This window comes from Pseudoxanthomonas sp., from assembly GCF_051953815.1.
Lineage (GTDB): Bacteria > Pseudomonadota > Gammaproteobacteria > Xanthomonadales > Xanthomonadaceae > Pseudoxanthomonas_A.
In genome coordinates this window covers 1-51,667 of the sequence record NZ_JBQCIJ010000007.1, presented here as the reverse complement: position 1 = coordinate 51,667, position 51,667 = coordinate 1, and the positions used below count along the sequence as shown (strand labels likewise).

Genomic DNA, 51,667 nt, shown 5'->3' with positions numbered 1-51,667 from the left:
CGACGCCAATGGCTGGGACGTGAAGCGCGAGTTCTACTACAACGACGCCGGCGCCCAGATCGACAACCTCGCCAGGTCGGTGCAGGCGCGCGCGCTCGGGAAGGGCCCGGACGACGCCGGCTGGCCGGAGGACGGCTATCGCGGCGACTACATCGTCGACGTGGCGCAGGCCTACCTGCGCGGCGACACCGTGTCGTTCGAGGATCACGCCGTCACCGGCGCGAAGGATCCGCAGGACCTCGACGCGATCCGCCGCTTCGCCGTGGCGTGGCTGCGCCGCGAGCAGAACGCCGACCTCGAGGCCTACGGCGTGTCGTTCGACGTGTACTTCCTCGAGTCGTCGCTGTACGCCGACGACAAGGTCGAGGAGACCGTGCGCGCGCTCGTCGCCCACGGCCACACCTACGAGGAAGGCGGCGCGCTGTGGCTGCGCACCACCGACTTCGGCGACGACAAGGACCGCGTGATGCGCAAGTCCGACGGCACCTACACCTATTTCGTGCCGGACGTCGCCTACCACCTGTCGAAGTGGCAGCGCGGCTACGAGCGCGCGATCACCGAGCTCGGCGCCGACCACCACGGCTCGCTGGCGCGGGTGAAGGCCGGCCTGCAGGCGCTGGACTGCGGCATTCCCGCCGGCTACCCGGACTACGTGCTGCACCAGATGGTCACGGTGATGCGCGGCGGCGAGGAAGTGAAGCTGTCCAAGCGCGCCGGCAGCTACTTCACCCTGCGCGATCTGACCGAGGAAGCCGGACGTGACGCCACGCGCTGGTTCCTGATCGCCCGCAAGCCCGATTCGCAGCTCACCTTCGACATCGATCTGGCGCGCCAGCAGAGCAACGACAATCCGGTGTTCTACGTGCAGTACGCGCACGCCCGCGTCTGCAGCCTTCATCGCCAGGCCTCGGAAAAGGGCTATGCCTACGATCAGGCCAACGGCCTGGCCCATCTGGCGCGGCTGGACGACGAGTTGTCGCTGGCGTTGATGGTGGAGTTGTCGCGCTATCCGGAAGTGGTGGAAAACGCCGGCGAGTCGCTGGAGCCGCATGCCATCGCGCAATACCTGCGCGAGTTGGCCTATGCTTTCCACACGTGGTACGCCGGCACGCCCGTGCTGATCGAGGATGCCGATGCGCGCGACGCGCGGCTGGCGCTGGCCTCGGCCGTGCGGCTGGCGCTGGCCAACGGCATGGATCTGTTGGGCGTGAGCGCGCCCGAGAAAATGTAACCGGAGATTTTTTGAATGGCGGCACGTCGCGGCAAGAGTCAGGCCACCCGTAATTCCAGCCATGCCACCCCGGCCTGGGTGTGGCTGCTGCTCGGCCTGTTGATCGGCCTGGCGATCTATTTCATCGCCCCGGGCCTGATGAAGAAGGACGGCGACGGCTTCTTCCGTCCGCAGCCGAATCCGGACGCGCAGCCGGCGCCGGTGGCCTCGGCCGATGTCGAGGCGGTGGTGCCCGAATCGGCGGGCGCCTCGTCCAGCGCCGCGCCCGTCGCCGATGGTGGCGCCGACACGCAGGTGCCGGCCAAGGAACCGCAGTACGACTTCTACACCCTGCTGCCCGGCAAGGAAGTGCAGATGTCCGACGCCGAGCTGGCCGCCAGCGCGCGCGAGGAAGCCGCACGCAAGGCGCGCGAGGAGAAGGCCGCTGCCGCGGCCGCTTCGGCCGCCGCGACACCCGCCACCGGCACGACGGCGGTGGTCGGCGCCGCGCCGGGCGCGTTGCCGCGCCCCATCGACGAGGCGCCCTCGGCGTCCGCGCCCCCCGCCACGTCGCCTGCCGCCGCTTCGACGCCCAAGCCCGCGGCAACCCCGCGCACCGTCGCCGACGCGGACACCAGCGCGCGCTACATCCTGCAGGCCGGCGCGTTCGGCGCCTCCGGCGATGCCGAAGCCACCAAGGCCAAGATCGCCCTGCTGGGCCTGAGCGCGCGGGTGGAATCCGCGCAGATCGGCGGCAAGACCGTCTATCGCGTGCGCATGGGGCCCTATGGCACCGCCAGCGAGCTGGCCGAAGCCAAGCAGAAGCTGGCCAGCGGCGGGCTGCCGGCGATGGCCATCAAGGCCCAGTGATCGCGCCGGACTCCCGCGAACGCCGAGGAGTCCGCATGCCACGTTCCGTTTCGATATCCGCCCGCCATGCGCCGCCCGCATGGCGGGCTTTTCTTTGCATCCCCACCCGCGTGCGGCGTTCCCTGCCCCGCCGCTGATTTTTCGAAGGAGCCCCCATGACCCGAACCGCCCTCATCACCGGCGCGACCTCCGGCTTCGGTGCCGCCGCCGCGCGCCGCTTCACGTCCGCCGGCTGGCGGGTGATCGCCACCGGTCGCCGCGCGGACCGGCTGCAGGCGCTGGTCGACGAACTGGGCGGCGAGCGCGTCCACGCGGCAAGCTTCGACATCCGCGACGAGGCGGCGATGGATGCCGCGCTGGCCACGTTGCCGGAAGCTTTCCGCGACGTCGACCTGCTGATCAACAACGCCGGGCTGGCGCTGGGTACGGCGCCCGCGCAGTCGGCTGATCTGAACGACTGGCGCACGATGATCGCCACCAACATCGACAGTCTGGTCACGCTGACGCAGCGCCTGCTGCCCACGCTGATCGCGCGCAAGGGCGCCATCATCAACATCAGTTCGATCGCCGGCACCTATCCCTATCCCGGCGGGAATGTCTATGGCGGCACCAAGGCCTTCGTCACCCAGTTCTCGCTGGGACTGCGTTCGGATCTGCACGGCACCGGCGTGCGGGTGACTTCGATCGAACCGGGCATGGCCGAAACCGAATTCACCTTGGTGCGCACGCATGGCGATCAGGCCGCGTCCGACAAGCTGTATGACGGCGCGCAGCCGATGACCGCCGAGGACATCGCCGAAACGCTGTTCTGGGTCGCCACGCTGCCGCCGCACCTGAACATCAATCGGTTGGAGCTGATGCCGGTGACGCAGTCGTTCGCGGGATTCCAGGTCTACCGGGGATGAGGTTTTTGCGCGGTCTTTGATGGCCGCGGTGCGCCCCGCTTGCTCCCCATCCGCCCTGGGGACACCTTCCCCCGCAAGCGGGGGAAGGGACGATGTCGGGCTTATGCCAGCGGTTCGTCGGACAGGTAGGTGTAGCCGGTGAGGCCGGCTTCCAGCGCGTCGGACAGCGCCGCCGCTTCTTCCTGCGGCAGACCGGCTTCGGCGACGCGGGTGTGGTACGCCGCGCGCAGGTCGTCGAGCCGGTAACCCACGTAGTCCAGCATCACGTCGGTGGTGTCGCCGCGGCGCTGCTGGGTGAGCAGGTAGCCGGTGCCGGTGTCGGCGCTGACTTCCACCGCGTCGGTGTCGCCGAACAGATTGTGGATGTCGCCGAGGATTTCCTGGTACGCGCCGACCAGGAAAATGCCCAGGCGATAGCTCTCGCCCGGCTTGAGCGAATGCAGCGGCAGCGAGGTGTCCAGGCCCTCGTTCTCGACGTAGGTCTCGACCATGCCGTCCGAATCGCAGGTCATGTCGGCGATCACGCCGCGGCGATCCGGCGCCTCGTCCAGGCGCTCGATCGGCAGGATCGGGAAGACCTGGTCGATGGCCCAGACGTCGGGAATCGACTCGAACACGCTGAAGTTGACGAAGTACTTGTCCACCAGCCGCTCGTTCAGTTCATCCAGCAGATCCCGGTGGCTGCGCTCGTCGCTGCTCAGGCGGCCGCGCACGGCGTGCGCGATGGCGTAGAACAGATCGTCGATGCGCGCGCGATGGACCAGATCCAGCTGGCCCAGCGCATACAGCGACAAGCCCTCGCTGTGGTGATGCTGGGCTTCGTGGAACAGCTCCACCGCCGGCCGCTCGTCCAGCTCGGCATGGATTTCGCGCAGGTGGCGGATCACCGCCGGCTCGTCATCATGCGCCGGCGGCACCCGGCCTTCCGGCGCCTGTTCCACTTCGGCCACGTTGACCACCAGCACCGCGTGGTGCGCGGTCATCGCGCGTCCGCATTCGGTGACGATGCGCGGCGGCGTGAGCCCGTGCTGCTCGCAGGCGTCGGCCAGCGGCTGCACGATGTTGCTGGCGTACTGGTTCAGGCCGTAGTTGATCGAGCAATAGCTGCGCGAGCGGGTGCCTTCGTAGTCGATGCCCAGCCCGCCGCCGACGTCGACGTGGCTGATGGTCGCGCCCAGCTTGGACAGCTCGACGAAATAACGGGTCGCCTCGCGCATGCCGTTGGCGATGTCGCGGACGTTGGAGATCTGCGAGCCCATGTGGAAATGCAGCAGCCCCAGGCAATCCTGCAGGCCGGCGTCGCGCAGGTACTTCCACAGATCCAGCACCTGGCGCGGCGACAGGCCGAACTTGGCCTTGTCGCCGCCGCTGTTCTGCCACTTGCCCGCGCCCAGCGTCGCCAGCCGCATGCGCACGCCCAGGCCCGGCTTGACGCCCAGCTTGCGCGCCTCCTCGATGACCAGCGGCAGCTCGGAGGGCTTCTCCACCACGATGAAGGTCTGCAGGCCCAGCTTGCGGCCGATCAGCGCCAGGCGGATGTACTCGCGATCCTTGTAGCCGTTGCAGACGATGAGCCCGCCGGGGCGCGACAGCGCCAGCACCGCCATCAGTTCCGGCTTGCTGCCGGCTTCCAGGCCGAAGCCTTCGCCGGCGTGCGAGGCCAGCGTGCCGGCGACGCCGCGATGCTGGTTGACTTTGATCGGATACACGGCGGTGTAGCCGCCCCGGTAGTCCCAGTCGGCCTGCGCCTGCGCGAAGGCGGCCTGCAGCTTGCCCAGGCGGTCGCCCAGGATGTCCGGGAAACGCACCAGCAGCGGCAGCTTGGCGCCATTGGCGCGGGCGGCGTCGACCACTTCCGGCAACGGGATGGCCGGACCCTCGGCGCCCTTGGGCGAGACCACGATGCGGCCGGCGGCATCCACGTCGAAATACCCTTCCGCCCAGTGCGGGATGGAATAGGTCTTGCGGGCTTGGTCGGTGGACCACTCGCTCATCGCGGCAACTCGGGTAATCCAAAAAGGGCGTGCATTCTAACGCCCCCGCCGCTTCGGTCCGGTTACCGCCGGTAGAACGGCTCGCCGGCCTGCGCGCGCAGCCGCGGCAGCAATGGCGTGCGTTCGGTGGTGGTCAGCACGGTGAAGGTGCCCGGCAGCGTCAGCTGGCCGGTCAGGCGCGGCACCGCGGCCCGCTCGCTGGCGACCGAACCACCCCATTCCAGCAGCAGCAGGTAATGCGGCAGCACCGACAGACCCGGCGCCTTCCGGCGCACCAGCCAGGCGGCGACCACGCGCGGATGGCCCGCCAGCACCCTGCGGACCGCCTGCAACGGCTCGTCTTCCAGCGCATGCGGCTGGAGATCCTCATCGCTGGACGGCGGCGCATCCGCTTGCTGGCCAAAGGCGTGGTGAAGCTGCCGGACCGCGGCATGCAGGCGGTCGTCCTCCTGCATGGACGGCAGGTGATCGTCCATTTCGCGCAGCAGCGAAGGCGACAGCGACGGCGACAGCCGCATGGCGCGCTCCAGATGTTCCAGTCCCGCTTCGCCGTGCCCCTGGCGCAGCAGGAGGATGCCCAGGCGCCCGTGCCCGGCCGCGTGCGACGGGCGTTGGCGGACGCCTTCACGATAGATCGGCACCGGATCCGCTCCGGGACGGTGTTCTTCCAGCAGCGTGGCGTATTCCAGCCATTCGTCCGGGGTGCGGGTCGCGGCATCCGCCAGGATCTGGAGACGCCGCTCGGCCTCCTGCGCGGCGCGGTGGCGCGCTTCCCACCCCGGTTTCGTCGCCGCCAGCCATTCCCGGCTGAACCGCTGCTCGAGCCGGTCCAGCAGCGCCTCGCCCAGCATCGCGGGCGCCGCCGCCGGGCCGGGCCGCCCCAGTGCCATGTCCAGCGCCACGCCAAGGGCCGCCAGGCGCTGCGCCAACGCCGGATGGGTGTCATCCGGTTCGGGTTGCTCCCTGCGCACCCACGCCGGCACCGCCTCCTGCCGCCCGCGCCAATCGGCCAGCGCCCGGGCCAGCTGAAGGTGCACCTGCGCCGGCGGATGCGACGAGATGTGCGCGGGCCGCAGGAGGTCCGGCCAGAACCGGCGCGCCAACCAATCCGAGGCCAGGTGGACCCGCGTGAGCGCGGAGGCCGCCGGCACCGCGCCCGCCACCCGCGCGGCCATCGCGTCGGCGACGTACTCCTGCCGGCGCACCAGCACCATGCTGCGTTCCTCGAAACGTGGCGCGTACCAGCGGAAAAACCAAAAAAACAGTTGCGAGGTGCTTCCCTGCGCGGAAAACCCGTCCAGCAGGCGCCGCCAGCTGACGCGCACGCGATAGATCCAGCCACCGAAGCGACCATGCCCGCCATGGAAATGGCCGAACTCGTGGGCAATCACCGACGCCAGCTCATGGCGGTCAAGCAACTGCAACAAGGGCAGTCCGATGACGAGATAGTGGCGTTGCCGCAGTCCGAAGCCATCGGGGAGATACGCGGCGGCGGCGTTGAGACTGTCGTCGATGACGATCCCGTGCAACCGCTGCGCCCCCACTTCGCGCCGGATCCGCTCGACCTCCTCGCGCAACGCGGGCGCTTCGCCGGGACCCAGCCGATGGCCCTCGGGAGGGCTGGAGCGAAACCACAGCGCGCGCAGCAGGGTGATCGCCAGCATGCCCAGCAGGAGGATCGGAAACACGATCCGCCAATCCTCCAGCGATCGGGAGGCGGCCAGCACGATCAGGGTGATGCACAGGCCGGCGGCGACGATCAGCCCACTCGCCAGGACCGCGTATCCCAGCCCCGCCCACAGCGCCAGCCGCAGGCGGTAGACGCCGGGCGCGGCTTCGTACTGCCGTTCCAATCGTTCCATCCGCGCGCGGCGGGCTTGTCCCGGCTCCATTCCCGTTGCTTCCCCTGCTCCGTTTCCCCCCGATGCTAAGCCATGCGCGGGCGGCCCATCACCCCGGTTCCGGTACAATCTGCGCCCCCTGAACGCTGGACCGCCGCCGCAATGACGAACGACAACTGGTACATCGAACATTTCCAGCCCACCGGCTCGGCCATCGGTTACCGCATCACCGGCAAGCTGGACGAGGTGCAGTCGCCGTTCCAGAAGATCGAGATCTACGACACCACCGACTGGGGCAAGCTGATGATCATCGACGGCGCGGTGATGCTGACCACGCGCGACAATTTCTTCTATCACGAGATGATCAGCCATCCGGCGCTGTTCACCCACGCCGCGCCCAAGCGCGTGGTGATCATCGGCGGCGGCGACTGCGGCACACTGCGCGAAGTGCTCAAGCACCCGGGCGTGGAAAGCGCCACCCAGTGCGATATCGACGAACAGGTCACCCGCATGTCGGAGAAGTACTTCCCCGAGTTGTGCGAATCCAACGACGACCCGCGCGCCGAACTGCTGTTCGACGACGGCGTGGCCTACATGGCCAATTGCCCGGCCGGCAGCGTGGACATCGTGATCGTCGATTCCACCGATCCGGTCGGTCCGGCCGAGGGCCTGTTCAACAAGGCCTTTTATGAAAGCTGCTTCCGCGCGCTGAAGGACGACGGCATCCTGGTGCAGCAGTCCGAATCCCCGCTGGCCCTGCTGGACCTGATCAAGGAAATGCGCGGCGAAATGGGCAAGGCCGGCTTCACCACCTTCAAGACCCTGCCGTTCCCGCAGCCGTGCTATCCGACCGGCTGGTGGAGCGTGACGATGGCGCGCAAGTCCGGCGGTTTCGATTTCCGCCAGCAGGACGCCGCCAACCAGGGCTTCGACACGCTGTACTACAGCGCCCACCTGCACACCGGCGCGCTGGTCGCGCCGCCGTTCGTGGCCAGGGCGCTGGGCGAGTAGGCAACCATCTCAGTGCCCCTGCAAGAAAGAAGCCCCGCGTCGCGGGGCTTCTTTTTTTCCATTGGCCGTGTGTGTTTCAGCGGGCCAGCAATCGCTGGATCTCTTCCCGTTCGTCCAGCGGACGCTGGAAGCCCGCCGGATACACCGGTTGGTAACCGCGACCGGTGAGCAGGAATATGCCCTTCTGGCCGGTGAGCTGCGCCTGCATGCCGCCCAACTGGTAATGCCACATCGTCCACAACGGCACCCGCACCGAGCGGGAAACAGGCGGCAAGCGCGTGAAAATCACCTCGTGGATGTCCAGATGCAGGCGCATCTGGTTGGCCAGGCCCGGACCGGTGCGGGCCTCGGGATCCGTCAGCAACCTGCCCTTGCCATCCACCATGTCGACCCGGGTGATGGTCGCCACCACCACGTGGTCGGCTTCCCGCACCATGTCCGCGAGGGGCTTGGGCGGCACGCTCGTCGCCGATGCGGTCACGGCCAGGCACACCAGCACAAGCGACAGGAAGCGCTTCACCGTCCGCCTCAGAGCGCGTCGGCGTCCAGCTCGCCGGTGCGGATCCGCACCACCCGCTCCAGATCGTAGACGAACACCTTGCCGTCGCCGATCTTGCCGGTACCGGCGGCCTTGACGATGGCCTCTACCACCGCGTCGACCTGTTCGTCGGTCACCGCCACTTCCAGCTTCACCTTGGGCAGGAAGTCGACGACATATTCGGCGCCGCGATACAGCTCGGTGTGGCCCTTCTGCCGGCCGAAGCCCTTGACCTCGGTGACGGTGATGCCGGCGACGCCGGACTCGGCGAGGGTTTCGCGCACGTCATCCAGCTTGAACGGCTTGATGATGGCCATGATCATCTTCATCGGGAATGTCTCCGGAAATGCTGGCGGCAGCATATCGCGGTTGCGGCCGGGGCGGGGGTCGGGTTCAATGACGCCCACGCTGACGGAATTTTCCGAGGGCGCGAAGCGGTGAAGCCCGATGGCCGGGACAACGCCCGGATGCAATGCTCGGCCTCACTGCCGGAGAACCCCCATGATCGATCTCAATCATCTCGACGACCTCGCCCGCCGCCTCAGCGACCTCGTGCCGCCCGGACTGCGTGAATCCCGCGAGGAACTGGAGCAGGCGTTCAAGGGCGCCCTGCAGAGCGGCCTGACCAAGCTGGACCTGGTGACCCGCGAGGAATACGAAGTCCAGCGCGCGGTGCTGCTGCGCACCCGCGAGAAGCTCGAAGCCCTGGAGCGCACCGTCCAGGCACTGGAAGCGGCACCGCCCGCCTCCTCGCCCGCCACCCAGTCCTGATCCCGCCGCCATGAGCCTGGCGCTGGTGCACAGCCGTGCACGGGCGGGCGTGGCCGCGCCTCCGGTGCGGGTGGAAGTCCACCTGTCCGGAGGACTCCCGCAGACCCATATCGTCGGCCTGCCCGAGGCCGCCGTGCGCGAAGCGCGCGATCGGGTGCGCGCCGCCATCCTGTGCGCGCAGTTTGAATTTCCTGCCCGTCGCATCACCGTCAACCTGGCGCCGGCCGACCTGCCCAAGGATGGCGGACGCTTTGATCTGCCCATCGCGCTCGGCATCCTGGCCGCGAGCGGGCAGATTCCACGCGATGCGCTGGCCGGGCACGAGTTCGTGGGCGAACTCGGCTTGACCGGCGAGCTTCGCGGCGTCGATGGCGTGTTGCCGGCGGCGCTGGCTGCCGCGCGCGCGCAGCGAACCCTTGTCGTCGCTCCCGCCAACGGACCGGAAGCCGCGCTCGCCCGCGAAGGCCGGGCGCGCACCGCGCGCACGCTGCTGGAGGTCTGCGCCGCACTGGGTGGCCAGCGCGAATTGCCGGTCGCCGAGACAGCGCAGGCGGAAGCCGCGCTCATTCCCGACCTGGGCGACGTGCGCGGGCAGGTGCAGGCGCGTCGCGCACTGGAGGTCGCCGCCGCCGGCAACCATCACCTGCTGCTGGTCGGTTCACCCGGTTGCGGCAAGACCCTGCTGGCGTCGCGCCTGCCCGGGCTGTTGCCCGAAGCCAGCGAAGCCGAAGCGCTGGAAACCGCGGCGATCGCATCGATCAGCGGGCGCGGACTGGATCCCGCGCGCTGGCGGCAGCGGCCGTTCCGCAGCCCGCACCACACGGCCAGCGCGGTGGCGCTGGTGGGCGGCGGCGCCGAGCCGCGCCCGGGCGAGATCTCCCTGGCGCACAACGGCGTGCTGTTCCTCGATGAGCTGCCGGAGTGGGATCGGCGCGCGCTGGAAGTCCTGCGCGAGCCGCTCGAATCGGGCACCGTGTCCATCTCGCGCGCGGCGCGCAGCGCCGAGTTTCCCGCGCGCTTCCAGCTGGTGGCGGCGATGAATCCCTGCCCCTGCGGCTGGGCGGGCGACAGCAGCGGGCGCTGCCGCTGCTCGGCCGATGTCATCCAGCGCTATCGCGGCCGCATTTCCAGTCCGCTGCTGGATCGCATCGATCTGCACGTGGAGGTACCGCGGCTGCCACCCCGCGAACTGCGCCCGGATGCGGTGGCCGGTGAGTCCAGCGCACAGGTGCGCGCGCGGGTGGAGAAGGCCCGCATCCGCCAGATCGCCCGCAGCGGCAGGCTCAATGCCCAACTCGGCCAGGCGGACACGCTGCAACTGTGCCGCCTGAGCGACCCGGACCAGGAACTGCTCGAACGCGCTATCGATCGGCTTCGGCTCTCCGCCCGCTCCATGCAGCGCATCCTGCGGGTGGCGCGCACCATCGCCGATCTCGCGGACGCGCCCGACATCGATACCCCACATCTCACCGAGGCGCTGGGCTATCGGCGCATGGATCGCGCGGACGCGCGCTGATACCGATCACGCCACCCGCTGGCCGGCCGGCTGGCGGGTGGCGACATTGAGCCGGTTCCACACGTTGATGTTGGCGATGGCAATCAGCAGCGAGGCGAGCGCGGCTTCGTCGTAGTGCGCGCGGGCACGTTCCCAGACCTCGTCGCTGACGGCGTCGCCGCGGTCGGCGATGCGGGTCACCGCTTCGGCCAGTTCCAGCGCGGCGCGTTCGGCGTCGGTGAACCAGGGCGCCTCGCGCCATGCGGCGACCGCGAACAGGCGCTCGTCGCTCTCGCCCGCCTGACGGCATTCGCGGGCATGCATGTCCACGCAGAAGCTGCAGCCGTTGATCTGGCTGACCCGCAGATCGATCAGATGCAGCAAGTTGTCCGAAACGCCCTTGCCCTGGGTCGATTTGTGGAGGGCGAACAGGGCCTTCATGGCGTCGTTGTGGATCAGAACAGGGTTGGGCATACGGGCTTGCATGGCGGGGCTCCGGGATTTGAGGGACGGACATCGGGATGACGCGCCGGCGCCTTGGCATGTGACGGACGCCACCGGCATCGCCGCGCGACATCGCCATCCCCTTCGCCGTCACATCCACGCGCGCTGGCGCGTCAACAGGCTTTCCCCCAGGATCTTCCCCATGAATGATTCGCATCGACTAGCCGAACAGTTCCAGTCCAACCGGTCCCGACTGGAAGCCGTTGCATTCCGCATGCTGGGCTCGCATGCCGAGGCCGAGGACGTGGTGCAGGAAGCCTGGTTGCGGCTCAACCGCACCGATGCCAACGAAGTCGGCAACCTCGCCGGCTGGCTGACCACGGTGGTGACGCGACTGGCGCTGGATCTGCTGCGCGCGCGCAAGGTGCGGGCCGAGGAATCGATGGATGGCGTGCCGGAAACCGCATTGCCGATCACCGATGCCAACGCCGGCCCCGAGCACGACGTGCTGCTGGCCGATTCGGTCGGCCCGGCCCTGCTGGTGGTGCTGGACACGCTGGCGCCGGCGGAACGCGTGGCGTTCGTGCTGCACGACATGTTCGCGGTGCCATTCGACGAAATCGCCCGCATGCTGGATCGCAGCCTGGACGCGACCCGGCAGTTGGCCAGCCGCGCACGCCGCCGGGTGCAGGGCGCCGGCGCCGAGGCCCTGGCCGATCGCGAGCGTGCGCGCCGGGTGGTCGACGCCTTCCTGCTGGCCTCGCGCACCGGCAACCTGCAGGGCCTGCTATCGCTGCTCGCACCGGATGTGGTGATGCGCGCCGACGTCGCCGCGGTCGAGGGCAGCCGGGACAAGCAGGGCCAAGGCGCACCGGTGCTGGCACGCGAACGGCACGGCATCGACGCGGTGGTCAGCGCCTTCCTGGGCCGTGCCCAGGCGGCGCAGTCGGCGTTGGTCGATGGCCTGCCCGCCGCGATCTGGGCGCCGGATGGCGTTCCGCGCGCGTTGTTCCGGATCGCCGTGCGCGAGGGTCACATCGTCGCCATCGACGTGGTGGCCGAGCCATCGCGGGTCGCGTCGGCCACGGTCACCGAGATCGGCCCGCTGCCCTGAAACACCACGGCAACCCTCCGGGCCCGCCGAACCCTCCATCCGTCTACAGGACTTCCGACACTGCAATGTGGCGAGGGAGCATGTGGTCTACTGCGACGCAGCGGCACCCACCGCACCGCACGTTGACCGGCCCATCCAGGAGGAACGCCATGCTTCGCACCACCCTGATCGCCGCGGCGCTGTCCGCCGCCCTCGCCTCATCTCCCGCATCCGCCCAGCAGATCGCCGGCGCCGCCGCGCCCGCGAACGAGGTCGAGCTCATCCCGCGCGAAATCCTGTTCGGCAATCCCGAGCGCAGCACGGTCCAGATCAGTCCGGACGGCCGCTACCTGAGCTGGGTCGCGCCGGTCGACGGCGTCGCCAACGTCTGGGTCGCTCCCGCCGACAATCCCGCGCAGGCGCGCGCGATCACCGCCGACAAGGCGCGCGGCATCCGCCAGTACTTCTGGTCGTATCGCACCGACACCCTGCTTTACCTGCGCGACACCGGCGGCGACGAGGATTTCCACCTGTATGCGGTGGACCTGAAGTCCGGCCAGTCCAGGGATCTGTCGCCATTCCCGAAGACCCGCGCGCAGGTCGCGGGCGTCAGCGATCGCCATCCCGACACGATCCTGGTCGGCATGAACGATCGCGACCCGCAATGGCACGACCTGTACAAGGTTGACCTGGCCAGCGGCCAGCGCACCCTGGTGCAGAAGAACGATGCCCAGATCGCCGGCTACATCACCGATGCGGACTACACGCCGCGCTTCGCGACCCGCGCGCGGCCCGACGGCGGCCAGGACGTGCTGGCCGCCGACGGCAAGGGCGGCTGGAGCAAGTTCGACGACGTGCCGTTCGAGGATTCGCTGACCACCGGCCCCGGTGGCCTGACCAGCGACGGCAAGACGCTGTACTTCACCGACTCGCGCAACCGCAACACCGCCGCGCTGTTCGCCATCGACGTGGCCAGCGGCAAACGCACGCTGGTGTTCGAGGATCCGCGCGCGGATGTCGGCGATACCTTGAGTCATCCCGTCACCGGCCAGGTGCAGGCGGTGGCGTCGGATTATCTGCGCGAGGCCTGGAAGGTCGTGGATCCGTCGGTGCAGGCGGATCTGGAACGCCTGCGCGTGATCGGTCCCGGCGACGCCAATGTGGCGGCGCGCACCCACGACGACAAGATCTGGATCGTCGTCTACTCGGCGCCGCAGACTCCGGCGACCTACTACCGCTATGACCGGCCCGCCGGCAAGCTGACCCGCTTGTTCTCGGTGCAGCCCAAGCTGGAAGGCAAACCATTGGTGGCGCAGTGGCCGCTGGAAATTCCGTCCCGCGACGGCAAGACCCTGGTCAGTTACCTGACCCTGCCGCGCGGCGCCGACGCCGACAACGATGGCAAGGCCGACAAGCCGGTGCCGATGGTCCTGCTGGTGCATGGCGGTCCCTGGTCGCGCAACGCCTACGGATACAGCAACAGCAACCAATGGCTGGCCAACCGTGGGTATGCGGTTCTGTCGGTGAACTTCCGCGGTTCCACCGGCTTCGGCAAGGAGTTCACCAACGCCGGCAACGGCGAATGGGCGGCCAAGATGCACGACGATCTGATCGACGCGGTGCACTGGGCGGTCAAGCAAGGTGTGACCTCGCCGGACAAGGTGGCGATCATGGGCGGCAGCTACGGCGGTTACGCGACCCTGGTCGGCCTGACCTTCACGCCGGACGATTTCGCTTGCGGCGTCGATATCGTCGGGCCCTCCAATCTCAACACCCTGCTCGGCACGGTGCCGCCGTACTGGGCCAGTTTCTTCGAGCAGTTGGCCAAGCGAATGGGCGATCCGCGCACCGAGGCGGGCCGCAAGTGGCTGACCGAGCGTTCGCCGCTGACCCGCGCCGACCAGATCAAGAAGCCGCTGCTGATCGGCCAGGGCGCCAACGACCCGCGAGTGAAGCAGGCCGAGAGCGATCAGATCGTCAAGGCGATGCAGGCCCGCAGCATTCCGGTTACCTATGTGCTGTTTCCTGACGAAGGTCATGGTTTTCAGCGCCCGGAAAACAGCAAGGCCTTCAACGCCGTCACCGAGGGTTTCCTCGCCCAATGCCTGGGTGGACGCGCCGAACCGATCGGCAAGGATTTCGCCGGTTCCAGCATCAGCGTGCCGGCCGGGGCGGATGGCGTGCCCGGCCTGACCGAAGCACTGAAGACACACCAGCAGTCGGTCAAGAAGTAAGCATCCATCGCCCTCTTCCGCGGGCGCGGAAAAGAAAAACGCCGGGCCTCGAAGGCCCGGCGTTTTTTCTTGCGCGACGATCAGGCCGCCTTTTCGGCGAACTGCTCTTCCTCGGTCGAACCCTTCAGCGCGGTGGTCGAGGACTGCCCCTGCTGGATCGCCTGGGTCACCGCGTCGAAATAGCCGGTGCCGACTTCGCGCTGGTGCTTGACCGCGGTGAAGCCCTTGTCGGCGGCGGCGAACTCGGCTTCCTGCAACTCCACGAACGCGCTCATCTGGCGGCGCGCGTAGCCGTGGGCCAGGTTGAACATCGAGTAGTTCAGGCTGTGGAAGCCGGCCAGGGTGATGAACTGGAACTTGTAGCCGTAGCTGGCGATTTCCTTCTGGAACTTCGCGATGGTGGCGTCGTCCAGGTTCTTCTTCCAGTTGAACGACGGCGAGCAGTTGTAGGCCAGCAGCTTGCCGGGGAATTTCGCGTGGATCGCCTCGGCGAACCGGCGCGCGAATTCCAGGTCCGGCTTGCCGGTCTCGCACCACACCAGGTCCGCGTAGGGCGCGTACGCCAGCCCGCGGCTGATGGCCTGGTCCAGGCCGTTGCGGGTCTTGAAGAAACCCTCGACGGTGCGCTCGCCGGTGGTGAACGGCTGGTCGTTGGCGTCGATGTCGCTGGTCAGCAGATCGGCGGCCTCGGCGTCGGTGCGCGCGACCAGCAGGGTCGGCACGCCCATCACGTCGGCGGCCAGGCGCGCGGCGTTCAACTTCTCCACCGCCTCGCGGGTGGGCACCAGCACCTTGCCGCCCATGTGGCCGCACTTCTTCACGCTGGCCAGTTGGTCCTCGAAATGCACGCCGGCCGCGCCAGCCTCGATCATCGCCTTCATCAGCTCGAACGCGTTGAGCACGCCGCCGAAACCGGCCTCGGCGTCGGCCACGATCGGTTGCAGGAAGTCGGTGCTGTCGTCGCCCTCGGCGTGATGCAGCTGGTCGGCGCGCAGCAGGGTGTTGTTGATGCGCTTGACCACCGCCGGCACCGAGTCGGCCGGATACAGCGACTGGTCCGGATACATCTGGCCGGCCAGGTTGGCGTCGGCCGCGACCTGCCAGCCGGACAGGTAGATGGCCTTCAGGCCGGCCTTGACCTGCTGCATCGCCTGGTTGCCGGTCAGCGCGCCCAGCGCGTTGATGAAGTCCTCGGTCTGCAGGTAACGCCACAGCTTTTCCGCACCGATCTTCGCGATCGAATGCTCGACCGGAACGGTGCCGCGCAGGCGCACCACGTCCTCGGCGCTGTAGTTGCGGGTGATGCCTTGCCAGCGTGGATTGGTGTCCCAGTCCTTCTGGATTTCCTGGGCGGTGGGCAGCTTGTTCATGGGTGTTCTCCTGGATGGGGGCAAGCAATCAGTCGATGCGGGTGTAGGCGGGCAGGGTCAGGAATTCGGCCAGTTCGTCGCTGCGGCTCAGCGCGTCGAGCAGGCCGATGGCCTCGTCGACCTTGTCGCCGCCGGGCAGCGATGCGCGGTCGCCCAGGCGCGCGGGCAGGTTGCGCAGGGTGGCGTCGAGCAGGGCGAAGTCGATGGCGGTGCCGTCGGCCAGATGCAGGCCGGGCGTATGCAGCCACTGCCAGATCTGGGTACGCGCGATCTCGGCGGTCGCGGCGTCCTCCATCAGCCAATGGATCGGCACGCAGCCATTGCCGTCCAGCCACGCGGCCAGATAGCGCACGCAGACCTCGACGTTGCCCTCGAAGCCGGCGCGGGTGATGGTGCCGGTGCTGGGGCGGATCAGATCGTCGCGCGACACCCGCACGTCCTCGCGCAGGACGCCGTGCTGGTTCGCGCCGGGCATGTGCTCGTCGAAGATCGCGCGGGCGATCGGGATCAACGCCGGATGCGCCACCCAGGTGCCGTCATGTCCGGCGGTGACCTCGCGCAGCTTGTCCGCGCGCACCCGCGCCAGCGCCTGTTCGTTGGCGGCCTCGTCGTTGCCGATCGGAATCTGCGCCGCCATCCCGCCCATCGCGTGCGCGCCACGGCGGTGGCAGGTCTGGATCAGCAGTTCCGAATACGCCTTCAGGAACGGCTGGGTCATCGTCACCTGGCCGCGCTCTGGCAATACCCGGTCGCGATGGCGGCGGAAGGTCTTGATGTAGGAAAAGATGTAATCCCAGCGGCCGCAATTGAGGCCGACGATGCGGTCCCGCAGCGCATGCAGGATCTCGTGCATCTCGAACACCGCCGGCAGCGTTTCGATCAGCACGGTGACCTTCATCTGGCCCTGCGGCAGTCCCAGCGCGGCCTCGATGTGCGACAGCGCGGTCTCCCACAGCGCGGCCTCCTCCATGCTCTGCAGCTTGGGCAGGTAGAAGTACGGACCGCGATCGCGGGCGGCCAGCGCGCGGGCGTTGTGGAAGGCGAACACCGCCAGATCGAACAGGCCGCCGGCAATCGGCTGGCCATCGACCAGCACGTGCTTTTCGTCCAGGTGCCAGCCACGCGGCCGCACCAGCAGCACCGCCTGCTCCCCGTACGGCTTCAGTGCGTACTGCTTGCCGTTGGAGGCGGCGTGGGTCAGGTCGCCGCGCACCGCGCCGATCAGCGCCTGCTGGCCGATCAGCAGGTTGTTCCAGGTCGGCGAGGTCGAATCCTCGAAATCGGCCATGTACACCTTCGCGCCGGAGTTCAGCGCGTTGATGACCATCTTGGGATCCACCGGACCGGTGATCTCGACCCGGCGGTCCTGCAGCGCGGCCGGCAGCGGCGCCACCCGCCAGTCGCCCTCGCGGATGGCCCGGGTGTCCTCGCGGAAGTCGGGCAGGCCGCCGGCGTCGAAGAACGCCTGCCGCTCCCGGCGGGCCGCCAGCCGGGCCTGGCGACCGGGCTCGATCGCACGGTGGAGCGAGACCAGCAGCGCCAGCGCGGCGGGCGGCAACAGGGCGGCCTGCTGATGGTGACGGGTGGTCAGGCTGATGCCCGGGGTGGGACGGGACGCGGGTTCGGGTTGGCTCAGGGCAACGGCGGCGGACATTTCGGGACTCCTGCTGCTTGGAGGCCCACCGTGCGCCGCAGCAAACTATTTGACAAAACAGTTTTGTCAATGCACTTAATAAGCACAACTTATATTTCACTCAACGTGCCGGAAAAACGCCCGCCCACGCTGCGATTTGCCTACAAGTCGGACCGGCTCAAGCCCCTGCGGGCGTTCTGCCAGACGGTCCGGCTGGGCTCGGTATCCCGCGCCGCCGAGGCCCTGTTCGTCAGCCAACCCGCCATCACCCTGCAATTGCAGGCGCTGGAGCGCGAACTGGGGGTGGTTCTGTTCGAGCGCAGCGGCCGGCGCCTGAGCCCCAGCCGGGAGGGCCAACTGCTGTTCGAGCTGGCGCAACCGCTGGTCGAGGGTATCGACGGGCTGGAGGCGACCTTCCATGACAAGGTCGCCGGGCTGGACGCCGGCGAACTCAACATCGCAGCCAACAGTTCCACCATCCTGTACCTGCTGCCGCGCATCGTGGAGCTGTTCCGCGAGCAGCATCCGGACGTGCGCCTGACCCTGCACAACGCGATCACCGCCGACGGCACCGACCTGCTGCGCGCCGACGCGGTGGATCTGGCGGTCGGGTCGATGATGGACGTGCCCGCCGACCTCAGCTACGCGCCGATCTATCGCTTCGAGCCCCTGCTGATCACGCCGCCGGAGCATCCGCTGGCGAAGAAGCCGCGACTGGAGCTGGCCGACATCTCGCCCTACGGCCTGATCCTGCCGCCCAAGCGCCAGATCACCTACCGGTTGGTGGATCTGGTGTTCCAGCAGCATCGCGTGCCTTACACCGTGGCGCTGGAGGTCGGCGGCTGGGAGGTGATCAAGCAGTACGTGGCGATGGGCATGGGCGTGTCGATTGTCAGCTCGATCTGCCTCACCGACAGTGATCGCGGCCGGCTGGCGACGCGTTCGCTCGGCGACTGGTTCCCGTCGCGCAGCTACGGCGTGATCGTGCGCAAGGGCAAATTCCTGTCGCCGCAGGCGCGCGCCTTCATCGAGCTGATCCACCCGGATCTGTTCACCCGTCGCGACTACGACGACAGCGGGCACTCCGAACGCTGATCCGGCATCGCGTTTTTGAAGGATCCGGAACCCAGGCGCGGCGACGGCGGGGATGAAGGCCGACCACAGGAACGCGTAACCTGTCGCCATGCCCCGTGATGCCGCCCATACCCCGCCGCCCGACACGCCGGCGTACCGCGAACTCGCGCCGATCGCGCCGCTGCGTGCCGGGTTGACGTGCGCCTGGACCTATCGGGCGCCGTCACGCCCGGCATCGGAGGTACTGGTCATTCCCGATGGCTGCGTCGATCTGATCTGGACGCGGGACGACCTGTTCGTGGCCGGTCCGGATCCGGTCGCGCAACAGGCGCGCATGGCACCCGGCGCGCTGCTCACCGCGGTCCGGTTCGCGCCCGGTGCGGCGCAGGCGTTCCTTGGCCTGCCGTTGCAGGCCATCGCCGGCCAGCGGGTCGCCCTGCGCGATCTCTGGGGATCACGGGCGCGACATCTGACTGACGCCCTTGCATTCGACGCTGTCGACCCGTGGGAACGCCTGCGTTCCCTGCAGCACGCCATCGCCCGCCAAGGTCCGCCAGTCCCGGATCCCGCCATGCACGCGCTGTTCGCGCGCCTGGCTCATCCCGACGCCCCGCCACCGGCCCGGCTCGCGCGCGAATTCGACATCAGCGAACGCACCCTGCGGCGGCGCTGCCATGACGCCTTCGGCTATGGCCCCAAGACGCTGGCGCGGATCCTGCGCCTGCAACGTTTCCTGGGCGCGCCCGCGCAATCGACGCTGCTGCGGCGCGCGCTCGACGCCGGTTACGGCGACGCCTCGCACCTGGTCCGCGAAGCCCGTCTGCTCACCGGCTTGACCCCTGGCGCACTGCTGGCGCAGCGGCACGGCTGAGCTGGCCGTTTTTTCCAAGACGCCTTCCCGCCACGGCGCGATACTGCGCGTCCACTTTCTCCACGAGTCGCGCCATGAGCGAATCCAACCACCATCGCATCGACTATGTCGAATTCAACGTCGCTTCCATCGCCGCGTCCAAGGCGTTCTACGGCGAAGCGTTCGGCTGGACCTTCCAGGACTATGGCCCGGACTACTGCGAATTCCGCGATGGTCGGCTGACCGGCGGCTTCACGCATGGCGAACCGCGCCCGGGTGGCGCGCTGATCGTGATCCAGTCCGATGATCTGGAAGCCAGCCAGACCGCGGTGGAAGCGGCCGGCGGCCGCATCAGCCAGGCGATTTTTTCATTCCCCGGCGGCCGCCGCTTCCATTTCCTGGACCGCGACGGCTACGAACTGGCGGTGTGGTCGCAGGAATAGTCCTCCACCCCGCCCGTGGGAGCACGCCCGGACTTACTTCTTCGGCATCGGCAGCGCGTCGTCGGCGAAGATCGCCACGTGCGGCACGCCGTCGGCGCCGATCCAGCCGCGGTACATGCCTTCGGTGTTGAACGGGAACGCGATGCTGCCGTCGGCGGCCAGCGCGATCGCGCCGCCATCGCCGCCGGCCTTGGGAATCTCGTCGTTGATCACCGCCTTGGCGGCGCTGGCGATGTCCTGGCCCGCGTAACGCACGCGCGCGCAGATGTCGTGCGCGGCGACCGCGCGGATGTAGTACTCGCCCCAGCCGGTGCCCGACACCGCGCAGCGCGCGTCGGCATAGGTGCCGGCGCCGATGATCGGCGAATCGCCGACCCGGCCGTAGCGCTTGTTGGTCATGCCGCCGGTGGACGTGCCCGCGGCCAGGTGGCCCTGCGTGTCCAGCGCCAGCGCGCCCACGGTGCCGAAGTGCTTGGCGGTCTCCAGATCGGCGTGGGCCTGGCCGGAGGCTTCTTCCTTCAGCGCCTTCTGCAACTGCTGCCAGCGCTTCTCGGTGCGGAAGTACGACGGGTCCACCAGGGTCACGTCCTGCTCGGTCGCGAACGCCTCGGCGCCGTCGCCGACCATCATCACGTGCTTGGACTTGTCCATCACCAGCCGGGCCAGCTGGATCGGGTTCTTGACCCGGTGCACGCCGGCCACGGCGCCGGCCTTGCCGGTGGCGCCGTCCATGATCGAGGCGTCGAGTTCGTTCTTGCCGTCATGGGTGAACACCGCGCCGCGTCCGGCGTTGAAGCTCGGCGCGTCCTCCATCACCGAGATCGCGGCGGCCACCGCATCCAGCGCCGGCTTGCCGGCGGCCAGCTGGGCGTGGCCGGCGCGCAGCGCATCCTCCATCGACTTGCGCGCGGCGGCGACTTCCTCGGGCGCGAGATCCGCACGCTCCACGCCGGCGCCGCCATGGATCACCAGGATCGGTCGGTTGGCGTCGGCGGCGACGGCGGCGCCCGCCATTCCCAACAACGCAAGGCAGCACGCACGCAACAGGTTCGTCATGGCAGTCATTTCCGCAGGGGCAGTGGATCAGGGAGTCGATTCTAGCGAGGCGGTGCGCGCGGCGTCGCCCAGGACGCCGTTCACCACGTCGACGCGGCGCTCGAACGCGGGGCGTTCGACGGCGAAGCCGGGAAACCGCAGCACGCTGCCGGTGTCCAGGCCGATCACCGGCACGTCGCGGAAGGTCAGCGGCTTGCCGGCGGCGAACACATCGGCCTGCCGCCGCGGACGCACCAGCCACACGTGGCCGCCGTCGCCACTGTGGACCCGGGCGACGCCATGGGCATCGATGCACAGCGCGGTGTACTCGTCGATGCCGATGCCGGCCAGATCCGCGCGCCGCTGTTCGGCCGACAACCGGGCCACGAACGCGATCAGGCGCCCCAGCCGGTCCCGCTCGCCGAAGTGGCTGTCGGTGATCACGTTCTGCAAATAGGGCATGTGCAGGAAATCCTCCACCAGGGTGACCTCCGGGCCCGCCGGATCGGTCATCGCCGTGTTGGACACGATGCTGCCGCCGTCCATCGCGCCGTAGGCAAACGCGCCCAGGATCGCCAGGCCCGCGCTGGTGCCGCCAATCGGCTTGCCGGCGCGCACATGCGCGTCCAGCGCTTCGTTCAACGGCGTGCCCTTCCAGAAACGCACGTAGTTGGACTGATCGCCGCCGGCCAGGAAGATGCCGTCGGCCTCGCGCACGATGCGCAGCACCTCCGGATCGCTGGCGGCGCGGCGATCATCGAACACCAGCGTCTGCGCGGCGGTGATGCCGCCGATGTCCTTGAAGAATTCGTCCTGCGCCTCGACCGTGCCGGACGCGCGCAGGATCGCGATGCGGCCGTGCCCGGCCTTTTCGATCATCCAGCGGAAGGCGTCATATGGCCAGTCGCCGCCGCCCACCAGCATGAGTCCGGCTTCGGTCGCACCGGGACGCGGTGCCTTCAGATCGCCGATTTCGAAGTAGCGGTAACCGTCGCGGCGCGAAGCGTCCGCCGTGGGCGCCTGGTCGGCGGCAACCGCCCCGGTGGCGCCGGCGAGCGTCAGGATCAGCAGCGCGCAGCGTTGCAGGAACAGGCGGCGGGACAGCGGTGACGGCATCTCTTCGCTCCAGGTGGCACCTGCATTGAAGACGAACGGATGCGCGCTTCCCCTCCCCCGTTCGTCGCTGCTGTGCAGCATCGATGGTCGTCGTTGGCCCGCGTGGATTGGGGTAATGTCGTGGCATGACCGAATCCACCGACGCCTGGTTCGCCCGCGAAATCCTCGTCCACGAGGAGGCGCTGGTGCATTTCCTGCGCCGTTGCTGGCCCCATCGGGAAGAAATCCACGACCTGCGCCAGGAAGTCTACGTGCGGGTCTACGAGGCCGCCGGCAAGTCGGTGCCGACCGCGCCCAAGTCGTTCCTGTTCGCCACCGCGCGCCACCTGATGACCGACCGCCTGCGCCGCAGCCGGGTGGTCTCGATCGAGACAGTGGGTGATTTCGAGTCGATAAACGTCTTGATAGACGAGGTGTCGCCCGAACGGTGGTGCGGCGGCCGGCAGGTGCTCAAGCGCCTGGCCGACGCCTTCGACCGCCTGCCGGACCGGTGCCGGGAGGTCATCTGGCTGCGCCGGGTCGAGGAACTGCCACAGAAGGAAGTGGCCTCGCGCCTGGGCATCAGCGAGAAGACCGTGGAAAAGCATGTCGCCAAGGGAATCCGCCTGATCGCCGAACATTTCTACGGCGGGGGCGGCACGCGCGCCCGCGCGCGGCAGGCCTTGCAGGACGCAGGAAAGGAACCGGGACATGGCCAGCAGCAGACAGATTGAACAGGCCGCGGCGGCGTGGCTGGCGCGGCGCGAAAGCGGCGCGTGGACCGACGCCGACCAGGCCGGGCTGGACGCGTGGCTGGCCGAATCCACCGCCCATCGGGTCGCTTTTCTGCGCCTGGAGTCGGCCTGGCACGAGAGCGGACGCCTGGCCGCGCTGGGCGCGGGCCAGAGCCCGGGCGCGGCGCCGCCACGCGGGCAATGGGCCGCCTCCCCGCTCGATCGCACCGTGCCCCCGCGCGTCTCGCCGGTGGCCGCGACATCCGCGCCGGCGGGCGGACCGCCGGACCTCGCCGGGCTGGTGTTCGCCCCGCGCAAGCGCGAACGGCCGGCGGGCTGGCCACGCCTGGCCGCCGCCGCGTTCGCCGGCGTCCTGGTCATCGCGGGCGCGGGACTGGGCGCGCACCATTACTTCCATGGCGTGATCGAAGAAGCCGCCTATGCGACCGCGCTGGGCGACCTCAACCGGGTGCCGCTGAGCGACGGCTCCGGCGCCACCCTCAGCAGCGACAGCCGCATCGCGGTCAGCCTGTCGCGCAGCGAGCGCCACATCGACCTGCAGCGCGGCGAGGCCTTCTTCGAGGCCGCCAAGGACCCGCGCCGGCCGTTCGTGGTCAGCGCCGGCCCGCGCCAGGTGGTCGCGGTGGGCACGCGTTTCGCGGTGCGCCGCGACGGCGCCGATCTGCGGGTCGTGGTCACCGAAGGCACCGTCCGGCTGGAAGCCTCGCCCGACGCCGAAGGACACCCGCAACCGACCACCCTGCTGCCGGCCGGCAGCCTGGCCATCGCCAGCCGCAACGGCGTAGTGGTGCGCAGCGGCTCGGTCGCCGACGCCGAACGCCTGGTCGACTGGCGCAGCGGCTTCGTGACCTTCCGCGACACCTCGCTGGCCGAGGCGGCCTCTGAGTTCAACCGCTACAACGCCCGCAAGATCGTCATGGGCGACCCCGCCGTGGGCGCGCTGCGGGTCGGCGGCAACTTCCGCTGGTCGAACGTGGATGCGTTCGTGCGGCTGCTGGAGCAGGGTTTCCCGGTCCGGGCCGAAGCCCGCGCCGACCGCGTCGTCCTGCACAGCCTCTGACCGTCCGGAGGGGACGGGGGATTTCCCCGGCTCGTTCGTCCTGATAGCCAAGGGCGCCTTCCCGTGCGCCCATGGGGAGAGCCATCCAATGCGGTCGTCGTTGCGTGTCCTGTTGTTGAGCCTGGCCTGTTCAGCCGCACTGAGTGCGCAGGCGCAGAATTCCAAACCCGCGCAGGTCAACATCCCCGCCGGGGATCTGGTGGCGGCGCTGGATACGCTGGCGCGCCAGTCCGGCACCCAGTTCGTCTATCGCGCCGACCAGCTCAAGGGCCTGCGCACCCAGGGCGTGCACGGCAATCTCTCGGCCGACCAGGCGCTGGACAAGGTGCTCAGCGGCAGCGGCCATGTCGCCCGCCGCGACGCCGCCTCCGGCGCGGTGGTGATCGTGCGCCAGGACGCTCCGCCCCGCCCGGCGCCCGCCGCCCGCCCTACTCCGGCTCCCACCGGCCAGTCCGCTGACAACGCCGAGGAGCCGGTCACCCAACTCGAGAACGTGCAGGTCACCGGCTCGCGCATTCCGCGCGCGCAGATCGAAGGCCCCGCGCCGATCACCGTGGTCACCGCCGAGCAGATCCAGGCGGCCGGTTTCACCTCCGTCCCCGACGTGCTGCGTTCGCTCAGCCAGAACAGCGGCAGCGTGCAGGGCCAGCAGAACACCACCAGCGCGCAGTCCACGCCCGGCGCGCAGGCGGTCGATCTGCGCGGCCTCGGCCCCAACCACACGCTGGTGCTCATCAACGGCCGCCGCATCGCCGACTTCCCGCTGCCGCTCAATGGCCGCAGCAATTTCACCGACATCGGCAACATTCCGCTCGGCATGATCGAGCGCATCGAAGTGCTGACCGGCAGCGCCTCGGCCGTCTACGGCTCCGACGCGATGGCCGGCGTCATCAACTTCATCCTCAAGAAGTCCACCGACGGCACCACCCTCGACTACCGCTACGGCGACACCAGCCGCGGCGGCGGCGAGTCGCACAAGCTGACCCTGACCACCGGTTTCGAGCGCGGCGAGTTCAGCGGCATCGTCGGCGTGGAATTCATCGACAAGCGCCCGCTGTGGGGCTATGAGCGCAGCGTGCAGGATTCGACCCGCGACGCGCCGACCTCGCGCCGCCGGTTGCCCCGCCTCACCGCGCAGCTCTATGACTGGGACGATGACGTCAACATCGCGCCCGCCGACGGCTGCGCGGCGATGGCCCGCCTCAACGAAGGCACCACCGTGCTGGCCGAGGATCGCTTCGGCGAGCCGTACTGCGGCAGCGAGCGCGCCATCGCGTATCGCACCATCCAGAACGAGCGCAAGGGCTACAACGCCTACGGTTCGTTCGAATACCGCTTCTCCGACACGCTGTCCTGGTTCGCCGATGTCCAGCTCGGCCGCCAGAAGGTCAAGCTGCTCACCGGCACCAACGGCAACGACGTGGTGAGCGATGTCATGGGCTGGGAGTTCCACGACCCGGCGTCCACCGACAACAACGACAAGGTGTTCTACAACGCCGTCACCGGCCACTACGAGACCTGGTCGCGCCAGTTCACGCCGGAGGAAATCGGCGGCCTGCGCAACCGCATGAACACCACCACGCAGAAGACCTTCGCGGTGACCACGGGCCTGAAGGGCGCCTTCGGCGAAGCGTGGAACTGGGAAGCGGCCTACAACCATTCGCAGTACAAGGCCGACGTGGGCATGCCCCGCATCTGGGCCGAGGCGGCCAATCGCCTGTTCCTGGGCGAGCGTCAGGGTTACGACGCCGACGGCTATGCGATCTACAGCCCGGATCCGACCCGCCTGTTCACCCCGCTGACGCCGTCCGAGTTCGCCTCCATCGCGGCGATGTCCACCTTCCGCCCGAAGGCGGACAACGACAACCTCAGCTTCACCCTGGATACCCCGGCGCTGTTCACCCTGCCGGCCGGTGACGTCGGTTTCGCCGCGGCGGTCGAGTTCGGCCGGCAGTCGTACGAGGTCAATCCGGATCCCTATGCGCTGACCGCCGACGCCTATTACGGTCCGCGCTACGGCGATGGCGAGGGCGATCGCGATCGCTGGAGCGTGGCGGGCGAGTTCCGCCTGCCGCTGCTGTCCACGCTGCAGGCCAGCCTGGCCGGCCGCTATGACCGCTACAAGTACGGCAACAAGAATCCGGGCAAGTTCACCTACAGCGCCGGCCTGGAATGGCGCCCGTTCGAGACGCTGCTGGTGCGTGGTTCCTACGGCACCGGTTTCCGCGCGCCGGACATGCACTACCTGTTCGCCGGCGATGATTTCTACCGCACCGTGTCGACCGACTACTACCAGTGCCGCACCGAGGAACCGGGCTTCAGCGACGGCGACTGCTACGACGACGGCAGCTGGGACATCAACACGTTCGACGTCTACGCCGGCAACATGGACCTGGACGTGGAAACCAGCAAGTCGTTCACCGCCGGCTTCGTGTGGTCGCCGGTGGCCAACTTCGACCTGGCCGTGGATTACTACAAGATCGAAGTGTCCAACCAGGTGCAGACGCAGAGCCGTGAACTGCTGCGCTCGACCGAAGCCGACTGCCGTCTTGGCGTGACCGACTCCGGCGCGCGGGTCGACATCAATTCGCCCACCTGCGTGGATGCGATCTCGCGCGTCATCCGCGACGAGGACGGGTTCATCACCAGCGTGCACTTCAGCCCGATCAACATCGCCAAGGAAGAAACCTCGGGCGTGGACGTGACCGCGAACTACCGCCTGTTGACCGCCAGCGCCGGTGACTTCGCCTTCCGCGCCAACTACAACTGGACCCATCGCCACACCCGCCAGCTGTACCCGGGTGATCCGACCGAAGACATGCTGGACGTGAGCTTCGCCGACACCACCCTGCCGCGCACCAAGGGCAACGTGGGCGTGAACTGGGACAAGGGCGCGTTCGGGGCCAGCCTGTTCGGCAACTACGTGGGCCGCGTGGCCAACTACAACAACGATGCCTGGACGCAGTCGACCTGGCGCTTCAACGCCGGTGCGCGCTACGACGTGACCGATCACCTGCGCATCTCGCTGTCGATCAACAACCTGCTCGACAAGATGCCGCCGAAGGACGCGACCTGGGCGAACTATCCGTACTACGACACCTCGTGGTTCGATTCGTTCGGTCGCAGCTACTACCTGCAGTTCACCTGGAAGCTGGGGGGCCAGGCGCTGTAAACCCGGCTGCACGTGCCGGATCGGCCACACGGAAAACCCGCCTCACGGCGGGTTTTCTTTTGCGCTCCTTCCCGTGGTCGCGTCATCCGCGGCGATTACACGGTCCCGCGGTTCTTGCCCTGCCATGGCCGGTACCACGCACGGATCGCGGCCATGTCGGCCTCGGCATCGCCGGTGGGGTAGTACACGTCGCCAATGCCGATGGTCTTCTCGGGGTAGTGGAAGTAGGCCATCAGGATCGGCACCTGCGCCTGCTGGGCGATCTTCAGGAAGCCGCCCTTCCATTTCTCCACCCGCTTGCGGGTGCCTTCGGGCGTCAGCGCGAACCACAGCCGGTCCGACTCGCGGATCATGCGGACCGCCTGCTCCACCGTTCCCTGCGGCGAACTGCGATCCACCGGCACCACCCCGAGCTTGCGCAGCAGCGGCGACAGCGGCCACCAGAACAGCTGCGCCTTGCCGAGCACGCGCACCTTGAAGCCCATCGCGATCTTCGCGGCCATGCCCCAGATGCCGTCCCAGTTGGACGAATGCGGCGCCACGATCAGGACCAGCTTGGGAATGTCGGGAATCGTGCCCACCACCCTCCAGCCGAAGGTGCGCAGGAAGGTGCGCCCCATCCAGCGGGTGAAGCGGTTGGGCGGCACCTGCGGCATGTTCGGCGGAATGACGGGGATGACGTCGTGGGCGTCGCTCAATCGATTACTCCCAGTGGCTCTTCTGCGAACGGCCGCGCTTGACTTCGCTGCGTTCGCGCTTGGCGTCCAGGCGCCGGGCCTTGGCCGCGCGCGATGGCTTGGTGGCGATGCGGGGCCGGGGCACGTGCATCGCCGCGGCGATGAACGCGGCCAGGCGCTCGCGGGCGTCCTGCCGGTTGCGGTCCTGGGTGCGGAAGCGCTGGGCGTCGATGACCAGTACGCCGTCGTCGGTCAGGCGCCGGTCGCGGCGGGCCAGCAGGCGCTCGCGCAGGGGGTCCGGCAACGACGGCGATCGCGCGATGTCGAACCGCAGCTCGACCGCGGTGGCCACCTTGTTGACGTTCTGTCCGCCCGCGCCGCTGGCGCGCACGAACCGCTCGACCAGTTCGTCGTCAGGAATCGCCAACGTGGGCGTGATGTCGAGTCGTCCGCTCCCCATGCGCGGATTGTAGTGGAGGTCACCCGTCGCCCGCATGACGGCGGGCCCGTCGCGGCCCCCGCGATTTAACGCCTCGTTTACTTCCGCCTCGGCACCATGCAGACCCTCTGCTTACCGTATGGATGTCCGATGAAGAAGATCCCGCTGTTTCCGCGCCTGGTGATGATGGCGGCGCTGGCGCTGTGCGCCGGCATGGCGGTGGCGGCGGAACCTTCGGATGCGGACATCGAGAAACTGCTGCAGGCCTCGCGCGCGGAAAGCATGCTCAACGCCATCATCCCGCAGATGGAGACCATGCAGCGCCAGCAGTTCGACCAGCTGATGGCGGGCAAGGAAATGAGCCCCGAGCAGCGCGCCGAGGCCGACCGGATCATGGCCAAGACCAACGAGATCATGCGCAAGGCGCTGTCCTGGCAGGAAATGCGGCCGCTGTACCTGGAGGTCTACAAGAAGACCTTCACCCGCGAGGACGTACGCGCGATCACCAAGTTCTACGAGAGCCCGGCCGGTCGCAGCCTGCTCGACAAGACCCCCGCGCTGATGCAGAACCTGATGGGCGCCATCCAGCAGAAGATGGTGCCGATGATGGAAGAGCTGCAGGCCGAGATTAAGAACGTCACTCCGGATCCGGTCCCCGCGCCGCCGGTCACCCCGTCGGAACCGCGCCGCAAGAAGAAGCGCTGATCCGCGCTCCGGCGGGCCTTTCCCGCGCCTCGATACGGACGCGGCCCGACCTTCGGGATCGCGCCCCTCGGCGCTAGGCGAGCAGCGGATCCGCCGGCAGCTGCGCGCGCATCGGCAGACGCCAGTCCACCGGCGCCTGGCCGCGCTCCTGCAGATAGCGGTTGGCCGCGGAGAAGTGCCCGCAGCCCAGGAATCCCCGGTGCGCCGACAGCGGCGAGGGATGCGGCGCGCGCAGCACCCGGTGCCGGCGCGCGTCGATGACCTTGCCCTTGGCCTGCGCGTAACTGCCCCACAGCAGGAATACCAGTCCCTCGCGTTCGCGCGCCAGGGTCTCGATGACGTGATCGGTGAACCCTTCCCAGCCCTTGCCCTGGTGGGCGCCGGCGCGGGATTCCTCGACGGTCAGCACCGCATTGAGCAGCAACACGCCCTGCCGCGCCCATGGCAGCAGGCAGCCGTGATCCGGCGGCACGATGCCCAGATCGCTCTGGATTTCCTTGTAGATGTTGACCAGCGACGGCGGCACCGGCACGCCCGGCCGCACCGAGAAACACAGTCCGTGCGCCTGGCCCGGACCGTGGTAGGGATCCTGGCCCAGAATCACCACCTTGGCGGCATCGAACGGCGTGGCCTCGAACGCGGCGAAGATCTGCGGCCCCGGCGGATAGACGCGGGCACCGGCCGCCTTGCGCTGGCGCAGGAATTCGGACAGCGCCTGCATCTCCGGCCGCAACAGCCAGTCACCGACATGACGCTTCCAGGACGGTTCCAGTTTGATGCGCTCGGCTTCGGTCATGGGGCGGAGGGATTCGGAATCGGGGATTCGGGACTTGAATGGTACCCAAGCCGCGACGCGCCGTTATCCAATCCTCAATCCCGAACCCCCAACCTCGACCGTCAACGCCCTTCCATCCGCGCCAGGCGCAGCTGGAACAGCACCTTGGTCACCAGCAGGCGCTCTTCGATCGGCTTGAGCACCAGATCGTTGGCGCCGGCCTGCAGCAGCACGGCCTGGTTGTCGCGGTTGCTGTCGCCGGTCATCACCAGGATCGGCAGGCGGCGCTTGCCGTAGGCGAAATCGATGCGGATCCGCTGCACCACGTCGCGGCCGCTGAGTTCGCCCTTCAGGGTCACGTCGGTCAACACCAGGTCGAAGCGGTGCGTGGACAGGCCCAGCGATTCGGCGGTGAGCAGGGCGAAGGCGTCCTCGGCGCGCAGCACGTGCACCACGTTGAGCGATTGCCGTTCCAGCATGCGCTTGGTGGTTTCGGCGACCACGCGGCTGTCTTCCACGTACAGCACGGTCGCGCCGGGAATCGGCTCGGGCTGCACGTAGCCGCGGATGAAGGCGGCCAGCGCCTCGTGCCCCAGCGACTTGTCGAAATAATCGGTGACGTATTCGTTGAAGCGGCGTTCTTCCAGGTGCTGCTGGGCGTCGCCGGACACCACGATCACCGGCACGTACGCCTGTCCGGACGCTTCGCGCACGCTGCGCGCGATCTCCATGCCGTCGCCGTCGCGCAGCGCCAGCGCGGTGGTGACCAGATGGATCTCACCGTCGGCCAGCGCCTTGCGGGCTTCGGCGATGCTGGCGCAGCCGACCACGTTCACGCCGGGCAGATCGCGTTCGAGCACGTCGGCGATGAGCTTGCGCACCAGCTTGGAACCGTCGACCACCATCACCCGGGGGGCGTCGCTGATGAGGTGCCGGAGCGCGTCGGACATGCGGGCGGGTCAGGTGGCGGTCGGGCGAGTCTGCCGCAAGAAGTGGCCGGTCACCAGCCACGCCCCCAGCCAGCCGATTACCGCCGCGCCGGCGAGCACCGCGCCGGCCCGCAGCGGGTCCAGGCCGGCCAGGGCGAAGCGGCTGCCGTAACTCTGCGCCAGCGTCGCCAGCGGTGGCTGCAACGCGGCCGCCGCGGCCGTCAGCAGGCCCAGCGCCAACGCCCCGGCCACCAGGCCGTACCAGGCGCCCAGATAGATGAAGGGCCGGCGGATGAAGCCGTCGGTGGCGCCCAGCAGCTGCAGCACGCCGAGTTCCTCGCGCCGCGACTGGATGTCCAGGCGCACGGTGTTGCCCACCACCAGCAGCGCGCCAACGCCGAACAGCGCGGCCAGCACCCAGACCAGCCGCTCGCCGAAACCCAGCCAGCCGCGCAGGCGATCCCGCCATTGCGCATCGTGCTGGACCCGGTCGGCTTCGGGCAGCCGCTCCAGCGTCGCCACCAGTCCGGTTTCGTCGCCACGCGGCGTCACCAGCAGAAGCGCGGGCAACGGATTGCCCTCCAGCGCGTCCAGGCTGGCGCCCAGGCCACTGCGCTCGCGGAATTCGGCCAGCCCCTGCTCGGGCGTGCGCAGTTCGACCTTGGCCACGTCGGCGCGGCCGCCCAGCTGGACCGCCAGCACCCGCGCGCGCGGCACCGGCACGTCGAGCTTGAGGAAGACATCGATTTCGCGCGAATCGCTGACGTCGCCGGCGAACTGTTCGACGTTCGCCAGCGCCAGCCACAAACCCAGCGGCAGCACGAACGCCACCGCCATCACCCCGATGGTCAGCACGGTGGCCCAGGGCCGGCGCACCAGCCGGCCCAGGCTGGAAACGAAGCTGTAGAGATGCTGGTCCAGCCAGATGCCGAAACCCGAACGCGGGCGCGAGAAATGGTTGCTGTCGTTCATTCGGCCAGATCCGCGGGCGAGATGTCGTCGACCAGTTGGCCGTGATCCAGCACCAGCACGCGCTTGCGCATGCGCTTGAGCAGCGACAGGTCGTGGCTCACCACCAGCACGCTGGTGCCGCGTTCGGGCATCGAGGCGAACAGCTCCATGATTTCCGCGGCCAGGGTCGGATCGAGATTGCCGGTGGGCTCGTCGGCCACCAGCAGCTTGGGTTCGGCGACGATCGCGCGAGCGATGCCGACCCGCTGCTGTTCACCGGCCGAGAGTTGCGTGGGCAGGGCCTTCTCGCGATGGCCCAGTCCCAGCCGCGCCAGCACTTCGCGCACCCGCTTGTGGATGTCGTTGCGCCGCTCGCCGCGCAGGATCAGCGGCAGCGAGACGTTCTCCATGATGGTGCGGTCGGTCAGCAGGCGGTGATCCTGGTGCACCGCGCCGACCTCGCGGCGATGCAGCGGGATGCGGCCGCCACGGACCTTGAGCAGGTTGCGGCCGGCGAACACCACGGCCCCGCGGGTGGGACGTTCGCTCAGGTGGATCAGCTTGAGCAGCGTGCTCTTGCCGGCGCCGGAGTGGCCGGTGACGAACAGCATCTCGCCCTCGCCCACCTCGAAACTGACCTCCGACAACGCCGTGTGGCCGCCGGGGTACTGTTTGCTGACGTTTTCGAATCGAAGCACGCTCATGCCGCGATTATGCCGGAGCGTCGAACGCGGAAGCGATCCCCGCGCGTCGCCGGCACCGGCGCATGACCGGTGCCGGGCACGGCGTCGGCATCAGCCGCCGACCAGCGACTTCAGCTTGCGGCCCAGACGACTGAAGAACGAGGGCTTCTCGTGCTTCTCGCCCGTCGCCACCGCCGGCGCGGTGGTCGCGGGCTTGGCCACGGCCGTGGCCTCGGCGCCTTCCAGCGGGCGACCGTGGCGACGACGGCGGCGCTTGCGCGGCGCGCGCTCGCCTTCGGCCTGCGGCACCGGCGCGGCGGCCGGGGTAGCAGCGGCGGCGGGAACTCCCGCGGCCGCATGATCGGGGCGGGGCGGACGCGGCGTGCGCGGTTTGCCGTCGCCACGCGGGGCGCCCTCGCGGCGCTCGCCGCGACCACGCTCGCCACCACCACCACCACCACCGCCGCCGCTGCGACGACGGTTGCCCTGGCCGGAAGAACGTCCGCCGCCACCGCGGCGCTGTTCCTCGGCGCTGCGCTGTTCGCGCGCCTCGCGGAAGATCTGGCCGATGCTCTCGTCTTCCTCGCCCTCGACGCCTTCCACCGGCGCGCGCTCCGGGCGCGGAAGCGCGGTCAGCACCTCGGCGGTGACCGCCTCGACCGGAATCTTCTGCTCGATGTAGGCCTCGATGTCGGGCAACGACATCGCGTAGCGCTCGCAGGCGAAACTGATCGCGTCGCCCTCGGCGCCCAGGCGGGCGGTGCGGCCGATGCGGTGGACGTAGTCCTCGGCATCGAACGGCAGATCGAAGTTGTAGACGTGCGAGACGCCATCGATGTGCAGGCCGCGCGCGGCCACGTCGGTGGCGACCAGGATTTCCAGCTGGCCCTTCTGGAAGCGGTTGAGCAGGGTCTCGCGCTTCTTCTGCGGCACGTCGCCGGACAGCACGCCGACCCGGTAGCCGGATCGCTCCAGCGCGCGGGCGACGCGCTCGACGAACGCCTTGGTGTTGACGAACACCATCGTGCGCGCGCCTTCGCTGCGCGACAGCAGGCCCAGCAGCAGCGGGATCTTCTCCTCGTCGGCCGGGAAATACATGCGCTGGCGAACCCGCGCGGCGGTGACCGTTTCGGCCTCCACCACCAGCTTCTCCGGCTCGTTCATGTGTTCATAGGCCAGCTCCAGCACGCGGTGGCTGAGGGTGGCGCTGAACAGCAGGGTCTGGCGTTCGGTGCGGATCGGCATGCGCCGCAGCAGGAACCGGATGTCCTTGATGAAGCCCAGGTCGAACATGCGATCGGCCTCGTCCAGCACGCAGACCTCGCAGGCGTGCAGGGACACGACCTTGTGCTGCTTGACGTAGTCGATCAGGCGGCCGGGGGTGGCGATGATCACGTCCACGCCCTGCTGCAGCAGTTCACGCTGCTTGTCGTAATCCACGCCGCCGTAGACCAGGGCGAAGCGCAGGCCGAGGTCGGCGCCGAACTTCACCGCGTCCTTGTGGATCTGGATCGCCAGCTCGCGGGTCGGCGCCAGGATCAGCGCGCGCGGGTCTTCCGGCTTGCGCTCGGCCAGGGCCGGGCGCGACAGCAGGCGGTTCATCACCGCGACCAGGAAGGCCAGGGTCTTGCCGGTGCCGGTCTGGGCCTGGCCGGCGACGTCGCGTCCGGCCAGCGCGACCGGCAGGGTCAGCGCCTGAATGGGGGTACAGCGTGAGAAACCAGCGTTCTCCAGCCCGGCCAACAGGGCCGGATGCAGGTCGAACGAGGCAAAAGTGATGTCGGTTAAAGGTTTGTCGCTCATGCTTTCTTCTTTGCGCCGCAGTGTTCCGTTGGCGCGCCTGATAAGGGACTGCTCGTGCTTGCATCGCCGTCGGCGGCGTCGCAAACTGCGCCCCCAAAGCCGGATCGCGCGGCCGCCAGGACGGCTTGATCTGGCCGCGGAACGCCCCAGTTTACCCCAATAGAGGTGGCCGTCCCCGGCCCCATCCGTCCGCGGCCCGCCGCGGCTCCGCAGGAGAACCCAGTGAGCGAAAAAGTAACCCATGTCGGCGACGCCGATTTCGAGGCCGCCGTGCTGCAGTCCGACGAGCCCGTTCTGGTTGATTTCTGGGCCGAATGGTGCGGCCCGTGCAAGATGATCGCCCCGGTCCTGGACGAACTGGCCCAGACCTACGACGGCCGCCTGAAGGTGGTCAAGCTCAATGTGGACGAAAACCGCGCCACCGCCATCAAGTACCACGTCCGCAACATCCCGCTGCTGCTGCTGTTCAAGGACGGCCAGGTCCAGGCCACCCAGGTCGGCGCGGTCGGCAAGGGTCAGCTGACCCAGATGATCGACAAGACGCTCGGCGCCCAGACCGCCTGAGCCGGTCCGGCCGGATGCCCGGCTGAACCCGTGCGAACCCGTTGCGGCCCGGCGCTTGCCGTCGCCGCGACGCGGTGCTAGTGTCCGCACATCCGGCGCCTTGTCTGCGCCGCACCCTTCTGAGTCAACACACTCCCCGACCTGCCGCCGCGCGTTCCAGCCGGCGCTCGCCACCTTAGCGAGGAATCGCACTTTGTCCGACAGTAGCAACGAAACCGGCGCCCCCGCCGAGAAGCGCGTGCGTAAGCCGCGCGTCGCCAAATCCGCCCCTGAAGCCGCCACCGCGGCGCCCCCGGCCGATATCCCGGCCCCCGTCGCCCCGCCCGCTCCGGCTCCGGCCGTCGAAGCGCCGCGCGCGCCTGCCGCCACCGCCCACGAAGGCGGCGCCGAGTCCGGCGGCAACCCGTCGCAGCACGGTCAGGGCCAAGGCCAGGGCGAGGGTGAATCGCGCGAGCAGCGCGACGGCAACAACCGCTTCAACAACAACAACCGCCGCGACCGCTTCCGCAACCGCCGCGACCGCGAGCGCAACCGCGGCGGCTACAACGACGGCCTGCCCGGCGACGGCAACGGCGGCAACGAGAATTACGTGCCGCGCCAGCCGCCCAGCGTTCCGGAGGGTTTCCCGCAGTATTCGCTGGGCGATCTCAAGCGCATGCCGGCGCCCAAGCTGCTGGAAATCGCCGAGCAGCTGAACATCCAGGAAGGCGTGGCGCGCGCCCGCAAGCAGGACGTGATCTTCGCCCTGCTGAAGGTGCTGACCCGCCATGGCGAGGGCGTGGCCGCCGACGGCGTGCTGGAAATCCTGCCGGATGGCTTCGGCTTCCTGCGCGCGGCCGAGGCCAGCTACCTGGCCGGCCCGGATGACGTCTACATCAGCCCCAGCCAGATCCGCCGCTTCAACCTGCGTACCGGCGACCACCTGTCCGGCCGCATCCGCTTCCCGAAGGACGGCGAGCGCTACTTCGCGCTGTCGACCATCGACACCATCAACGGCGAGCCGCTGGAAGCGTCGAAGAACAAGGTCCTGTTCGAGAACCTGACCCCGCTGTTCCCGCGCCGACGCTTCACCCTGGAGCGCGGCAACGGATCGTCGGAGGACATCGCCGGCCGCATCCTCGATCTGATGGCGCCGCAGGGCAAGGGCCAGCGCGCGCTGATCGTGTCGCCGCCCAAGGCGGGCAAGACGATCATGATGCAGCAGATCGCCACCGCCATCACCACCAACCACCCGGACGTGCACCTGATCGTGCTGCTGGTGGACGAGCGTCCGGAAGAAGTCACCGAAATGCAGCGCACCGTGCGCGGCGAAGTGGTGTCCTCGACCTTCGACGAACCCGCCGCCCGCCACGTGCAGGTCGCCGAGATGGTGATCGAGCGCGCCAAGCGCCTGGTCGAGCACAAGAAGGACGTGGTGATCATGCTGGACTCGATCACCCGCCTGGCGCGCGCCTACAACAACGTCGTGCCCAGCTCCGGCAAGGTGTTGACCGGCGGCGTGGACGCCAACGCCCTGCACCGTCCCAAGCGCTTCTTCGGCGCGGCGCGCAACGTCGAGGAAGGCGGTTCGCTGACCATCATCGCCACCGCGCTGGTCGAGACCGGCAGCAAGATGGACGAGGTGATCTATGAAGAGTTCAAGGGCACCGGCAACAGCGAAGTGCACCTGAACCGCCGCATCACCGAGAAGCGCGTCTACCCGGCCATCGACATCAACCGCTCCGGCACCCGCCGCGAGGATCTGCTGATCGAGCCGGAACTGCTGCAGAAGATCTGGATCCTGCGCAAGCTGCTCCACCCGATGGACGAGATCGCCGCGATGGAGTTCCTGCTGGACAAGATGAAGAACACCAAGTCCAACGACGAGTTCTTCGCTTCGATGAAGCGCTGAACCCGCGGCAAGACGGAAACGCCGGCCCATGCCGGCGTTTTCATTTCCGGCTTCCCCGACCGATAAGCCCATGGATCAACTCAACGCGATGCGCGCCTTCCGGCGGGTCGTCGAACTGGGCGGCTTCGCTCGCGCCGCCGACGATCTGGGCGTATCCGCCGCCGGCCTGAGCAAACAGCTCAGGCAGCTGGAGGAACACCTGGGCACCGTGCTGCTGCAGCGGACCACCCGCCGCATGAGCCTGACCGACGCGGGGCAGGCCTACTTCGCCGAATGCCGCCGCCTGCTGGACGACATGGAGCGGGTCGAGCGCCAGCTGCGCGCGCAGGCCGGGCAGGCGGAGGGACGCCTGCGGGTCAACGCGCCGACCTCGTTCGGCCTGGCCGTGCTTTCACCGCTGCTGGGCCGGTTCCTGGCCCGCCATCCGCGGTTGAAACTGGATCTGGTGCTGGATGATCGCCTGCTGGACGTGATCGGCGCCGGCTTCGATGTCTCCCTGCGCGTGCGCAGCCTCCTGGAGGATTCCTCGCTGGTCGCCCGCCGGCTCGGCACGGTCCAGCAGTTCCTGTGCGCCTCGCCGGACTATCTCGCGCAGCGAGGCACGCCCGGCGCCCCCGTCGATCTGCAACAGCACGATGTACTGGCCTACGCGCTGGCCGACACGCCGGACAGCTGGTCCCTGCAGGGCCCGGAAGGCACCACGCGGGTCGCGCTGCCGCCCGCGCGCACCGTGGTCAACAACAGCCTGATGCTGCGCGATCTGCTGTGCGCCGGACTCGGCATCGGCGCGCTGCCCTCGTTCCTGGCGTCGCCGGCCATCGCCGACGGCCGCCTGCGGCGCGTCCTGCCCGAATGCCACTACCCGTCGCGGCAGGTGTACGCGATCTATCCCACCACCCGGCACCTCCCGCCCAAGGTGCAGGTGTTCGTCGACTTTCTCGCCGAAGCGTTGCCGGCACTGCTGGAAACCGATTCGTAACCGGCGGTGAAAACTGTCGGCACGCGCGCGGGATTTTTCCGCGCGTGCGCCGCCGCCAAGCTGTGAATCCTCCGATGGCCTGCTCCAGGCCACTCCCCACAGGATTCCAGCCTCATGAAACCGATGTTCCCCCGCGCCTCCCGTCGCCTGCTCCTGGCCGCGTTGCTGGCCACGTCCCTATCCGCCGCGGTCAGCGGCCACGCCGGCGAAGTCGGCACCAGCCCCTGGGGCCCGGACGATGAAATCGGCCGCCTCAACCTGATCACGCCCGAATCCCGCGCCGCGATCCTGTCGCGGGTCGATGGTCGTCGCGCCTACGACCTGGCCACCGACTACTACATCGGCATGCCCAGCTGGCAGGGCGCGGGCGATCCGCACTACCAGTTCTGGATGACCCACACGCCGCGCGGTACCGGGATCGACGACCCGATGGGCGTGGGCGATGCGTTGAACGCCAGCACCAGCTACACCGGCACCGCGTTCTCGATGTACAGCCATACCGGCACCCACATCGACGCGCTCAACCACTTCGGCCTGCATGGGCGGATCTGGAACGGCTTCCGCGCCGACGAGCACCTGGGCGATCGCGGCTGGCGCAAGGCCGGCATCGAGAAGTTCCCGAACCTGATCGCGCGCGGCGTGTTGATCGACGTGGCCGCCGCCCAGGGCGTGGACATGCTGCCCGATCAGTACCGCATCACCCGCGCCGATCTGCAGGCGGCCCTTGCCCGGCAGAAGGTGAAGCTGCAACGCGGCGACGTGGTGCTGATCCGCACCGGCCGGATGCGCCTGTTCAACCAGCCCGACGCCTACATGGCCAATCCGCCCGGCATGAGCCTGGATGCGGCGCGATTCCTGGTCGAAGACGGTGGCGCGATGGTGGTCGGCGCCGACAACCTGAGCTTCGAGACCTTTCCCTCGCAGGAGCCCGACGCCTACGTTCCCCTGCACACCTACCTGCTCGCCGAACAGGGCGTGCCGATCATCGAGCTGATCGCGCTGGACGAACTGTCACGCGACAAGGTCTACGAGTTCGCCTTCATCGGCGGTCCGTTGAAGATCCGGGGCGGCGACGCCGCACCGCTGCGCCCGGTGGCACTGCCGTTGCGATGATCCGCAGGCACGAACGCCCCGCGATGCGGGGCGTCCGGTCTCCCGTCGCCGATCGGGATGCGGTCAACCGGACAGCGGCGTCAGCAGGCGCCGGCCCTTGCCGATTTCATAGACGCCACCGGCGACCATCGCGTCCGGCGCGCCACCGTCGTCCCGCTCCGACTGCATCCAGGGCGCGCTCTCGCGCGGACCGGGAATGTAGACCTGCCATTCGCCATAGCCGGGCGTCTTGTCGCCATGGAACCGGTAATCCACCGGCACCCGCACCAGCCAGTACGGCGCATCCACCGAGGCGCCTTCCGACGGTGGCTGGAAGGTCCATTTCCTGGCCGCGATCAATGCGGCCTTGGACAGCAGCTTGCGCATCAGCTGCATCTGGCGCTCGTCGCCGACGATCTCTAGGTTCACCTGTTCGGCGAGCACGTCGCCGACCGAACCGTCCCGTTCCACCTTCACCACCAGGTACACCATGCCGCGCGCGCCCATCCGCGCCGCGTCTTCCGGGAACATCGGCGGCCTGAGCTTGACGCCTCGGACCGAATCCGCGCGTTGCTGGCGTTCCTCCGGCGTGATCGCGTCGTCACCGAAGTAGCCCCCGGTCAACGCCAGCTGGTAGTCGCCGTTGGGCAGTTTGTTCGCCACCACCCGCAGGCTCATCCTCGCCTTGCCACGGCGCGCGGTCCCGTCCACCAGGACCGGCTCGAACTTCCACTCCGCGGCCGCTTTCTCGACCAGGCCCACGACCGCTTCGGGCAGCTTCTCGCGCTGGTCGAGATCCAGTTTCCCGACCGCGCCGTCAGGCTCGATGATGATCGATCCGGTCACCAGCATGCTGGCCTCGATCTGCTTGCGGACGTCCTTGACGCCGGCCAGCGCGCTGACGGCGCCGCCGAACAGCAACGCAAACACCAGACCCGTACCGATTCCGCGCAGTTTCCTGATCATGTCCACCTCGCATAGCTGTTCGAGCCCCATCCGGCCCGCTCGATGTCCGCCTTCGTGACCGACAAGAGGATGCTCAAAGCAGAGAGCCCACCACCGGCGTCTTCAACTTCACCGCGAGGTCCAGTGCCAGTACTTCGCCTTGCTTCAGTCCGGAGGCGTCGAACGCCTGTTGTTCCGGAGTCAGCCAGGGAATGGGATTGGTCGGCCCCGCCGATTCGTAGCGCCATCCGGTGTCGGGCGGGGTGGTGTCCCCCACCCAGAAATTCACGGGAACCACCAGGGTCGCATCGCCGGTTTCATGCAGTGCTGCATCCGCCGATTCGAAGACCCATCGACGCGCGGCTTCCAGGGATGCCTTTTCCAGCACCTTTCCCCAGTAGCGTCGCGCCGCCTCGTTGACCTTGCTGTTGGGCCAGGAGGTCTGTACGGCGGATGCGTCCACGACGCGCCCCTCCGCGTTCACCCGCACCGCCACCAGGACATTGCCGCTGACGCCGCCCCTGGCTGCCTCCACCGGATAGCGCGGCGGCGTCATCTTGATCGAGGCCCGATAGCCGGAGAACTGCACGTGCTCCACCTGCAACTGGTAGCCCGCGGGCACCTGGTGCGCGATCAGGGTCAGGCGCATCCGCGCCTTGGCGCGGGTGGCGACGCCGCCACGCAGCACGGGCTCGAACTTCCATTGTCGGACCGACCGTTCGACCAGCGCGGCGACTGCCGGCGTCAGTTCGGTATCGAGCCGGTAATCGAACACCGCTCCGTCCGGATCGATGCCGATCTCGCCGCTCACCGGCATCCTCAGCTCCGCGGTCTGCGCGTGGGCCGCGACGGCCACCAGCAACCACAGCGCGATTCCCCAAATCCCCTTCATCGCCCGCTCCCTGGATGAATCCCGGTGCCGAGCCTAGCGCGGGCGCCGACGGCCTTCAATCGGGATCACCGCCCCGGATTCCGGGACCCGCCTGCATAATGGGCCGGAGGTGAATGCATGCACGGTAGTGGCCTAGAGCTGACATTGGTGTTCCTGCTGGCCGCGGTCATCGCCGTGCCGGTGTTCAAGCGGCTCGGCATCGGCGCGGTGCTGGCCTATCTGGTCGCCGGCGTGGTGCTGGGGCCGGATGGCATGGCCCTGATCCGGGACGCGGACCGGATTCTGGACGCGGCGGAAATCGGCGTGGTGATGATGCTGTTCGTCATCGGCCTGGAACTGTCGCCGTCGCGCCTGCGGGTGATGCGCAAGCCGGTGTTCGGCGCCGGTGGCCTGCAGGTGCTGCTGACCGCGCTGGCGCTGGGCGGCATCGCCCTTCTCGCCGATCACCACTGGAAGACTTCGCTGGTCATCGGCCTGGGCCTGGCGCTGTCCTCGACCGCGGTCAGCCTGCAGCTGCTGTCCGAGCGCAAGGAACTGACCAGCGAGCACGGTCGCCTGGGATTCGCGATCCTGCTGTTCCAGGACCTGGTCGCGATTCCGCTGTTGGCGGCGATTCCGTTGCTGGGCGGCGCCAAGAACGAGACCCTGACCTGGACCATGGTGTTCCAGGCGATCGGCGCGATGGCGATCGTCATCTTCGGTGGCCGCCTGATCCTGCGGCACATGTTCCGGGTGGTCGCGCGGACGCGGATGCCGGAAGTGTTCACCGCCAGCGCCCTGCTGGTGGTGCTGGGCACGGCCTGGTTCATGCAGCTGGCCGGATTGAGCGCGGGCCTGGGCGCGTTCCTGGCCGGCGTACTGCTGTCGGATTCGGAGTTCCGGCACGAACTGGAATCTCAGATCGAACCGTTCAAGGGCCTGCTGCTCGGCTTGTTCTTCATCGCCGTAGGCATGGACATCGACCTGGACCGGGTGATGAACGAGCCGCAGATCATCACCGCCGGCGTGCTGGTGCTGCTGCTGGTGAAGTTCGGCATCCTGTTCCTGCTCGGCCTGTGGCCGGGCCGGCTGGACGTGCGCGGCGCGCTGATGCTGGGCGGCGCGCTGTGGCTGGGCGGCGAATTCGCCTTCGTGGTGTTCAACGAAGCCGCGCGGGTGAAGCTGCTGGACGCCGACGTGCGCGATCGCCTGGTCGCGATCGTGGGCGTGTCGATGGCGTTGACCCCGCTGCTGATGATGGGCATCTCGCGCTGGGTGTCGGGCATCGCCCGGCCCATGCAGGATCGGCGCGCCTTCGACGACATCCCCGATCAGACACCGCAGGTGCTGATCGCCGGCATGGGCCGGTTCGGCCAGATCGTGGCACGCGTGCTGACCTCGCAGCGGATTCCGTTCGTCGCGCTGGAACACAGTCCGGAAACGGTGGACACGCTGCGCCGATTCGGTGGCGCGCGCATCTACTACGGCGATCCCACCCGTCCGGATCTGCTGCGCTCGGCCGGCGCGCAGCACGTCAAGGTGTTCGTGATCGCGATGGACGATCCGGACACCAACATCAAGGCGGTGCGCCTGATTCGCCGGATGTATCCCAATGCCAAGGTGCTGGCGCGCGCGCGCAACCGCCAGCATGCGTGGCGGCTGATGGATCTGAGCACCGAGCCCTTCCGCGAGACCCTGGGGACCAGCCTGGAAATGGCCGAGCAGACCCTGGTGGCGCTGGGACGCTCACCCGAAGCGGCCGCCCAGCAGGCGCGCCGCTTCCGCGAACACGACGAGAAACTGCTGCGCGCGCAGTACCTGGTTTACGACGATGACGCGGCGGTGATCCAGACCGCGCGCGATGCGGTCAGGGATCTGGAAAAGCTGTTCGAAGCCGATGCCAGCGGCGGCGATGAATCCGAATCGTCGCCGCCGGCCGCGGACCCCGCGCCCCGCGCGACCTGAGGCGCGGGGAACGGATCGGGGAATGGATCGGGGAGCCGGGATCGGTTTCCGGGTCGGATTCCGTCAGCCGCGCGGTTCGCGCAGGAAACGCGCCATCGAGGCGCCCGGCGCCACCGGCACGAATTCGCCGGCCACGTCGACGAAGCCGCGCATCACCGCGATCTCGCGCGGCGTGCGATTGAGCGCGTCGCGCAGATCCGGATCCGCGCCCGCCCGCAGCAGGCGCTGGACCACCCGCAGCAGACCGTGCAGCGCCGCCAGGTGCAGTGGCCCGAAACCGCGCGGGTCCTGGATCTCCAGCGAAACCTCCTCGTCCAGCAGGCGTTCCACGCCGGCCAGCACCACTTCCTCGTCGCAGGCCGTGCCCGGTTCGGCGCGCGCGCCCAGCAGCAGCAGCAGGGGCGTCACCGCGCCGGCCGCCACCTGATCCGGTTCGGCGCCGGACAGCAGCAAGGTGTCGAACAGGGCGACCAGTCGCGGCTTGTCGCGCGAAGTGAAGCCGTACAGCGCCGCGCAGTGCAGCGGAGTCAGGCCCTGGGCGTCGCCGGCATGCACGTTGGCGCCGGCGGTCAGCAGGCGGGCGACGATATCCGGCAATCCCAGCGCGGCGGCCAGCATCAGCACGGTGACGCCGCCCGGCAGGCGATGCTCCAGTGCCGCGCCGGCCTGCAGCAGCAGCGCCACGATCTCGGCCTGGCGCATGCTCACCGCCGCCGACAACGGGGTGGCGCCGGTGTTGGCGGGCCGTTGCGGATCCGCGCCGCGCGCCAGCAGCAGCTCCACCGCGGCGCGATGGCCGCCACCGGCCGCGCGCAGCAGCGCGGTGCAGCCCTGCGCGTCGGGCGAATCGACAGCGAAGCCCAGATCCAGCAGGCGACGCACCGCATCCGCGTCGCCGACCATCGCCGCGGCGGGCAGATCCGCCGCGCGCAGCGCGCGTCGCGGCAAGGCCCAACCGCGCCAGTCCAGCCAGTCGGCCAGATCGCGGCGACCACTGGCCAGTGCGACGCCCAGCGGAGTCTGGCCGTCGGCGGCGCGGGAATCCGGGCAGGCGCCCTTGGACACCAGTTGGCGCAACGCGAGTTCGCGGCCCAGCGCCGCCGCCAGATGCAACGCGGTCATGCCGTGGCTGTCGCGCGCTTCGCGATCCACGCCGATGTCGAGCAATCGATCCAGCAGGCGCGACCAACCCAGCCGGACCGCCAGGGCCAGCGGCGGATCACCCAGCGGCGAGTCGGCGAAGGGATCGGCGCCGCGTTCGAGCAGATCACAGGCGAATTGTTCCAGTCCGCGCCCGACCTGCTCGCCGCGCGCGCAGGCGTCGAGGAACCGGGCCAGGCCGCCGGCGCCCGCCGGGGACACCGCGCGGCGCAGCATCACCTGGATCGACGCCATCGCCTCGCCGCCGCGAGAGAGCAGCGCGAACAACGGCGTGTCGCCGGCCGGATCCAGCGTGTCGGCATCCGCGCCACGGGCCAGCAGCCAGTCCAGTCGCTGCGGCGACAGGGCGATTTCCGGATCGTGCAGCAGCGCGCCCAGTTCCTGGCGCGAGGCCAGCCGGACCAGCGAGGCCAGTTCGTCCCGGGGACGGTCCGCGTGCAGGCCATCGCGCAACAGCGCGATGGGCGCGCGATCCGGCGGCGGCTGATCATCGTCGCCGCCGCTCACCGCCGAAGGCAGCGGATAGGTGGCATCCAGCGCGGACACGATCGCCCAGCGGCCGGCCTCGGCGGCCAGATCCACCGCCCGGCGTCCCTGCGCATCGGGCAGATCCGCCACCACGCCCAGATCCAGCAGGCGCCGGATGAGGGCCGGCGACGCATTCTCCGAAGCGCAGGCCACGCGCACCGCGTTGCGTTGTTCGCCGTCAATCACCGCGACGTCCACGCCCGCCTCGGCCAACCGTTCGAGCACCGCGATGCGGCCACCGCGCGCGGCTTCCAGCCAGGGCGTGCGACCCTGGGCATCGTGCGCGTGCACGTCGGCGCCCGCGGCCAGCAGCGTGTTGACGATGTCGATGTGTCCGGCCAGCGCCGCTTCGTGCAGCGCGCTGCGGCGCTGGCCATCGCGGGTGTCCACCTTGGCGCGGTGCTTGAGCAGCAACTGCACGCCGGCCGGATCGTCTTCCTCGGTGGCCGCCGCCGCCAGCAGCGCCGGTTGCGCGCCCGCCGGTTCCGGTCGCGCGCCGCGTTCGAGCAGGAATTTGGCCAGCCGCCAGTTGCCGGCCACGCAGGCCACGCCCAACGGGGTCAGGCCGTCCTGGTTGACCGCGTCGATCTCGGCGGCGGCATCGCGCAACAGCGCGACCACGCCGGGATCGGAACTGCGCGCGGCATGGTGCAGCGGTGTGTTGCCATCGCTGTCGGTGACCCGCGGATCGGCGCCGTTGGCCAGCAGCGTGGTCACCGCGTCGGGGCGGCCGTGCCAGCTGTCGCGGGTGGCCGCCAGCAACGGCGTCATGCCGGCATGGGCGTGATTGAGATCCACGCCCTGGCCGATCAGCGCGCGCAGCAGGCGCAGATCCGGCAGCACCGCGGCCAGCACCGCGAGGCTGCGCTGATCGCGGGAGGACGCCGGCGGCAGCGCGTGCGCGTCGGCGCCGGCGTCCAGCAGTTCCAGCGCGCGATCGACCCGGCCGCTGCGCGCGGCGTCGAACAGCGCCCGCTCCAGATCCGCCTCATACGCCGTCGACGACGACGCGGGTTCGGCGGTCGATGCGGCCGCCAGGCCGATGCCCATGTCGACCACCGGCAATCCGCGCGCGGCGGCGATGGACTGGATGCCCCAGTGCAGGACCGGCAGGACCAGCACGTACAGCGGCGCGGCGATCGAGCGGGCCGGGGCGGACAACAGATCCGGCCACGCCAGCACCAGGCCGCCGGCCACCGCCAGCGCGACCAGCGCGGCCACGCCCAGGCCGCGCCAGGCGTGGAAATCGCGCTCGGCCAACGCGCGCCAATGCCAGCCCAGGCTGCCCGGTTCGCGTTCGATGCCCTGCCAGAGCGGCCAGGTCCGCCACAGGCCGATCAGCAGCACGCCCACCACCGCGCTCAGGCCCAGCGCCGCGGCCAAGCTGCCGCTGTCCCGCAGGGCCGAAAGCGGCCAGGCAATCAGCACCGCGACCGTGGCGAACGCCGCGCCCCACGCGATGAGCAGGGCCGGCAGCGATTCGCGCCAGTCGCGCGCGACCGGCAGCGGACGGCTGCCCCGCTGCCAGGAACAGGCCAGGGCCAGGGCCGGTTGCGCCAGCCAGGCGCCCAGCGCCGCCAGCGGGCCGCCGACCCAGCCCAGCGCGGCCAGCGCCACGCCCAGCAGACCGGCGATCGCGGCCAGACGGCGCAGTCGGGATGCGGACTCAGGCACGGATTCAGGCATCTGCGCGTTCGTCGCTGTCCGGCTGCGGGGGGAACTGGATATGGAATCCGCGCGCGGCCAGGTTGCCGCGCACGACTTCGGCGTCTTCCCGGGCCAGCTTGCGTTCGGGGGTGAGGGCCACCTCCAGCACGAAACTCAGATCGCCCAGTTGGGTGCGCAGCGGTTCGGGCAGGCGGGTGAAGTCGTCGCGCGCGGCCAGGTACACGTAGGTGTCCGCCTTGCGCAGGCTTTTGTAAACGAAGGCTTGCATCCGCGCGTACGCGTCCTGCGGGGAAAAGTGAGGAATGGCGGAGATTGTGGAGGAAACCGGTATGCGGGGAAACCCTGCACGTTCAGGCGTTCGCATGACCATCGGCTGGCGATGCGGACGTCGCCGGCTGATACCCTTGCGCCTTTCACACCGGCCTAACGGAAATCCCATGCGCCACGTTCTGCCCGCCCTGCTGCTGCCACTGTCGCTGTCCCTGCTGGCCGCCCCTCTCGCCGCGCAGGACGTCGCGCCGCTGACCATCGAGCAGGTGATGGCGGATCCGGACTGGATCGGTCCCCCGGTCGAACGCGCCTGGTGGTCCTGGGATGGCCGGCACGTGCAGTACGAACTCAAGCGGCCGGGCAGCCTGATCCGCGATACGTACACGCAGGCGGTCGGCGGCGGCGCCGCCGCCGAGCGGGTCGGCGACGCCGAACGCGGCGGCCTGGACGCGCCCAATCCGCAGATCGACGCGCGCGGCCAGCGCATGGTGTTCGTCCGCAACGGCGACGTGTTCCTGCGCGATCTGCGCAGCGGCGCGCTGACCCAGCTCACCCGCAGCAACGACACCGAGGCGCAGCCGCGCTTCGCCCGCGATGGCGGCGTCATCTGGCGCAACGGCAACGACTGGTACCGCTGGTCGCCGCAGGCCGGCGTGGCCCAGGCCGCGGTCCTGCGCGCGGAAAAGGATCCGGCCGCGACGCCCAAGGCCGACGCCCTGCGCGAACAGCAGCTGCGCACGCTGGAGACCCTGTCGCGGGACCGCGCGCAGCGCGAGGCGGCGCGCCAGCAGGATGCCGCCTGGCGCAAGGCCGACGGCAGCCGCGCGCCGGCGCCGATCTACCTGGGCGCCGATGTCGCCATCGCCGACAGCGCGATGTCGCCGGACGGCCGCTGGGTGGTGGTGGTGACCCAGGCCAAGGGCGCCGACGAGGGCCAGGAAGGCAAGATGCCGATGTACGTCACCGAATCCGGCTACGAGGAATTCCAGAGCGTGCGTACCCGCGTGGGCCGCAACGATCCGGTGCCGCAGTCGCTGTGGCTGGTCGACGTCGCGGCGGGCACCGTCCGCCCGCTGGCCTACGACGTCCTGCCCGGCATCGCCGAGGATCCGATGGCCGCGCTGCGCAAGGCCGCCGGCAAGGAGCCGCAGAAAGACAATCGTCCGGTGCGGGTGGAAAGCGAATCGGCCTCCGCGATTGTCTGGAGCGAGGACGGCCGGCAGGTCGCCGTGCAGTTGCATGCGATCGACAACAAGGACCGCTGGATCGCCAGCGTGGATCTGGCCGACGCGCGCCTGCAGCCACGCCACCGGCTGACCGATCCGGCCTGGATCAACTGGAACAACAACGAGTTCGGCTGGCTGCCCGACGGCAGCCTGTGGCTGCTTTCCGAGCAGTCCGGCTATTCGCACCTGTACACCGTGCAGGGCGGCGGCAAGCCGCGCCAGCGCACCAGCGGCCGCTGGGAAGTCAGTTCGCCGGTACCCACCGCCGATGGCGGCGCGTTCTTCTTCCTGTGCAATCGCGCCAACCCGGCCGACTACGAGATCTGCCGTCTGGATCTGGGCAGCGACGCGGTCACCGAGGTCACCGCCCTGGACGGGGTGGAGCGCTTCGCGCTGTCGCCCGATGATCGCCGCCTGCTGGTGGCCCATTCCAGCGCCTACGTGCCCACCCAGCTGTCGGTGCTCGACGCGGCCGGCGGCACGCCCGTGGCCTTGACGGATACGCGTACTCCCGCGTTCAAGGCGCGCGAGTGGATCCAGCCGGAAATCGTGCAGGTGCCCTCCAGGCACGGCGCCGGCCAGGTGTGGGGCAAGTACTACGGCCCGAAGGTGATGGAACCCGGCAAGCGCTATCCGATCGTGATGTTCGTGCATGGCGCCGGTTACCTGCAGAACGTTCATCACCGCTACCCGACCTACTTCCGCGAGCAGATGTTCCACAACCTGCTGGTGCAGCGCGGCTACATCGTGCTGGATCTCGACTATCGCGCCAGCGAGGGCTATGGCCGCGACTGGCGCACCGCCATCTACCGCAACATGGGCCATCCGGAACTGGAAGACTATCTGGACGGCCTGGACTGGCTGGTCGAAACCCGCCAGGGCGATCGCGACCGCGCCGGCATCTACGGTGGTTCCTATGGCGGCTTCATGACCTTCATGGCGCTGTTCCGCAAGCCGGGCGTGTTCAAGGCCGGCGCCGCGCTGCGGCCGGTGGTCGACTGGACCCAGTACAACCACGACTACACCGCCAGCATCCTCAACACGCCGGAACTGGATCCGCAGGCCTATCGCACATCCTCGCCGATCGAATATGCCGCCGGCCTGCAGGATCATCTGCTGATCGCGCACGGCATGATCGATGACAACGTGTTCTTCCGCGATTCGGTGGTGCTGACCCAGAAGCTGATCGAACTGCACAAGGACAACTGGGAAATCGCCCCGTATCCGCTGGAGCGCCACGGCTTCACCCGCGCCGATTCGTGGCTGGACGAGTACAAGCGCGTGCTCAAGCTGTTCGAGAACAACCTGAAGTAACCCGCCCCGACACGGATTTCCTCGAGACCATGCAACCGGCTCCCCGCTCGCAGTTCGTCACCCTCCTGGCCTGGCTGTCGCTGGTCCTGGCGCTGCTGGGCGTAGTGAGCGGCGTCCTGCAGGGCGTGATGCTGCTGGGCGCCCATCCGGATCAGGGCCTGCTGGAGGCGCTCACCACGGGTGCTTCCGGCGTGGCCCTGCCACCGGCGCTGCTGTGGCTGTTCGATCACCTGGGCCTGTTGCTGCTGCTGTCCGTGCTGTCGTCGGTGTTGTGGGCGGTGGCGTCGTGGGGCCTGCTGCAACGGCGCGAATGGGGCCGCTTCGGTTTCATCGTCCTGCTGCTGGCCGGCGCGCTGCTCACCTTCGCCGGCGCGTTCGCCTTCGACCGGTTCCTCGGTGACCTGACGAGCCGGTCCGGCGTGGATCCCGCCGACATCGATCCCCTGCTTGCGAACATGCAGGCCGCGATGCGGATGGCGATGTACGCCGCGGCCGTCGCCATCGGCATCCTGCATGGCGCCATCGTGTGGAAGCTGTGCACGCCCGCCGTGCGCGCGGAGTTCCGCTGACGGCGGAAACGACGCCGCCGATATACTGGTGCGTCCCCCACAACGAGTCTTTCGCATGTCATTCGCACGGACGCTGGCCATCCGCGCCGCCTGCGCTTTTCTGGTCGCCCTTCCCCTCGCCGCCGCTGCGGCCCCCGCGTGCGGCGTGTACCGCACCGCCGACGGCCATCGCGAACTGCGCATCGACAGCGCGTCCACCGCGACCGAATACACGGACTATCAGGCACCGCGCCCGTTGGCCCACCAGGTCCAGGCGGACGGCAAGGTCACGGCCTACGATCTGGAAAGCGCCTACTCCGAGAGCTGGACGCCGGAATCCGGCGGCCGCGTCCTGCGCACCGAGATGGGCGAGGTCTACACGCTCGCGCAACCCGTGAAATGCGCCGCGCCGCGCCCCGCAGCCGCCGGAAGCTGCCGCGCGGATCTGGCCGCCTGCTTCGATGCCAGGCTCGATGCCGACGAAGCGACGCTGGCGCGCTGGTGCGAGCAGGAAAGCCTGCCGTTCGCCTGCGTCGCCCTGATCGAGGGTTTCCAGGAAGCGGCCACGCGGCGGAACCGCGCCGATGTCGTGCCGGAAGAGCCGCCGCCGGAATGCACCGAAGGCAATCCCGCCTATTCCGAGTCCGCCTGCGAGGCGCAGGTCAAGCAGGTGCTTACCCGGATGTTCGCCGACGTCTTCAAGGGCATGTACACCGACGAGGTGCCGCTTTCGCCAGCGCACCTGGATCGCGCGCAGGCGCTCTGCGAACGCGCCGGTTCGGCCAAGGTCTGCGGCGAGGCGGCCGAGAAGCTGTGGAACGGCGGTCGTTACCTCGACGCGCGTGCCGCGCTCGCCGTTGCCTGCGAGCGCGGCGAGGACAAGGACGCCTGCGCCAAGGCGGCACCGCTGGGGGCATTGAATGCCAACGATCTGCGCGCGCCCGCGCCCACCGCGCTGCCCTGCGGCAACTACGCGGCGGAGAGCGGACTGATGTCCGAACTCGGCTTCGCCGACGCCGGCCGGGTCGAGGCCGGTTTCGGCAGCGTCATGCGCGCGCGGCTGGAAGATGGACTAATCCGGATCCGCCACGACAAGGGCGGCGATTTCGTGTTCAAGGTCATCGGCGGCGACCGCCTGCTCGGCCTCGACAGCTGGAACCGCTATGCGCTCTACACCCGCGGCGAAGGTGGCGCGGATCGTTGCGCGCCGCCGCGCACGTACGTCGAGCGGCCCCTGGTCGAGGACTGTCCAGGCATCGGGCGCGAGGGCGGCGCGGAGGCCTGCTGCAAGGCCGGCAAGCTGCAGGGCTGCAATGCGCTGGGACACGCGCGGGCGCTGGCCGGCGACTGGGCCGGGGCGCAACCCCAGTATCAGCGGATTTGCGCGGCGGGCGTGCGCGTGGGCTGCGAGAACCTGATCCGGGCCTATGCGGAAACCGGCGATGACGCGGTCATCGAATCGATGCGGGCCGTATGCGCCAAGGACGAACGCCACGTCGCTTGCGACGTGCTGGAAACCTCGAACTGGGAACAGATGGGCGTCGGCCGCGCGCTCCAGGACGCATTGCGCGAACTGGAAAAGGAAGCCGGCCAGGATGCTCCGGAGCAAGGCGAAGCGACGCCCTGAGGACCGCCGGATGCCGCCGCCCGTTCGCTGAAAAACAGCGGCGGCGGCGGCGCGCCGCTAGAATGGCGGGCATGAACGACATCATGCCCGTCCGCGACTACCTCACCGATCTGCAGGATCGCATCTGCGCCGCCATCGAGTCGGCCGATGGCCAGGCCCGCTTCCAGGAAGACAACTGGACCCGCGCCGAAGGCGGCGGTGGCCGCACCCGGATCCTGCGGGGCGGACGGGTGTTCGAACAGGCCGGCATCGGCTTCTCGGATGTTTCCGGCAGCAAGCTGCCGCCGTCGGCGTCGGCGCATCGTCCCGAACTGGCCGGCGCTTCCTGGCGCGCGGTCGGCGTGTCGCTGGTGTTCCACCCGCGTAATCCCTACCTGCCGACCACCCACGCCAACGTGCGCCATTTCCGCGCCGAGCGCGACGGACAGGCGGTGGCCTGGTGGTTCGGCGGCGGTTTCGACCTGACCCCGTTCTATCCCTTCGACGAGGACGTGCTGCACTGGCACCGCACCGCGCGCGATCTGTGCGAGCCGTTCGGCGGCGCCGAGCGCTATGCCGCGCACAAGCACTGGTGCGACGAGTACTTCTACCTGAAGCACCGCGCGGAGACGCGCGGCGTCGGTGGCCTGTTCTTCGACGATCTCGGGCAGGACTTCGATCGCGATTTCGCCTATCTGCGCGCGGTGGGCGACGGCTTCCTCGATGCCTATCTGCCGATCGTCGAACGCCGCAAGCACATGGCCTGCGGCGAACGCGAACGTGAATTCCAGTTGTACCGCCGCGGCCGCTACGTCGAATTCAACCTGGTGTACGACCGCGGCACCCTGTTTGGCCTGCAGTCCGGCGGCCGCACCGAATCCATCCTGATGTCGCTGCCGCCGCGCGTGCGCTACGAATACGGCTACGAGCCCGAGACGGGAAGCGCCGAAGCGCGGCTTGCGGAGTACCTAAAGCCGCGCGAATGGATCTAATCTAGGGCGGGAGAAGCCGCGCAGCGGCGCATCCCGCCGATTACATGCGGGCGGGATGCGCTTCGCTCCTCCCGCCCTGCACATTCCAGTCGGCGCAATGAGTTGCGACGCCGAGTACCTACGCCTTGAGCGAATTGATCTTGTCGCGCCACGATCGGCGCTGCTTCTTGGCAGCGGTGTGCTCGCCGCCCT

At 69.0% G+C, this 51,667-nt stretch carries 44 protein-coding genes; 24 read left to right on the top strand and 20 right to left on the bottom strand.

What is annotated here, in order from left to right:
* The 3 genes from argS to ACTHN1_RS02090 form a co-directional block, all read left to right on the top strand.
* A partial coding sequence (gene argS, locus ACTHN1_RS02100) for an arginine--tRNA ligase (RefSeq protein ID WP_440469317.1) occupies nucleotides 1-1,231 on the top strand: 1,231 nt, incomplete at its 5' end.
* Between the two features lie 15 nt (nucleotides 1,232-1,246).
* Complete coding sequence (locus ACTHN1_RS02095; protein ID WP_440469316.1) at nucleotides 1,247-2,080, top strand: SPOR domain-containing protein; 834 nt, start codon at nucleotides 1,247-1,249, stop codon at nucleotides 2,078-2,080.
* A gap of 155 nt (nucleotides 2,081-2,235) precedes the next feature.
* Nucleotides 2,236-2,985 (top strand): SDR family oxidoreductase, encoded by a 750-nt coding sequence (locus ACTHN1_RS02090; protein WP_440469315.1) that lies wholly within the window; start codon nucleotides 2,236-2,238, stop codon nucleotides 2,983-2,985.
* Between the two features lie 101 nt (nucleotides 2,986-3,086).
* Here ACTHN1_RS02090 and speA read toward each other — a convergent pair whose 3' ends face one another.
* Both speA and ACTHN1_RS02080 read right to left on the bottom strand, forming a co-directional pair.
* Entirely contained in the window at nucleotides 3,087-4,979 is a 1,893-nt protein-coding gene (gene speA, locus ACTHN1_RS02085; RefSeq protein WP_440469314.1) for an arginine decarboxylase, read from the bottom strand.
* Between the two features lie 62 nt (nucleotides 4,980-5,041).
* A complete protein-coding gene (locus ACTHN1_RS02080; RefSeq protein ID WP_440469313.1) occupies nucleotides 5,042-6,832 on the bottom strand; it encodes a M48 family metalloprotease in 1,791 nt (596 codons plus the stop codon).
* Between the two features lie 150 nt (nucleotides 6,833-6,982).
* Here ACTHN1_RS02080 and speE point away from each other — a divergent pair, with 150 nt between their 5' ends.
* Nucleotides 6,983-7,831, top strand: coding sequence for a polyamine aminopropyltransferase (gene speE, locus ACTHN1_RS02075; protein WP_440469312.1), 849 nt, complete (start codon nucleotides 6,983-6,985; stop codon nucleotides 7,829-7,831).
* Between the two features lie 76 nt (nucleotides 7,832-7,907).
* Here speE and ACTHN1_RS02070 read toward each other — a convergent pair whose 3' ends face one another.
* Together ACTHN1_RS02070 and ACTHN1_RS02065 are read right to left on the bottom strand one after the other, a co-directional pair.
* Entirely contained in the window at nucleotides 7,908-8,351 is a 444-nt protein-coding gene (locus ACTHN1_RS02070; RefSeq protein WP_440469311.1) for a hypothetical protein, read from the bottom strand.
* A gap of 8 nt (nucleotides 8,352-8,359) precedes the next feature.
* Nucleotides 8,360-8,698, bottom strand: a complete 339-nt coding sequence (locus tag ACTHN1_RS02065; protein ID WP_440469310.1) for a P-II family nitrogen regulator — start codon at nucleotides 8,696-8,698, stop codon at nucleotides 8,360-8,362.
* A gap of 172 nt (nucleotides 8,699-8,870) precedes the next feature.
* Here ACTHN1_RS02065 and ubiK point away from each other — a divergent pair, with 172 nt between their 5' ends.
* Together ubiK and ACTHN1_RS02055 are read left to right on the top strand one after the other, a co-directional pair.
* Nucleotides 8,871-9,140: a ubiquinone biosynthesis accessory factor UbiK gene (ubiK, locus tag ACTHN1_RS02060; protein WP_440469309.1), complete on the top strand. Its 270-nt coding sequence runs from the start codon at nucleotides 8,871-8,873 to the stop codon at nucleotides 9,138-9,140.
* Nucleotides 9,141-9,150: 10 nt separating this feature from the next.
* Entirely contained in the window at nucleotides 9,151-10,656 is a 1,506-nt protein-coding gene (locus tag ACTHN1_RS02055; protein ID WP_440469308.1) for a YifB family Mg chelatase-like AAA ATPase, read from the top strand.
* A gap of 6 nt (nucleotides 10,657-10,662) precedes the next feature.
* On the opposite strand, the gene ACTHN1_RS02050 is transcribed toward ACTHN1_RS02055, so the two are convergent.
* Nucleotides 10,663-11,121 (bottom strand): carboxymuconolactone decarboxylase family protein, encoded by a 459-nt coding sequence (locus ACTHN1_RS02050; protein WP_440469307.1) that lies wholly within the window; start codon nucleotides 11,119-11,121, stop codon nucleotides 10,663-10,665.
* Nucleotides 11,122-11,281: 160 nt separating this feature from the next.
* Here ACTHN1_RS02050 and ACTHN1_RS02045 point away from each other — a divergent pair, with 160 nt between their 5' ends.
* Both ACTHN1_RS02045 and ACTHN1_RS02040 read left to right on the top strand, forming a co-directional pair.
* On the top strand, nucleotides 11,282-12,193 hold the full coding sequence (locus ACTHN1_RS02045) for a sigma-70 family RNA polymerase sigma factor (RefSeq protein ID WP_440469306.1): 912 nt from the start codon (nucleotides 11,282-11,284) through the stop codon (nucleotides 12,191-12,193).
* 149 nt (nucleotides 12,194-12,342) lie between these two features.
* Nucleotides 12,343-14,406, top strand: coding sequence for a S9 family peptidase (locus tag ACTHN1_RS02040; protein ID WP_440469305.1), 2,064 nt, complete (start codon nucleotides 12,343-12,345; stop codon nucleotides 14,404-14,406).
* Nucleotides 14,407-14,486: 80 nt separating this feature from the next.
* Here ACTHN1_RS02040 and aceA read toward each other — a convergent pair whose 3' ends face one another.
* Nucleotides 14,487-15,776: an isocitrate lyase gene (gene aceA, locus ACTHN1_RS02035; protein ID WP_440469304.1), complete on the bottom strand. Its 1,290-nt coding sequence runs from the start codon at nucleotides 15,774-15,776 to the stop codon at nucleotides 14,487-14,489.
* A 28-nt stretch (nucleotides 15,777-15,804) separates the two neighbouring features.
* Nucleotides 15,805-17,430 (bottom strand): malate synthase A, encoded by a 1,626-nt coding sequence (gene aceB / locus ACTHN1_RS02030; RefSeq protein ID WP_440469303.1) that lies wholly within the window; start codon nucleotides 17,428-17,430, stop codon nucleotides 15,805-15,807.
* Nucleotides 17,431-17,535: 105 nt separating this feature from the next.
* Between aceB and ACTHN1_RS02025 the strand changes: the two genes are divergently transcribed.
* The 3 genes from ACTHN1_RS02025 (at nucleotide 17,536) to ACTHN1_RS02015 (ending at nucleotide 19,776) form a co-directional block, all read left to right on the top strand.
* Nucleotides 17,536-18,504, top strand: a complete 969-nt coding sequence (locus ACTHN1_RS02025) for a LysR family transcriptional regulator (protein WP_295375201.1) — start codon at nucleotides 17,536-17,538, stop codon at nucleotides 18,502-18,504.
* An 88-nt stretch (nucleotides 18,505-18,592) separates the two neighbouring features.
* On the top strand, nucleotides 18,593-19,354 hold the full coding sequence (locus ACTHN1_RS02020) for a DUF6597 domain-containing transcriptional factor (protein WP_440469302.1): 762 nt from the start codon (nucleotides 18,593-18,595) through the stop codon (nucleotides 19,352-19,354).
* Nucleotides 19,355-19,428: 74 nt separating this feature from the next.
* Entirely contained in the window at nucleotides 19,429-19,776 is a 348-nt protein-coding gene (locus ACTHN1_RS02015) for a VOC family protein (protein ID WP_440469301.1), read from the top strand.
* A gap of 33 nt (nucleotides 19,777-19,809) precedes the next feature.
* Here ACTHN1_RS02015 and ACTHN1_RS02010 read toward each other — a convergent pair whose 3' ends face one another.
* Together ACTHN1_RS02010 and ACTHN1_RS02005 are read right to left on the bottom strand one after the other, a co-directional pair.
* Complete coding sequence (locus ACTHN1_RS02010) at nucleotides 19,810-20,832, bottom strand: isoaspartyl peptidase/L-asparaginase family protein (protein WP_440469300.1); 1,023 nt, start codon at nucleotides 20,830-20,832, stop codon at nucleotides 19,810-19,812.
* Nucleotides 20,833-20,859: 27 nt separating this feature from the next.
* Nucleotides 20,860-21,927, bottom strand: coding sequence for a cyanophycinase (locus ACTHN1_RS02005; RefSeq protein ID WP_440469299.1), 1,068 nt, complete (start codon nucleotides 21,925-21,927; stop codon nucleotides 20,860-20,862).
* Between the two features lie 125 nt (nucleotides 21,928-22,052).
* Here ACTHN1_RS02005 and ACTHN1_RS02000 point away from each other — a divergent pair, with 125 nt between their 5' ends.
* The 3 genes from ACTHN1_RS02000 (at nucleotide 22,053) to ACTHN1_RS01990 (ending at nucleotide 26,893) form a co-directional block, all read left to right on the top strand.
* A complete protein-coding gene (locus tag ACTHN1_RS02000) occupies nucleotides 22,053-22,640 on the top strand; it encodes an RNA polymerase sigma factor (protein WP_440469298.1) in 588 nt (195 codons plus the stop codon).
* A complete protein-coding gene (locus ACTHN1_RS01995) occupies nucleotides 22,618-23,721 on the top strand; it encodes a FecR family protein (protein ID WP_440469297.1) in 1,104 nt (367 codons plus the stop codon). Before ACTHN1_RS02000 ends, ACTHN1_RS01995 begins: the two co-directional genes overlap by 23 nt.
* A gap of 88 nt (nucleotides 23,722-23,809) precedes the next feature.
* Nucleotides 23,810-26,893, top strand: coding sequence for a TonB-dependent receptor domain-containing protein (locus tag ACTHN1_RS01990; protein WP_440469296.1), 3,084 nt, complete (start codon nucleotides 23,810-23,812; stop codon nucleotides 26,891-26,893).
* A 95-nt stretch (nucleotides 26,894-26,988) separates the two neighbouring features.
* On the opposite strand, the gene ACTHN1_RS01985 is transcribed toward ACTHN1_RS01990, so the two are convergent.
* Nucleotides 26,989-27,549 carry a lysophospholipid acyltransferase family protein gene (locus ACTHN1_RS01985; RefSeq protein ID WP_440469319.1) on the bottom strand — a complete coding sequence of 187 codons (561 nt, stop codon included), beginning with the start codon at nucleotides 27,547-27,549 and terminating at the stop codon, nucleotides 26,989-26,991.
* A 46-nt stretch (nucleotides 27,550-27,595) separates the two neighbouring features.
* Nucleotides 27,596-28,030 carry an alternative ribosome rescue aminoacyl-tRNA hydrolase ArfB gene (arfB, locus tag ACTHN1_RS01980; protein WP_440469295.1) on the bottom strand — a complete coding sequence of 145 codons (435 nt, stop codon included), beginning with the start codon at nucleotides 28,028-28,030 and terminating at the stop codon, nucleotides 27,596-27,598.
* 129 nt (nucleotides 28,031-28,159) lie between these two features.
* Between arfB and ACTHN1_RS01975 the strand changes: the two genes are divergently transcribed.
* Entirely contained in the window at nucleotides 28,160-28,714 is a 555-nt protein-coding gene (locus ACTHN1_RS01975; protein ID WP_440469294.1) for a DUF2059 domain-containing protein, read from the top strand.
* 73 nt (nucleotides 28,715-28,787) lie between these two features.
* On the opposite strand, the gene ung is transcribed toward ACTHN1_RS01975, so the two are convergent.
* The 5 genes from ung to rhlB form a co-directional block, all read right to left on the bottom strand.
* Complete coding sequence (ung, locus tag ACTHN1_RS01970; protein WP_440469293.1) at nucleotides 28,788-29,510, bottom strand: uracil-DNA glycosylase; 723 nt, start codon at nucleotides 29,508-29,510, stop codon at nucleotides 28,788-28,790.
* Nucleotides 29,511-29,611: 101 nt separating this feature from the next.
* Nucleotides 29,612-30,439 (bottom strand): response regulator, encoded by an 828-nt coding sequence (locus ACTHN1_RS01965; RefSeq protein WP_440469292.1) that lies wholly within the window; start codon nucleotides 30,437-30,439, stop codon nucleotides 29,612-29,614.
* Between the two features lie 9 nt (nucleotides 30,440-30,448).
* Complete coding sequence (ftsX, locus tag ACTHN1_RS01960) at nucleotides 30,449-31,390, bottom strand: permease-like cell division protein FtsX (protein WP_440469291.1); 942 nt, start codon at nucleotides 31,388-31,390, stop codon at nucleotides 30,449-30,451.
* Nucleotides 31,387-32,073 (bottom strand): cell division ATP-binding protein FtsE, encoded by a 687-nt coding sequence (ftsE, locus tag ACTHN1_RS01955; RefSeq protein WP_440469290.1) that lies wholly within the window; start codon nucleotides 32,071-32,073, stop codon nucleotides 31,387-31,389. The genes ftsX and ftsE overlap by 4 nt, the downstream gene beginning before the upstream one ends.
* A gap of 90 nt (nucleotides 32,074-32,163) precedes the next feature.
* Nucleotides 32,164-33,855: an ATP-dependent RNA helicase RhlB gene (rhlB, locus tag ACTHN1_RS01950; RefSeq protein ID WP_440469289.1), complete on the bottom strand. Its 1,692-nt coding sequence runs from the start codon at nucleotides 33,853-33,855 to the stop codon at nucleotides 32,164-32,166.
* Between the two features lie 222 nt (nucleotides 33,856-34,077).
* Between rhlB and trxA the strand changes: the two genes are divergently transcribed.
* The 4 genes from trxA (at nucleotide 34,078) to ACTHN1_RS01930 (ending at nucleotide 38,402) form a co-directional block, all read left to right on the top strand.
* Nucleotides 34,078-34,419, top strand: coding sequence for a thioredoxin TrxA (trxA, locus tag ACTHN1_RS01945; protein ID WP_295375247.1), 342 nt, complete (start codon nucleotides 34,078-34,080; stop codon nucleotides 34,417-34,419).
* 193 nt (nucleotides 34,420-34,612) lie between these two features.
* Complete coding sequence (rho, locus tag ACTHN1_RS01940; RefSeq protein ID WP_440469288.1) at nucleotides 34,613-36,310, top strand: transcription termination factor Rho; 1,698 nt, start codon at nucleotides 34,613-34,615, stop codon at nucleotides 36,308-36,310.
* A 70-nt stretch (nucleotides 36,311-36,380) separates the two neighbouring features.
* The gene (locus tag ACTHN1_RS01935; protein ID WP_440469287.1) at nucleotides 36,381-37,289 is read left to right on the top strand and encodes a LysR family transcriptional regulator; all 909 of its coding nucleotides are present in this window, start codon (nucleotides 36,381-36,383) and stop codon (nucleotides 37,287-37,289) included.
* Between the two features lie 123 nt (nucleotides 37,290-37,412).
* Nucleotides 37,413-38,402, top strand: a complete 990-nt coding sequence (locus ACTHN1_RS01930) for a cyclase family protein (protein ID WP_440469318.1) — start codon at nucleotides 37,413-37,415, stop codon at nucleotides 38,400-38,402.
* 63 nt (nucleotides 38,403-38,465) lie between these two features.
* Here ACTHN1_RS01930 and ACTHN1_RS01925 read toward each other — a convergent pair whose 3' ends face one another.
* Entirely contained in the window at nucleotides 38,466-39,347 is an 882-nt protein-coding gene (locus ACTHN1_RS01925) for an energy transducer TonB (protein WP_440469286.1), read from the bottom strand.
* 73 nt (nucleotides 39,348-39,420) lie between these two features.
* The gene (locus ACTHN1_RS01920; RefSeq protein WP_440469285.1) at nucleotides 39,421-40,218 is read right to left on the bottom strand and encodes a TonB family protein; all 798 of its coding nucleotides are present in this window, start codon (nucleotides 40,216-40,218) and stop codon (nucleotides 39,421-39,423) included.
* Between the two features lie 117 nt (nucleotides 40,219-40,335).
* Between ACTHN1_RS01920 and ACTHN1_RS01915 the strand changes: the two genes are divergently transcribed.
* Complete coding sequence (locus ACTHN1_RS01915) at nucleotides 40,336-42,162, top strand: monovalent cation:proton antiporter-2 (CPA2) family protein (RefSeq protein WP_440469284.1); 1,827 nt, start codon at nucleotides 40,336-40,338, stop codon at nucleotides 42,160-42,162.
* Nucleotides 42,163-42,225: 63 nt separating this feature from the next.
* Here ACTHN1_RS01915 and ACTHN1_RS01910 read toward each other — a convergent pair whose 3' ends face one another.
* Nucleotides 42,226-45,537 (bottom strand): ankyrin repeat domain-containing protein, encoded by a 3,312-nt coding sequence (locus ACTHN1_RS01910; protein ID WP_440469283.1) that lies wholly within the window; start codon nucleotides 45,535-45,537, stop codon nucleotides 42,226-42,228.
* A complete protein-coding gene (locus ACTHN1_RS01905) occupies nucleotides 45,530-45,787 on the bottom strand; it encodes a YcgL domain-containing protein (RefSeq protein ID WP_440469282.1) in 258 nt (85 codons plus the stop codon). The genes ACTHN1_RS01910 and ACTHN1_RS01905 overlap by 8 nt, the downstream gene beginning before the upstream one ends.
* Nucleotides 45,788-45,956: 169 nt before the next feature.
* Here ACTHN1_RS01905 and ACTHN1_RS01900 point away from each other — a divergent pair, with 169 nt between their 5' ends.
* The 4 genes from ACTHN1_RS01900 to hemF all read left to right on the top strand — a co-directional run bounded on the left by ACTHN1_RS01900 (nucleotide 45,957) and on the right by hemF (nucleotide 51,475).
* Complete coding sequence (locus ACTHN1_RS01900; RefSeq protein WP_440469281.1) at nucleotides 45,957-48,329, top strand: prolyl oligopeptidase family serine peptidase; 2,373 nt, start codon at nucleotides 45,957-45,959, stop codon at nucleotides 48,327-48,329.
* Nucleotides 48,330-48,358: 29 nt separating this feature from the next.
* Complete coding sequence (locus ACTHN1_RS01895; RefSeq protein ID WP_440469280.1) at nucleotides 48,359-48,898, top strand: hypothetical protein; 540 nt, start codon at nucleotides 48,359-48,361, stop codon at nucleotides 48,896-48,898.
* Between the two features lie 55 nt (nucleotides 48,899-48,953).
* Nucleotides 48,954-50,504 carry a hypothetical protein gene (locus tag ACTHN1_RS01890; protein ID WP_440469279.1) on the top strand — a complete coding sequence of 517 codons (1,551 nt, stop codon included), beginning with the start codon at nucleotides 48,954-48,956 and terminating at the stop codon, nucleotides 50,502-50,504.
* A gap of 71 nt (nucleotides 50,505-50,575) precedes the next feature.
* Nucleotides 50,576-51,475, top strand: a complete 900-nt coding sequence (gene hemF, locus ACTHN1_RS01885) for an oxygen-dependent coproporphyrinogen oxidase (RefSeq protein ID WP_440469278.1) — start codon at nucleotides 50,576-50,578, stop codon at nucleotides 51,473-51,475.
* Nucleotides 51,476-51,667 lie beyond the last annotated feature (192 nt).

Coding starts and splice junctions, on each gene's coding strand:
- ACTHN1_RS01895 (WP_440469280.1), top strand. CDS start 48,359: ATGCAACCGGCTCCCCGCTCGCAGTTCGTCACCCTCCTGGCCTGGCTG.
- ACTHN1_RS02015 (WP_440469301.1), top strand. CDS start 19,429: ATGAGCGAATCCAACCACCATCGCATCGACTATGTCGAATTCAACGTC.
- ACTHN1_RS02045 (WP_440469306.1), top strand. CDS start 11,282: ATGAATGATTCGCATCGACTAGCCGAACAGTTCCAGTCCAACCGGTCC.
- ACTHN1_RS01975 (WP_440469294.1), top strand. CDS start 28,160: ATGAAGAAGATCCCGCTGTTTCCGCGCCTGGTGATGATGGCGGCGCTG.
- ACTHN1_RS02005 (WP_440469299.1), bottom strand. CDS start 21,927: ATGCCGTCACCGCTGTCCCGCCGCCTGTTCCTGCAACGCTGCGCGCTG.
- ACTHN1_RS02040 (WP_440469305.1), top strand. CDS start 12,343: ATGCTTCGCACCACCCTGATCGCCGCGGCGCTGTCCGCCGCCCTCGCC.
- ACTHN1_RS01985 (WP_440469319.1), bottom strand. CDS start 27,549: ATGCCGCAGGTGCCGCCCAACCGCTTCACCCGCTGGATGGGGCGCACC.
- ACTHN1_RS01920 (WP_440469285.1), bottom strand. CDS start 40,218: ATGAAGGGGATTTGGGGAATCGCGCTGTGGTTGCTGGTGGCCGTCGCG.
- aceA (WP_440469304.1), bottom strand. CDS start 15,776: ATGAACAAGCTGCCCACCGCCCAGGAAATCCAGAAGGACTGGGACACC.
- ACTHN1_RS01995 (WP_440469297.1), top strand. CDS start 22,618: ATGGCCAGCAGCAGACAGATTGAACAGGCCGCGGCGGCGTGGCTGGCG.
- arfB (WP_440469295.1), bottom strand. CDS start 28,030: ATGGGGAGCGGACGACTCGACATCACGCCCACGTTGGCGATTCCTGAC.
- ACTHN1_RS02010 (WP_440469300.1), bottom strand. CDS start 20,832: ATGACGAACCTGTTGCGTGCGTGCTGCCTTGCGTTGTTGGGAATGGCG.
- ACTHN1_RS02090 (WP_440469315.1), top strand. CDS start 2,236: ATGACCCGAACCGCCCTCATCACCGGCGCGACCTCCGGCTTCGGTGCC.
- ACTHN1_RS01890 (WP_440469279.1), top strand. CDS start 48,954: ATGTCATTCGCACGGACGCTGGCCATCCGCGCCGCCTGCGCTTTTCTG.
- ACTHN1_RS02000 (WP_440469298.1), top strand. CDS start 22,053: ATGACCGAATCCACCGACGCCTGGTTCGCCCGCGAAATCCTCGTCCAC.
- ACTHN1_RS01965 (WP_440469292.1), bottom strand. CDS start 30,439: ATGTCCGACGCGCTCCGGCACCTCATCAGCGACGCCCCCCGGGTGATG.
- speE (WP_440469312.1), top strand. CDS start 6,983: ATGACGAACGACAACTGGTACATCGAACATTTCCAGCCCACCGGCTCG.
- ftsE (WP_440469290.1), bottom strand. CDS start 32,073: ATGAGCGTGCTTCGATTCGAAAACGTCAGCAAACAGTACCCCGGCGGC.
- ACTHN1_RS01930 (WP_440469318.1), top strand. CDS start 37,413: ATGTTCCCCCGCGCCTCCCGTCGCCTGCTCCTGGCCGCGTTGCTGGCC.
- ACTHN1_RS01900 (WP_440469281.1), top strand. CDS start 45,957: ATGCGCCACGTTCTGCCCGCCCTGCTGCTGCCACTGTCGCTGTCCCTG.
- ACTHN1_RS01990 (WP_440469296.1), top strand. CDS start 23,810: ATGCGGTCGTCGTTGCGTGTCCTGTTGTTGAGCCTGGCCTGTTCAGCC.
- ACTHN1_RS02050 (WP_440469307.1), bottom strand. CDS start 11,121: ATGCAAGCCCGTATGCCCAACCCTGTTCTGATCCACAACGACGCCATG.
- ACTHN1_RS01915 (WP_440469284.1), top strand. CDS start 40,336: ATGCACGGTAGTGGCCTAGAGCTGACATTGGTGTTCCTGCTGGCCGCG.
- ftsX (WP_440469291.1), bottom strand. CDS start 31,390: ATGAACGACAGCAACCATTTCTCGCGCCCGCGTTCGGGTTTCGGCATC.
- ACTHN1_RS02020 (WP_440469302.1), top strand. CDS start 18,593: ATGCCCCGTGATGCCGCCCATACCCCGCCGCCCGACACGCCGGCGTAC.
- ACTHN1_RS01910 (WP_440469283.1), bottom strand. CDS start 45,537: ATGCCTGAATCCGTGCCTGAGTCCGCATCCCGACTGCGCCGTCTGGCC.
- ung (WP_440469293.1), bottom strand. CDS start 29,510: ATGACCGAAGCCGAGCGCATCAAACTGGAACCGTCCTGGAAGCGTCAT.
- ACTHN1_RS01925 (WP_440469286.1), bottom strand. CDS start 39,347: ATGATCAGGAAACTGCGCGGAATCGGTACGGGTCTGGTGTTTGCGTTG.
- aceB (WP_440469303.1), bottom strand. CDS start 17,430: ATGTCCGCCGCCGTTGCCCTGAGCCAACCCGAACCCGCGTCCCGTCCC.
- ACTHN1_RS01935 (WP_440469287.1), top strand. CDS start 36,381: ATGGATCAACTCAACGCGATGCGCGCCTTCCGGCGGGTCGTCGAACTG.
- ACTHN1_RS02055 (WP_440469308.1), top strand. CDS start 9,151: ATGAGCCTGGCGCTGGTGCACAGCCGTGCACGGGCGGGCGTGGCCGCG.
- ACTHN1_RS02065 (WP_440469310.1), bottom strand. CDS start 8,698: ATGAAGATGATCATGGCCATCATCAAGCCGTTCAAGCTGGATGACGTG.
- ACTHN1_RS01905 (WP_440469282.1), bottom strand. CDS start 45,787: ATGCAAGCCTTCGTTTACAAAAGCCTGCGCAAGGCGGACACCTACGTG.
- hemF (WP_440469278.1), top strand. CDS start 50,576: ATGAACGACATCATGCCCGTCCGCGACTACCTCACCGATCTGCAGGAT.
- rhlB (WP_440469289.1), bottom strand. CDS start 33,855: ATGAGCGACAAACCTTTAACCGACATCACTTTTGCCTCGTTCGACCTG.
- ubiK (WP_440469309.1), top strand. CDS start 8,871: ATGATCGATCTCAATCATCTCGACGACCTCGCCCGCCGCCTCAGCGAC.
- speA (WP_440469314.1), bottom strand. CDS start 4,979: ATGAGCGAGTGGTCCACCGACCAAGCCCGCAAGACCTATTCCATCCCG.
- ACTHN1_RS02095 (WP_440469316.1), top strand. CDS start 1,247: ATGGCGGCACGTCGCGGCAAGAGTCAGGCCACCCGTAATTCCAGCCAT.